General features: G+C 58.5%; 58 protein-coding genes (1 of these 58 cut by a window edge). 34 read left to right on the top strand and 24 right to left on the bottom strand.

Annotated elements, in window-relative coordinates:
• The 3 genes in view from AC2FFA_RS13480 to AC2FFA_RS13470 are tightly spaced (at most 1 nt apart) and all read left to right on the top strand, a layout consistent with a single transcriptional unit that may run on beyond the window.
• Positions 1 to 176, top strand: partial view of a mandelate racemase/muconate lactonizing enzyme family protein gene (locus tag AC2FFA_RS13480; protein WP_496851983.1) — the end only. The gene continues 931 nt to the left of window position 1, outside the view; 176 of the gene's 1107 nt are visible here — the last part of the coding sequence; the start codon falls outside the window, past its left edge; the stop codon is at positions 174 to 176.
• Positions 173 to 1276, top strand: coding sequence for a mandelate racemase/muconate lactonizing enzyme family protein (locus tag AC2FFA_RS13475; RefSeq protein ID WP_496851982.1), 1104 nt, complete (start codon positions 173 to 175; stop codon positions 1274 to 1276). The genes AC2FFA_RS13480 and AC2FFA_RS13475 overlap by 4 nt, the downstream gene beginning before the upstream one ends.
• Position 1277: 1 nt before the next feature.
• A complete protein-coding gene (locus tag AC2FFA_RS13470; RefSeq protein WP_496851981.1) occupies positions 1278 to 2549 on the top strand; it encodes an aspartate aminotransferase family protein in 1272 nt (423 codons plus the stop codon).
• Between the two features lie 223 nt (positions 2550 to 2772).
• On the opposite strand, the gene hemC is transcribed toward AC2FFA_RS13470, so the two are convergent.
• Entirely contained in the window at positions 2773 to 3738 is a 966-nt protein-coding gene (gene hemC / locus AC2FFA_RS13465; protein ID WP_496851980.1) for a hydroxymethylbilane synthase, read from the bottom strand.
• A 106-nt stretch (positions 3739 to 3844) separates the two neighbouring features.
• On the opposite strand from hemC, the gene hemE reads away from it, so the two are divergent.
• A complete protein-coding gene (hemE, locus tag AC2FFA_RS13460) occupies positions 3845 to 4879 on the top strand; it encodes a uroporphyrinogen decarboxylase (protein ID WP_496851979.1) in 1035 nt (344 codons plus the stop codon).
• An 80-nt stretch (positions 4880 to 4959) separates the two neighbouring features.
• Here the strand turns inward: hemE and AC2FFA_RS13455 are convergent, their stop codons facing one another.
• Entirely contained in the window at positions 4960 to 6054 is a 1095-nt protein-coding gene (locus tag AC2FFA_RS13455; protein WP_496851978.1) for a CaiB/BaiF CoA transferase family protein, read from the bottom strand.
• 164 nt (positions 6055 to 6218) lie between these two features.
• Between AC2FFA_RS13455 and AC2FFA_RS13450 the strand changes: the two genes are divergently transcribed.
• The 6 genes from AC2FFA_RS13450 to uvrC all read left to right on the top strand — a co-directional run bounded on the left by AC2FFA_RS13450 (position 6219) and on the right by uvrC (position 12906).
• A complete protein-coding gene (locus AC2FFA_RS13450; RefSeq protein WP_299899313.1) occupies positions 6219 to 7148 on the top strand; it encodes an ABC transporter ATP-binding protein in 930 nt (309 codons plus the stop codon).
• On the top strand, positions 7145 to 7906 hold the full coding sequence (locus AC2FFA_RS13445) for an ABC transporter permease (protein ID WP_117870556.1): 762 nt from the start codon (positions 7145 to 7147) through the stop codon (positions 7904 to 7906). Before AC2FFA_RS13450 ends, AC2FFA_RS13445 begins: the two co-directional genes overlap by 4 nt.
• 114 nt (positions 7907 to 8020) lie before the next feature.
• Positions 8021 to 8818 (top strand): S49 family peptidase, encoded by a 798-nt coding sequence (locus AC2FFA_RS13440; protein WP_496851977.1) that lies wholly within the window; start codon positions 8021 to 8023, stop codon positions 8816 to 8818.
• A 171-nt stretch (positions 8819 to 8989) separates the two neighbouring features.
• On the top strand, positions 8990 to 9952 hold the full coding sequence (locus AC2FFA_RS13435) for a calcium/sodium antiporter (protein ID WP_117872883.1): 963 nt from the start codon (positions 8990 to 8992) through the stop codon (positions 9950 to 9952).
• Between the two features lie 21 nt (positions 9953 to 9973).
• Positions 9974 to 10753, top strand: a complete 780-nt coding sequence (locus AC2FFA_RS13430; protein ID WP_496717890.1) for an SDR family oxidoreductase — start codon at positions 9974 to 9976, stop codon at positions 10751 to 10753.
• 290 nt (positions 10754 to 11043) lie between these two features.
• The gene (gene uvrC, locus AC2FFA_RS13425) at positions 11044 to 12906 is read left to right on the top strand and encodes an excinuclease ABC subunit UvrC (protein ID WP_496851976.1); all 1863 of its coding nucleotides are present in this window, start codon (positions 11044 to 11046) and stop codon (positions 12904 to 12906) included.
• Here the strand turns inward: uvrC and AC2FFA_RS13420 are convergent.
• Positions 12903 to 13787 carry a DMT family transporter gene (locus tag AC2FFA_RS13420; protein WP_496851975.1) on the bottom strand — a complete coding sequence of 295 codons (885 nt, stop codon included), beginning with the start codon at positions 13785 to 13787 and terminating at the stop codon, positions 12903 to 12905. The genes uvrC and AC2FFA_RS13420 overlap by 4 nt on opposite strands.
• 173 nt (positions 13788 to 13960) lie before the next feature.
• Between AC2FFA_RS13420 and pgsA the strand changes: the two genes are divergently transcribed.
• The 4 genes from pgsA to AC2FFA_RS13400 all read left to right on the top strand — a co-directional run bounded on the left by pgsA (position 13961) and on the right by AC2FFA_RS13400 (position 15752).
• Positions 13961 to 14629 carry a CDP-diacylglycerol--glycerol-3-phosphate 3-phosphatidyltransferase gene (pgsA, locus tag AC2FFA_RS13415; protein ID WP_117872882.1) on the top strand — a complete coding sequence of 223 codons (669 nt, stop codon included), beginning with the start codon at positions 13961 to 13963 and terminating at the stop codon, positions 14627 to 14629.
• 3 nt (positions 14630 to 14632) lie between these two features.
• Positions 14633 to 14878, top strand: coding sequence for a molybdopterin converting factor subunit 1 (gene moaD, locus AC2FFA_RS13410; RefSeq protein ID WP_496851974.1), 246 nt, complete (start codon positions 14633 to 14635; stop codon positions 14876 to 14878).
• Positions 14879 to 14881: 3 nt separating this feature from the next.
• The gene (locus AC2FFA_RS13405; RefSeq protein WP_496851973.1) at positions 14882 to 15325 is read left to right on the top strand and encodes a molybdenum cofactor biosynthesis protein MoaE; all 444 of its coding nucleotides are present in this window, start codon (positions 14882 to 14884) and stop codon (positions 15323 to 15325) included.
• 205 nt (positions 15326 to 15530) lie between these two features.
• Positions 15531 to 15752, top strand: a complete 222-nt coding sequence (locus AC2FFA_RS13400) for a hypothetical protein (protein WP_496851972.1) — start codon at positions 15531 to 15533, stop codon at positions 15750 to 15752.
• Positions 15753 to 15773: 21 nt separating this feature from the next.
• Here the strand turns inward: AC2FFA_RS13400 and AC2FFA_RS13395 are convergent, their stop codons facing one another.
• The 3 genes from AC2FFA_RS13395 to ubiA form a co-directional block, all read right to left on the bottom strand.
• Entirely contained in the window at positions 15774 to 16094 is a 321-nt protein-coding gene (locus tag AC2FFA_RS13395; protein WP_117870533.1) for a hypothetical protein, read from the bottom strand.
• A gap of 1 nt (position 16095) precedes the next feature.
• The gene (locus tag AC2FFA_RS13390) at positions 16096 to 18015 is read right to left on the bottom strand and encodes an OmpA family protein (RefSeq protein ID WP_496851971.1); all 1920 of its coding nucleotides are present in this window, start codon (positions 18013 to 18015) and stop codon (positions 16096 to 16098) included.
• A gap of 64 nt (positions 18016 to 18079) precedes the next feature.
• Complete coding sequence (ubiA, locus tag AC2FFA_RS13385) at positions 18080 to 19042, bottom strand: 4-hydroxybenzoate octaprenyltransferase (protein ID WP_496717896.1); 963 nt, start codon at positions 19040 to 19042, stop codon at positions 18080 to 18082.
• A 12-nt stretch (positions 19043 to 19054) separates the two neighbouring features.
• Here ubiA and AC2FFA_RS13380 point away from each other — a divergent pair, with 12 nt between their 5' ends.
• The 8 genes from AC2FFA_RS13380 (at position 19055) to AC2FFA_RS13345 (ending at position 28062) form a co-directional block, all read left to right on the top strand.
• The gene (locus AC2FFA_RS13380; RefSeq protein WP_496851970.1) at positions 19055 to 19780 is read left to right on the top strand and encodes a 16S rRNA (uracil(1498)-N(3))-methyltransferase; all 726 of its coding nucleotides are present in this window, start codon (positions 19055 to 19057) and stop codon (positions 19778 to 19780) included.
• Positions 19781 to 19908: 128 nt separating this feature from the next.
• Positions 19909 to 20628, top strand: a complete 720-nt coding sequence (locus AC2FFA_RS13375) for a GNAT family N-acetyltransferase (RefSeq protein WP_496851969.1) — start codon at positions 19909 to 19911, stop codon at positions 20626 to 20628.
• A complete protein-coding gene (locus AC2FFA_RS13370; protein WP_496851968.1) occupies positions 20625 to 21152 on the top strand; it encodes a hypothetical protein in 528 nt (175 codons plus the stop codon). Before AC2FFA_RS13375 ends, AC2FFA_RS13370 begins: the two co-directional genes overlap by 4 nt.
• Before the next feature lie 64 nt (positions 21153 to 21216).
• Positions 21217 to 22587, top strand: a complete 1371-nt coding sequence (locus tag AC2FFA_RS13365; RefSeq protein ID WP_496851967.1) for a glutamate--cysteine ligase — start codon at positions 21217 to 21219, stop codon at positions 22585 to 22587.
• A gap of 70 nt (positions 22588 to 22657) precedes the next feature.
• Positions 22658 to 23731 carry a phenylalanine--tRNA ligase subunit alpha gene (gene pheS, locus AC2FFA_RS13360; protein WP_496717901.1) on the top strand — a complete coding sequence of 358 codons (1074 nt, stop codon included), beginning with the start codon at positions 22658 to 22660 and terminating at the stop codon, positions 23729 to 23731.
• 532 nt (positions 23732 to 24263) lie between these two features.
• Positions 24264 to 25058, top strand: coding sequence for a CE1 family esterase (locus tag AC2FFA_RS13355; protein WP_496851966.1), 795 nt, complete (start codon positions 24264 to 24266; stop codon positions 25056 to 25058).
• Between the two features lie 78 nt (positions 25059 to 25136).
• On the top strand, positions 25137 to 27533 hold the full coding sequence (gene pheT, locus AC2FFA_RS13350) for a phenylalanine--tRNA ligase subunit beta (RefSeq protein WP_496851965.1): 2397 nt from the start codon (positions 25137 to 25139) through the stop codon (positions 27531 to 27533).
• 82 nt (positions 27534 to 27615) lie between these two features.
• On the top strand, positions 27616 to 28062 hold the full coding sequence (locus AC2FFA_RS13345; protein ID WP_496851964.1) for a YtoQ family protein: 447 nt from the start codon (positions 27616 to 27618) through the stop codon (positions 28060 to 28062).
• Between the two features lie 50 nt (positions 28063 to 28112).
• On the opposite strand, the gene AC2FFA_RS13340 is transcribed toward AC2FFA_RS13345, so the two are convergent.
• Positions 28113 to 28811 carry a glutathione S-transferase N-terminal domain-containing protein gene (locus AC2FFA_RS13340; RefSeq protein WP_496851963.1) on the bottom strand — a complete coding sequence of 233 codons (699 nt, stop codon included), beginning with the start codon at positions 28809 to 28811 and terminating at the stop codon, positions 28113 to 28115.
• A 261-nt stretch (positions 28812 to 29072) separates the two neighbouring features.
• Between AC2FFA_RS13340 and AC2FFA_RS13335 the strand changes: the two genes are divergently transcribed.
• A complete protein-coding gene (locus tag AC2FFA_RS13335) occupies positions 29073 to 29834 on the top strand; it encodes a mechanosensitive ion channel family protein (RefSeq protein WP_253283973.1) in 762 nt (253 codons plus the stop codon).
• A gap of 190 nt (positions 29835 to 30024) precedes the next feature.
• Here AC2FFA_RS13335 and ald read toward each other — a convergent pair whose 3' ends face one another.
• Complete coding sequence (gene ald / locus AC2FFA_RS13330) at positions 30025 to 31143, bottom strand: alanine dehydrogenase (RefSeq protein ID WP_117870498.1); 1119 nt, start codon at positions 31141 to 31143, stop codon at positions 30025 to 30027.
• A 134-nt stretch (positions 31144 to 31277) separates the two neighbouring features.
• Between ald and AC2FFA_RS13325 the strand changes: the two genes are divergently transcribed.
• Positions 31278 to 31736 (top strand): Lrp/AsnC family transcriptional regulator, encoded by a 459-nt coding sequence (locus AC2FFA_RS13325; RefSeq protein ID WP_117870496.1) that lies wholly within the window; start codon positions 31278 to 31280, stop codon positions 31734 to 31736.
• 3 nt (positions 31737 to 31739) lie between these two features.
• Here AC2FFA_RS13325 and AC2FFA_RS13320 read toward each other — a convergent pair whose 3' ends face one another.
• A complete protein-coding gene (locus AC2FFA_RS13320; RefSeq protein ID WP_496672425.1) occupies positions 31740 to 32579 on the bottom strand; it encodes a CPBP family intramembrane glutamic endopeptidase in 840 nt (279 codons plus the stop codon).
• A 279-nt stretch (positions 32580 to 32858) separates the two neighbouring features.
• On the opposite strand from AC2FFA_RS13320, the gene ppk2 reads away from it, so the two are divergent.
• Positions 32859 to 33776 (top strand): polyphosphate kinase 2, encoded by a 918-nt coding sequence (ppk2, locus tag AC2FFA_RS13315; protein WP_496851962.1) that lies wholly within the window; start codon positions 32859 to 32861, stop codon positions 33774 to 33776.
• 67 nt (positions 33777 to 33843) lie between these two features.
• Here the strand turns inward: ppk2 and AC2FFA_RS13310 are convergent, their stop codons facing one another.
• Together AC2FFA_RS13310 and rpsU are read right to left on the bottom strand one after the other, a co-directional pair.
• Positions 33844 to 34851: a CAP domain-containing protein gene (locus AC2FFA_RS13310; protein ID WP_496851961.1), complete on the bottom strand. Its 1008-nt coding sequence runs from the start codon at positions 34849 to 34851 to the stop codon at positions 33844 to 33846.
• A 294-nt stretch (positions 34852 to 35145) separates the two neighbouring features.
• The gene (gene rpsU / locus AC2FFA_RS13305) at positions 35146 to 35352 is read right to left on the bottom strand and encodes a 30S ribosomal protein S21 (protein WP_005614280.1); all 207 of its coding nucleotides are present in this window, start codon (positions 35350 to 35352) and stop codon (positions 35146 to 35148) included.
• Positions 35353 to 35463: 111 nt separating this feature from the next.
• On the opposite strand from rpsU, the gene AC2FFA_RS13300 reads away from it, so the two are divergent.
• Positions 35464 to 36156, top strand: coding sequence for a COQ9 family protein (locus AC2FFA_RS13300; RefSeq protein ID WP_299899274.1), 693 nt, complete (start codon positions 35464 to 35466; stop codon positions 36154 to 36156).
• A 61-nt stretch (positions 36157 to 36217) separates the two neighbouring features.
• The gene (locus tag AC2FFA_RS13295; RefSeq protein ID WP_496717910.1) at positions 36218 to 37204 is read left to right on the top strand and encodes an NAD(P)H-quinone oxidoreductase; all 987 of its coding nucleotides are present in this window, start codon (positions 36218 to 36220) and stop codon (positions 37202 to 37204) included.
• A 30-nt stretch (positions 37205 to 37234) separates the two neighbouring features.
• Here AC2FFA_RS13295 and AC2FFA_RS13290 read toward each other — a convergent pair whose 3' ends face one another.
• A complete protein-coding gene (locus tag AC2FFA_RS13290) occupies positions 37235 to 38092 on the bottom strand; it encodes a DUF2189 domain-containing protein (protein ID WP_496717912.1) in 858 nt (285 codons plus the stop codon).
• Between the two features lie 193 nt (positions 38093 to 38285).
• On the opposite strand from AC2FFA_RS13290, the gene AC2FFA_RS13285 reads away from it, so the two are divergent.
• Positions 38286 to 39269, top strand: coding sequence for a quinone oxidoreductase family protein (locus AC2FFA_RS13285; RefSeq protein ID WP_117870487.1), 984 nt, complete (start codon positions 38286 to 38288; stop codon positions 39267 to 39269).
• A gap of 49 nt (positions 39270 to 39318) precedes the next feature.
• Here the strand turns inward: AC2FFA_RS13285 and AC2FFA_RS13280 are convergent, their stop codons facing one another.
• From AC2FFA_RS13280 to AC2FFA_RS13240, 9 genes are all read right to left on the bottom strand, one after another.
• A complete protein-coding gene (locus tag AC2FFA_RS13280; RefSeq protein WP_496851960.1) occupies positions 39319 to 39852 on the bottom strand; it encodes an outer membrane protein in 534 nt (177 codons plus the stop codon).
• Between the two features lie 260 nt (positions 39853 to 40112).
• Positions 40113 to 40589 (bottom strand): YHS domain-containing (seleno)protein, encoded by a 477-nt coding sequence (locus tag AC2FFA_RS13275; RefSeq protein WP_117870483.1) that lies wholly within the window; start codon positions 40587 to 40589, stop codon positions 40113 to 40115.
• A 183-nt stretch (positions 40590 to 40772) separates the two neighbouring features.
• Positions 40773 to 41042, bottom strand: coding sequence for a hypothetical protein (locus AC2FFA_RS13270; RefSeq protein ID WP_496851959.1), 270 nt, complete (start codon positions 41040 to 41042; stop codon positions 40773 to 40775).
• Positions 41039 to 41644 carry a glycerol-3-phosphate 1-O-acyltransferase PlsY gene (gene plsY / locus AC2FFA_RS13265; protein WP_299642249.1) on the bottom strand — a complete coding sequence of 202 codons (606 nt, stop codon included), beginning with the start codon at positions 41642 to 41644 and terminating at the stop codon, positions 41039 to 41041. The genes AC2FFA_RS13270 and plsY overlap by 4 nt, the downstream gene beginning before the upstream one ends.
• A complete protein-coding gene (pyrC, locus tag AC2FFA_RS13260) occupies positions 41644 to 42924 on the bottom strand; it encodes a dihydroorotase (RefSeq protein WP_496851958.1) in 1281 nt (426 codons plus the stop codon). The genes plsY and pyrC overlap by 1 nt, the downstream gene beginning before the upstream one ends.
• Entirely contained in the window at positions 42921 to 43307 is a 387-nt protein-coding gene (locus tag AC2FFA_RS13255) for a hypothetical protein (protein ID WP_496851957.1), read from the bottom strand. The genes pyrC and AC2FFA_RS13255 overlap by 4 nt, the downstream gene beginning before the upstream one ends.
• Entirely contained in the window at positions 43292 to 43810 is a 519-nt protein-coding gene (locus AC2FFA_RS13250) for a hypothetical protein (RefSeq protein WP_496851956.1), read from the bottom strand. The genes AC2FFA_RS13255 and AC2FFA_RS13250 overlap by 16 nt, the downstream gene beginning before the upstream one ends.
• Positions 43807 to 44742 (bottom strand): aspartate carbamoyltransferase catalytic subunit, encoded by a 936-nt coding sequence (locus AC2FFA_RS13245; RefSeq protein ID WP_496851955.1) that lies wholly within the window; start codon positions 44740 to 44742, stop codon positions 43807 to 43809. Before AC2FFA_RS13245 ends, AC2FFA_RS13250 begins: the two co-directional genes overlap by 4 nt.
• A gap of 59 nt (positions 44743 to 44801) precedes the next feature.
• Complete coding sequence (locus tag AC2FFA_RS13240) at positions 44802 to 45353, bottom strand: scavenger receptor class F, member 2 (protein WP_299899241.1); 552 nt, start codon at positions 45351 to 45353, stop codon at positions 44802 to 44804.
• Positions 45354 to 45499: 146 nt separating this feature from the next.
• Between AC2FFA_RS13240 and AC2FFA_RS13235 the strand changes: the two genes are divergently transcribed.
• From AC2FFA_RS13235 to AC2FFA_RS13215, 5 genes are all read left to right on the top strand, one after another.
• Positions 45500 to 46267: a uracil-DNA glycosylase gene (locus tag AC2FFA_RS13235; RefSeq protein ID WP_496851954.1), complete on the top strand. Its 768-nt coding sequence runs from the start codon at positions 45500 to 45502 to the stop codon at positions 46265 to 46267.
• Entirely contained in the window at positions 46264 to 46863 is a 600-nt protein-coding gene (locus AC2FFA_RS13230) for a metallophosphoesterase family protein (RefSeq protein WP_496851953.1), read from the top strand. The genes AC2FFA_RS13235 and AC2FFA_RS13230 overlap by 4 nt, the downstream gene beginning before the upstream one ends.
• 229 nt (positions 46864 to 47092) lie before the next feature.
• Entirely contained in the window at positions 47093 to 47635 is a 543-nt protein-coding gene (gene moaB, locus AC2FFA_RS13225) for a molybdenum cofactor biosynthesis protein B (protein WP_117870465.1), read from the top strand.
• 106 nt (positions 47636 to 47741) lie between these two features.
• The gene (locus tag AC2FFA_RS13220; protein ID WP_496851952.1) at positions 47742 to 49190 is read left to right on the top strand and encodes an efflux RND transporter periplasmic adaptor subunit; all 1449 of its coding nucleotides are present in this window, start codon (positions 47742 to 47744) and stop codon (positions 49188 to 49190) included.
• Between the two features lie 5 nt (positions 49191 to 49195).
• On the top strand, positions 49196 to 52597 hold the full coding sequence (locus AC2FFA_RS13215) for an efflux RND transporter permease subunit (RefSeq protein ID WP_496851951.1): 3402 nt from the start codon (positions 49196 to 49198) through the stop codon (positions 52595 to 52597).
• Here AC2FFA_RS13215 and AC2FFA_RS13210 read toward each other — a convergent pair.
• Both AC2FFA_RS13210 and AC2FFA_RS13205 read right to left on the bottom strand, forming a co-directional pair.
• Complete coding sequence (locus AC2FFA_RS13210) at positions 52564 to 53013, bottom strand: NUDIX hydrolase (RefSeq protein WP_496851950.1); 450 nt, start codon at positions 53011 to 53013, stop codon at positions 52564 to 52566. The genes AC2FFA_RS13215 and AC2FFA_RS13210 overlap by 34 nt on opposite strands.
• Positions 53014 to 53017: 4 nt before the next feature.
• A complete protein-coding gene (locus tag AC2FFA_RS13205) occupies positions 53018 to 53818 on the bottom strand; it encodes a protein-disulfide reductase DsbD domain-containing protein (RefSeq protein WP_496851949.1) in 801 nt (266 codons plus the stop codon).
• Between the two features lie 157 nt (positions 53819 to 53975).
• Here AC2FFA_RS13205 and AC2FFA_RS13200 point away from each other — a divergent pair, with 157 nt between their 5' ends.
• Positions 53976 to 54530, top strand: a complete 555-nt coding sequence (locus AC2FFA_RS13200) for a YqgE/AlgH family protein (RefSeq protein ID WP_117870455.1) — start codon at positions 53976 to 53978, stop codon at positions 54528 to 54530.
• On the opposite strand, the gene AC2FFA_RS13195 is transcribed toward AC2FFA_RS13200, so the two are convergent.
• The gene (locus AC2FFA_RS13195) at positions 54531 to 55481 is read right to left on the bottom strand and encodes an L-threonylcarbamoyladenylate synthase (RefSeq protein WP_496851948.1); all 951 of its coding nucleotides are present in this window, start codon (positions 55479 to 55481) and stop codon (positions 54531 to 54533) included.
• Between the last annotated feature and the right edge of the window lie 99 nt (positions 55482 to 55580).

The following is a 55580-nucleotide window of genomic DNA, read 5'->3' as shown; positions in this document are numbered from 1 at the left end:
TCCCGGATGACCATTGCCACGCGGTCTGGGCCTGTCATGACATGATCACGGTTGATGTTGCAGACGGCCGTGGGCCTCGCAACGTCGATGGCCATCTGCATCTGCCCGAAGCGCCGGGGCTTGGCGTGCATCCTAATGAAGCCAAATTGGGTGATCCAGTAGGAGAATATGCTTGAGGATTGACAAGCTAACGCTCTGGTCCATCGAACTGACCAGCCATGAAACCTATCACATGGCTGACGGCAAGACCTGTGCGACCGTGACGTCTCATATCCTGCGCCTTGAGACGGATACAGGTCTGACGGGTTGGGGTGAGGTCTGCCCGATCCCGCATTATCTGCCAGCCTATGCGGATGGCGTACCGGGGGCCGTTGCTGAAATGGGCCCCGAGATTCTCGGGATTTCTCCGATTGGGGTCGATGCGCCGATGCGAAAGCTGGATGGGTTTCTGCAAGGCCACGGCTACGCGAAATCGATCGTGGACATTGCGCTGTGGGATCTGTTCGGCCGCGCGGCGGGGGTGCCGGTTTACGCATTGCTGGGCGGGCGAACACGGGCGGATATGCCGCTCTATCATTCGATCACCTGCATTGCGCCGGACGAGATGGCCAGAATTGCCAAGGCGGCTTTCCAAACCGGGATTCGCCAGTTTCAGGTCAAGCTGGGAGTCGAGGGCGATTGGCAGGCCGATGCCGAGCGGCTGATCAAAGTGCGCGAGGCCGTGGGACCTGGGCCGCTTGTGTATGGCGACTGGAACTGCGGGGCATCGCGCCTTCAGGCAACGCGAACCGGGCGCGCGGTGGCACATCTGGATGTGATGCTGGAACAGCCCTGTAAAACACTGGAAGCCTGTGCTGCTGTCCGTCAGTCGACGGGTCTGCCCATGAAGATCGACGAAAACGCCTTTGATCTTGCGTCACTGATGCGGGCGCATGAATTGGGGTGCATGGATGCGGTTGCGTTGAAGCTGTCGAAATTCGGTGGCCTGTCAGCGATGCGCCGTGCGCGCGATCTGACCGTTCAGCTGGGCGCCGAGATTTGCGCAGAGTGCACATGGGGATCAGATATCGTAACGGCGGCCTCGCTGCATTTTGCCGCTTCCACGCCGCGGGGGTCGCTGATGAACACATGCGATCTTTCTTCTTACGTTGCGCCACGTATTTGCCCGGATGCACCAAAACGTGAAAATGGCCGGATTGCCCCGCCTGAAGGTCCGGGCTTAGGTGTTGCACCTGACCTCGAAATTCTTGGCTCCCCGATTTTGGAGATTGATTGAGATGCTGAAAGTCCAAACGCAGTCAGAGTGGATAGCGCGCGCAAACGAAGTTCTGCCTGCCGGCGGTTTCGGCAACTTCGATCCGGGCATCATCATCGCCCGTGGCGAGGGCAGCCGTGTCTGGGATGAGGATGGAAACGAATATATCGACTATCTGATCGGGTCCGGCCCGATGCTGCTGGGCCATGGCCACCCCGAGGTGATGGAAGCGGTGCTGGAGCAGCTGCCCAAGGGCCTGACCTTCTTCGCCAACAACAGCAAGGGCATCGAACTCGCCGAGGCCATCATCGAAGCCGTTCCCTGTTGCGAGCAGGTGCGTTTCGTTGCCTCTGGAGGCGAGGCAGACATGTACGCCATGCGGCTGGCGCGCGCCTACACCGGGCGCGACAAGATCCTCAAGTTTGAAGGGGGGTATCACGGTATGAGCGCCGAGGCACAGATGAGCCTGGCCCCCAGCCGCCGGGTCAATTTCCCTCAGGCCGTTCCCGACAGTGCCGGTATCCCCGAAAGTGTGGCCGAGCAGATGCTGATCGCGCCTTTCAATGATCTTGAGGCGGTGGCAGCGCTGCTTGACGAACATGATGATATCGCTGCGATCATGGTCGAACCCTTGCAGCGGATCATCCCGCCCGAGCCGGGGTATTTGCATGGCTTGCGGGCGTTATGCGACAAATTTGGTGTTCTGCTTGTTTTTGATGAGATCGTCACCGGGTTCCGACTGGCTTACGGCGGCGCACAAGAGCGATACGGAGTGACCCCGGATATCTGCACGCTTGGCAAGATCACCGGTGGTGGCTTTCCTCTGGCTGCGCTGGGCGCCAGTGCCGAGATCATGACGCACTTCGACAAATCGAAAGTCGGAGAAGAGGGCTGGCTGATGCAGTTGGGTACTTTGTCCGGCAACCCCGTCGCCTCAGCTGCGGGGTTGAAGACGATGGAGGTTTTGCGGCGTGAAGGCACCTATGAACACCTGCGCTCGATTGGGAGGCAGTTGCAACAGATGCAATCGAACGCTTTGAATGAGGCAGGCATTGCCCATCGCATCTGCGGCGATGAGACCTTGTTCGACATTTATTTCACCAAGGCCGAATGTCGGGATTATCGCAGCGCAAACCATGATGACCCGAAGCGCAACGCCACTTACAATGCAACGTTGCGGGCGCATGGGATATTCAAAGCTCCGGGCAAACTGTACCCGTCGCTGGCGGTTACCGAAGCGGATCTGGAACAGACCAGAGAGGCCGTTCGTCACGCCGTCGAAGCAATTTCCTGAACGCGGGTAGGGTACAACGTAAACGGGTCGCTGTTGAACCCAACAGCGACCCGCTACCTTTGGAAGCCGGGGGTCAGTCTCGCCCCCTCGAATACTGATTAAAACACCGGCAATCTGAAAACTTTTCGATACTTTCGAGACTGACCCGACTTCCTCTTCGGTATGTCCCATTAATGCCTGATCGCGCCGCCTGCTACAGTGATCAAGTTCACACTGAGCAAATTTATTTTGAATTTTTCCAATCGAATAGATCAGGTCCTGCCTGTTCAAGCAGTTCTGCCGCCATCGCGCGGGCCATTTCAGGCCCATCTTCGACGGGGCCGGTCATATCTCTGCTGGCGGTTTCCGTTCCGTCCGGGCGCAGCACTTCGCCTCGCAACCTAAGGGTGTCGCCGTCCAGTTCGGCAAGGCCGGCGATCGGGGTTTCGCAGGACCCGTCCAGCGCGGCCAGCAATGTGCGTTCGGCCGCCAGGCGCCATCCCGTTTCCGTGTGATGAATCGCTTCCAGCATTTCGGCTGCGCGCATGTCGTTGCTGCGCCGTTCTATGCCGATGGTACCCTGCGCGATCGCCGGCAGCATATCGTCAGGAGAGATGGCGCTGGCCGGAACCTCATCCATCCCCAAACGACGAATGCCTGCCATCGCCAGAAACGTGCAATCGGCAACTCCGTCTTCCAGCTTTTTCAGCCGTGTCTGCACGTTTCCGCGAAACTCGACCACTTTCAGATCCGGTCTCCGGTTCAGCAACTGCGCACGGCGTCGTAAAGACGAGGTGCCCACCACGGCCCCCTCGGGCAGATCGTGGATCGAGCCCAATCGCGGAGAGATAAAAGCGTCGCGCACATCCTCGCGCGGCAGGAACGTGCCCAGTACCAGCCCTTCGGGTTGTTCAACGGGCATGTCCTTTGTCGAATGCACGGCGATGTCGATCTCGGCGCGCAGCATCGCCTCTTCGATTTCTTTGGTGAACAGGCCCTTGTTGCCGATTTCCTTCAGCGGTCGATCCGCGTCGATCATGGCGCGATTGTCGCCGGTCGTCTTGATCACTACGATCTCGAACGCATCCTGTGGCAGATCGAACGCATCGCTCAGGCGCTGGCGTGTTTCGTAGGCCTGAGCCAGAGCCAGTGGCGAACCACGGGTGCCGATTCTGAGGGGCGATGCGGGGGTGGGCAGGGTCAAAGTCATGTGCACAGCTTTAGTCGCGTCACATTGCCCTGACAATGGGGGCTGAGCTTGACAAATTGCCGCCGAAGGACGACCCGTTGCCAAAACCTGAATGCTGGGGGCGAACATGGCCGAGACAAAGAAACTGCTGCGGGCGCTGGCAGGTGAGGTGCAGAATGTGCCGCCGATCTGGATGATGCGTCAGGCGGGCCGGTATCTACCGGAATACCGGGCCACACGTGCCCAGGCCGGGGATTTCCTGTCTTTGTGCTATAACCCGGAACTGGCAGCAGAAGTCACCTTGCAACCAATTCGGCGCTACGGGTTTGATGCGGCGATCCTGTTTGCCGATATTCTGCTGGTGCCACAGGCGCTGGGCGTTGACCTTTGGTTCGTGACCGGCGAAGGCCCGCGTTTGTCGACCATCACGAAACAGTCCGAGTTTGACGCGTTGAAACCGGTTGACGCGATTCATGATACATTGTCACCCGTGTACGAAACGGTGCGCATTCTGTCGCGGGAATTGCCGTCCGAAACCTCCTTGATCGGATTCGCAGGCGCGCCGTGGACTGTGGCCACGTACATGATTGCAGGGCGCGGCACGCCGGATCAGGGTCCCGCCCATGCGCTGCGCGAAGGTAATACTGCTTTGTTCGAGGCGTTGTTGGATCGCATCACCGCGGCAACGATTGAATATCTGTCCGCTCAGATCGACGCCGGTGCCGAGGTGGTCAAGATATTTGACAGTTGGGCGGGGTCTTTGAAGGGCGAAGCTTTCCGCAAATACGCGGTCGAGCCGTGCCGGGTGATCACGAAAGCCATCAAGGAACGCCATCCCGGTATCCCTGTGATTGGATTTCCGCGGGAAGCAGGCGACGGGTACATAGGGTTTGCAAAGTCGACCGGCGTGGATTGCGTGGCGCTGGACAATTCCGTGTCGCCTGAATGGGCTGCTGAGAAAGTACAGGTTGATGGCTGTGTGCAAGGCAACCTTGCCTCATCGCATATGGTGACAGGTGGTCAGGCGCTGGTGGATGAAACCCGGCGCATCGTTGAGGCGTTTTCCAAGGGGCCGCACATCTTCAACCTTGGGCATGGAATCACACCAGATGCAGATCCTGAGAATGTTCAGCTGATGATCGACACGGTGCGCGGCGGATAGGGTGCGTGGGAGGGGGCCAGCCCCCTCTTGGCCGCGGGCCAATTCACCCCCGGGATATTTCCGGCCAGATGAAGAGTGGGTCAGGCGCTTTTGGGGTCTCGGAGTTCGTTCAGGATCTCGGCGGTGTGTTGTCCGCGCGCCGGGCTGGGTTTCGGATGCCATTGGTGTGTGGAGAAGCGCGGGGCGGCGGCGGCCTGCAGGGTTCCGTCTGTCTCGCGCCAGGATAGACGAGCAGTATTCATCGGATGGGTTGCGGCCTCATCGGGACTGAGAACCGGGGCGACGCAGGCGTCTGACCTGTCGAACAGTTTGGCCCAATGTTCGCGCGGCCTGGACGCGAAGATTTCTGCCAGGCGCCGGGTCAGGTCCGGCCAGAGTTTGCGGGTGTATTGTTGCTGGAACGCCGGGTCATGGGACAAGTCCAGAATTTTCAGGAATCGGGCGTAGAATTTCGGTTCGAGGCATTGGACCGAAACAAATCCGCCGTCTGCGCAGGTGTAGGTTCGGCTCCAATGCGGGCCGTCCAACAGGCTTTGGCCGCGGGTTTCAGACAGGTTTCCAGTTTGGCGCATGGTCATAAGAAGGTTCATCATATGGGCCGAGCCGTCGTAGATGGCGGCGTCAACCACGGTGCCTTTTCCGGTTCTTTGCGCGTTGATCAAACCTGCCAGGATGCCCGTGACGAGATACATGGCTCCTCCGCCAATATCACCGACCAAAGTGGCCGGGGTTTGAGGCGGCTGATCAGGAAGAGAGGCGTACCAGAGCGCGCCGGACAAAGCGATGTAATTCAAGTCATGTCCGGCTGTGTCAGCCAATGGACCATCCTGCCCCCAGCCTGTCATGCGACCATATATCAGTTTCGGGTTGCGGGTCAGGCAAAGATCCGGGCCAAGACCCAGCTTTTCCATCACGCCGGGGCGGAAGCCTTCGATCAGTGCGTCTGCCGTGTCAATCAGGCGGCGGGCGGTCGCCAGATCGTCAGTGTCCTTCAGATCAAGTGCGATAGATCGTTTGCCGCGGTCCAGAAGCGAGCGGTTCGGCATGCCCGGGGTTACAGCCTGGCCTTTGCGATGGATCGTGATGACCTCGGCGCCCAGATCAGCAAGCTGCATGGCGGCAAACGGGCCGGGGCCCAGCCCTTCGATTTCGACAATACGTATTCCATTCAGCATCAGCGCCTCCGTTGTGGAAGAGTTTGCGGGTGGGTTGACGGATTGCAAGTTGGAATTGAGCATGGTTCTGACAACCATTAGAAAATGCGCAGCACGTTGTGCGAAATTGCCCTGTTGCAGGCTGGTTCCGCGCGATAGGGTCTCGGTCGGAACGGGGAACAGATATGACGACCATTTTGTCCATCAAAGATCTTCGCAAATCTTACGCCGATGGGTTCGAGGCCCTGAAGGGTGTGTCTCTGGATATTGAAGAGGGCGAGATACTTGCGCTTCTGGGACCAAATGGCGCCGGGAAGACAACCCTGATTTCGACGATTTGCGGGATAACAAACCCGACCTCGGGAGTGGTCACAGTTGGTGGACATGACATCCAGTCCGACTATCGCGCAGCGCGCAGGATGATCGGGCTTGTGCCGCAAGAGATCGCGTTGGAACCATTTGAAAAGGTCAGGAACACGGTTCGGTTGTCGCGCGGGCTGTTCGGGATTGGCAAGGACAACGCGCGGATCGAAGAGATTCTGCGCAAGCTGTCCCTATGGGACAAGCGCAACAACGCGATCAAGGAATTGTCCGGTGGCATGAAGCGGAGGGTGCTCATCGCCAAGGCCCTGGCCCATGAACCTCGGGTGCTTTTTCTGGACGAGCCGACTGCCGGAGTGGATGTCGAGTTGCGCAAGGATATGTGGGAGCTTGTGGCGGAACTGAAACGGGACGGTGTCACCATCATTCTGACCACCCATTATATTGAAGAAGCAGAAGCGATTGCGGATCGTGTCGGCGTCATCGACAAGGGAGAGCTTTTGCTGGTGCAGAACAAAGCCACACTCATGTCGCAGATGGGTAAAAAGCAGATCGAAGTCATGCTGACCGAACCCATCGCTCGGATTCCCGACAGTCTGGCCAGTCACAATCTTGCCCTCAATGGCGCGGGTGATTGCCTGATCTATACCTACGATACCCACGCGGATCGTACCGGCATAACGACCTTGCTGAATGACGTGTCCGAGGCCGGTTTGGTGTTGCGCGACGTGCAGACCAGGCAATCAAGCCTGGAAGAGATTTTCGTCAATCTGGTATCCGGAGAGGCCGCATGAACTGGACCGCGATCGCTGCTATCTACCGGTTCGAAATGGCCCGTTTCTTCCGCACTCTGGCACAGAGTTTTCTGTCGCCGGTTCTGTCTACGTCGCTTTATTTCGTGGTGTTTGGCACCGCCATCGGCAGCCGTATCCAAGAGGTCGAGGGCGTTTCATACGGTGCGTTCATTGTGCCGGGGCTGATCATGTTGTCGGTGGTGATGCTGTCGATTTCAAACGCGTCGTTCGGGATTTATTTCCCCAAGTTTCTGGGCACCATCTACGAGCTGTTGTCCGCTCCGGTCAATTTCATCGAGATCGTGATCGGATATGTCGGTGCCGCCGCCACAAAGGCGCTGTTTGTGGGGTTGGTGATATTGGTCACTGCGACGTTTTTTGTCGATATTCGGATAGAGCATCCATTCGCCATGGCCGCGTTTCTGATCCTGTCCTGTCTCAGCTTTTCGTTGCTTGGATTCATCATCGGGATCTGGGCCAGCAACTTCGAGCAGATGTCGTTGGTGCCGCAGTTGGTGGTGACGCCACTGATCTTTCTGGGGGGTACGTTTTATTCGATCTCGATGCTGCCGCCATTGTGGCAGACCATCACGCTGTTCAATCCCGTGGTCTATCTGATTTCGGGTTTCCGCTGGTCCTTTTACGGGCTGGCAGATGTACCGATTGTTTTCAGTCTTCTTGCCATTGTCGCTTTTACAGGTCTGTGCCTGGCGGTCATCGGTTGGATCTTCAAAACCGGTTGGCGCATTCGCAGCTGACCTTCGCCAAGGCGTTGCATTTTTGCCCATCGAGTGTGGGAATTTGGTTCACGTCGCGTTTAAGGCTCGTAGAGTCCCTTGTTTACGAGTTGGGGGCACTCTACATCGGCACCCATGAAACTCAGCCTACCGTTTGTCAAAAAGCACCCCTGTGTGGCCGTTGTTCGCTTGTCCGGCGCCATTGGTATGGCCGGTCGCGGTTCTCTCAACGACACCTCTCTGGCCCCGGTTCTTGAGAAGGCGTTTCGCAAAGGAAAGCCTGTAGCTGTCGCGCTCGAGATCAACTCTCCGGGCGGGGCGCCTGTGCAAAGCTCTTTGATTGGCGCACGTATCCGGCGATTGTCGGAAGAGCTGGACGTGCCCGTGATCGGGTTTGTTGAGGACGTTGCGGCGTCAGGCGGCTATTGGCTGGCTGCTGCTGCGGATGAAATCTGGGCCGACGACAGTTCGGTTCTCGGATCGATCGGGGTTATTTCGGCCGGGTTTGGCGCGCATGTCTTTTTGGCGCGGCAGGGATTTGAACGGCGTGTCCATACAGCTGGCAAGTCGAAATCGATGCTGGATCCCTTCTCGCCGGAAAAGAAAGAGGATGTAGCGCGCCTGCAAGGGCTGTTGGGCGACATCCACGATAACTTCATAGCGCATGTCAAAGCCCGCCGAGGCAACAAGCTGGATCAAACCGCCGATCTGTTTACGGGTGAAATCTGGCTGGCGCGTCATGCGCAGGAGCTGGGTTTGATCGACGGCATCGCCCATCTGAAACCCAAGATGCAGGAACGCTTTGGCGACAAGGTCAAGTTCCGCCGGTATGGCGTGCGCAAACCGATCTGGTCGCGTTTCGGGGCCAGCCTGGCACAGGATGCCATTGCCGGATTAGAGGAGCGGGCGGCCTACGCGCGTTTCGGTTTGTGACGTGATCATCAAGGTTGTCACACTTTTTCTGATTGGCATGGGCGTCTTGGCGATGTTTGGCAAACTGCGCTTTCCGGGGCAAAAGAAACTGAGCTCGGCCAAGTGTCCACGCTGCGGGCGGTTTCGCATAGGTAAAGGCCCCTGTGTCTGCGAAAAAGGGGGCCGGACTTGATCACCACATGGCTGCTGTCTGGTCTTGGCCTGTTGATCCTGCTGCTGGCAGGCGATGCCTTGGTGCGTGGTGCGGTGAATCTGAGCCTGCGTCTCGGCGTCCCGGCGCTGATCGTCAGCCTGACGATTGTAGCCTTTGGTACGTCGGCACCCGAGTTGCTTATTGCGATCAGCGCGTTGAAAGAGAATGCGCCCGGTATCGCGCTGGGCAACGTTGTCGGATCGAACACGGCCAATATCCTGTTGGTTCTTGGCCTGCCCGCATTACTGGCAACGATTCACACCAGTGAATGCAACAGCCGCAGGAACTATGTGTTCATGCTGATGGCGACGGTTCTGTTCATCGGACTGGCTTTTTGCGGCACGTTCACCGTCTTCAGTGGCCTGATCCTGCTGGCGGCTTTGGGTCTGGTTCTTACGAATGCCTTTCGTGAGGCAAAGGCACATCGCAAGGCCTGTGGTGAGGCATGCGCGGAGGATGACGAACTGGAAGGTCTGGAAGAAGCTGACCCGGACATGCCCTACTGGAAGGTATCGATTTACCTGATCCTGGGCCTGGTGGGACTTCCGATGGGTGCCCATTTGCTGGTGGACAACGCGACCACGATTGCGAAAACTTATGGAGTCAGCGAAACGGTCATCGGCCTGACCCTTATCGCGGTAGGAACCTCTTTGCCCGAACTTGCGACGACGCTTATGGCCGCACTGCGCAGGCAAGCCGATGTCGCGCTGGGTAACGTGATCGGTTCGAACATGTTCAACCTTCTGGCCATCATCGGGATCGCAACCTGGTTTGGTCGTATACCAGTTACCCCAGAGTTCTTGCGGTTCGACTTGTGGGTCATGCTGGGCGCATCGCTGCTTCTGGTTCCGTTTGTGTTCCTCAAACAGGACATCTCGCGTGTCTGGGGGTTGGTGTTGACTTTTCTTTATGTGCTTTATGTCACCGTATTGCTGGTGTGATCTGACAAAACGAGGTGAAGCATGACCCGAGCTTTAGTGACCGGTGCCGGTATTCGTCTGGGCCGGGCCATGGCGCTGTATCTGGCGGGTCGTGGTTTTGATGTGGCCGTGCACTACGCCTCCTCCGAAGGCCCGGCGCAGGAGACAGCGGCAGAGGTGCAGGCGCTTGGCCGTCAATCCGTGGCCCTGCAGACCGATCTGCTGGACGAGGCTCAGGTTCAGGCGCTGCTGCCCAAAGCGGCAGAGGCGCTGGGCGGGCCGATCACCTGTCTGGTGAACAACGCGTCGATTTTTGAATATGACAACATCCGCACGGCAACCCGGCAAAGCTGGGATCGACATCTCGACAGCAACCTGCGTGCGCCCTTTGTTCTGACGCAGGCAATGGCGGATCAGGGGCTGAGCGTTGGCACAGATGAAAATGGCGAACCGCTCGCAACCGGCCTTATCGTCAACATGGTGGACATGCGAGTGCGTAAACTGACGCCCGAGTTCATGTCATACACCATCGCGAAAATGGGTCTGTGGACGCTGACCCGAACGGCGGCGCAGGCATTGTCTCCGACGATCCGCGTCAATGCGATCGGGCCGGGCCCAACGATGCAGGGTCACCGCCAAAGCGAAGAACATTTTCTGACACAGCGTTCCAATACCGTATTGGAGCGGGGGTCCAACCCGTCTGACATAACTGCCGCGCTTGGGTATTTTCTGGATGCACACGCGGTTACCGGGCAGCTTTTATGTGTGGATGGCGGTCAGCATCTGGGTTGGAAAACTCCGGATGTTCTGGGCGTAGAATAAGCAATTTTGCTGCAAGTTTTGCACCGCTCTCAATTGTGTTACATGCGCGTTACAAAATTGTCTTTTTTTTCATACACTTGCTAAGTATGTAAAAAAATATCATTTAAAAACAAACATTTAAATTGTTGCTTAATTTTTGTGCAAGTAAGGGAAGAGGCAAGGAAACAAGGGGATTTTCGATTTTCCGAAAACTTATCTTCACACTTATCCACAGAAACCGTGGATTTGTTTACTCTTGATCTGAGTGGCGTGAGATTGCAGCCATTGTCAGAGAATCATATCTCAGGGTCATGACTATCGACAGCGAATCGTCCCTTTCCGGCTATGCCTGCATTCAGCGCCATGTAAAAACGCTGGACAGTTCTCCGGGTGTTTACCGCATGCTCGATGCCGACAGCCGGGTTCTGTACGTCGGAAAAGCTCGAAACCTCAAGGCACGGGTGTCGAATTACACACGTCCGGGTCATTCGGGTCGGATCGAAAAGATGATCGCCGCGACGGCTTCGATGATGTTTTTGACCACGCGAACCGAGACCGAGGCATTGCTGCTGGAGCAGAACCTGATCAAGCAGCTCAAGCCGAAATACAATGTATTGTTGCGGGATGACAAAAGCTTTCCGAACATACTGGTCGCCAAGGATCATGACTTTCCGCAGATCAAGAAACACCGCGGGGCGAAGAAGGAAAAAGGAGCCTATTTCGGTCCCTTTGCCAGCGCAGGTGCGGTGAACCGGACATTAAATCAGTTGCAAAAAGCGTTCCTGCTGCGCAACTGCTCGGATTCGATGTTCGACAGCCGAACACGGCCTTGCCTGCTGTATCAGATCAAGCGTTGCTCCGGGCCGTGTGTCGGCCTGATCTCGGAGGAGGATTACCGTGAAAGCGTGAAGGATGCTGAACGCTTCCTGTCGGGTCGCTCGACCAAGGTACAGGAGGAGCTGGCCGAGCAGATGATGGCTGCGTCCGAGGCGATGGAGTTCGAACGCGCCGCCGGTCTGCGTGACCGTATCCGGGCGCTGACGCAGGTGCAGACCTCTCAGGGTATCAACCCGCGCGGTGTTGCTGAGGCGGACGTGATCGGCCTTTACATGGACAGCGGTCAGGCCTGTGTGCAGGTGTTTTTCATCCGTGCGAACCAGAACTGGGGCAACAAGGATTTCTATCCGCGCGTCGGGCCGGATGTTTCATCTGCCGAAGTGATGGAGGCCTTTCTGGGTCAGTTCTACGACAACAAGGAACCGCCGCGACAGTTGATCCTGTCGGACGGAATCGAAAACGTTGATCTGATGCAGCAGGCGTTGGCTGAAAAAGCCGGGCGCAAGGTCGAAATCCTTGTGCCGCAACGTGGCGAAAAACATGAACTGGTTGCCGGCGCCTTGCGCAACGCACGCGAGGCTCTGGCCCGCCGCATGTCGGAAAGCGCCACGCAGGCAAAGCTGTTGCGCGGGCTGGCCGAGGCGTTCGAACTGGACGGTCCGCCGGGTCGGATTGAGGTCTACGACAACTCTCACATTCAAGGCACCAACGCGGTTGGCGGCATGATCGTAGCGGGCCCAGAGGGGTTCATGAAAAACGCCTACCGCAAGTTCAACATTCGCGGAGATGACCTCACACCGGGTGACGACTTCGGCATGATGAAAGAGGTACTGAACCGTCGTTTCACCAGATTGCAAAAGGAAGACCCGGATCGCGACAAAGGGCTGTGGCCTGATCTGCTGCTGATTGATGGCGGTGCCGGGCAGGTAAGCGCCGTGCATGAGATCATGGTCGAACATGGGGTCGAAGACATTCCCATGGTCGGCGTCGCCAAAGGGGTCGACCGCGATCACGGCAAGGAAGAGTTTCACCGGATCGGCCAGCGCCCATTTGCGCTGAAACGAAACGATCCGGTACTGTATTTCATTCAACGCTTAAGGGATGAGGCGCACCGGTTTGCCATCGGCACCCATCGCGCAAAGCGGGCAAAGGCCGTAGGTGCGACACCGTTGGACGAGATCCCCGGTGTCGGGGCGGCACGCAAACGTGCTCTGCTGGCTCATTTCGGCAGCGCCAAAGCCGTCAGCCGGGCCAATCTGGCCGATCTGAAAGCGGTCGAAGGGATCTCGGCCGGTTTGGCGCAGAAGGTTTACGACTTCTTCCACGACAAGGGCTAGGCACGCCGACCCCGCCACAGAATATAGAGGCCCGAGGCAACGATCAGCGCGCTGCCGATCCACATGGTAGGGTCCAGGCTTTCACCGAACATGGCCACACCCAACCCGATGCCGAACAATAGTCGGGTGTACCGGAACGGGGTCACGGCAGACACTTCGCCCGTGCGCATGGCCTTCATCAGCGACGCATAAGCCATTACCCCCATCAGCACCGCCCCGGTTAGGTGCAGGCTTGTGTGCACGCTGAGTGAGACCATCGGCGCGCCCTCCCAAAACCGATAGGCCACGCCGGCCACGATGATGCTGAGGAAGCCGTAAAACCCCAGGACTTCGGTTCCAAGCGTGGCAGGTGCTGCTCGGCTGGCCAGATCACGTCCGGCAAATCCCAGCATTCCCAGCACTGCCAGTATCGACAGCAGCGAAAAACTGTCTCCGGTGGGTTGCAGGATGACGACGACGCCGATCATGCCGACAAAGATAGCGCTCCAACGCCGCCAACCGACTGTCTCGCCAAAGAACAACGCGGCGCCTGCAACAACGACCAGAGGCGTGGCTTGCAGAATCACCGTAGCCGAGGACAAAGGAGTCAGTGCAATGGCCAGAACGTAAAACAATCGACCAAAGACCTCGAAAAGTACTCGAATTTTCATCGGGCGGGACAGAACGTCAGGGTGCAGCAACCGATGCCCGCGCGCCAAAGCCACCGCAGCAAATATCACGGACCCACCCACACCAAAAAGAACCAGAACCTGCCATATCGGGAGTGCGGCTGAGGCGGCTTTCAGCAACGCATCCTCCAGCGCAAAGCCCGCCATCGCGGCGATCATCCAGAGGCTGCCGATCATGTTTGATCGGGCGTCGGTTTGAATATGCGCTGTCATCTGGTACTTTCTGGTTCGGCTTGCGCGGCAATCTGACCGCAAAGCCGGGAAAGGCCAAGAAGTTCTGTTCTGAGACGCCAGGCCTGCGGCGCTTTGACCAAGCGTTTGTGAGTGATGAAGTTTTTTGCCTGATTGGCTTTTCTGTTCCGGACCAGCAATATAGGGTCCAAGCCATGAAATGGAATTTACCCAATCTCCTGACTGTGCTGCGCCTGCTGGCCGCGCCCGGACTGGCTGTAATGTTTTTGTATTTCACCCGTCCCTATGCGGACTGGTTTGCACTGATCCTGTTTCTGTCAGCGGCGATTACCGATTGGTTCGATGGGTATCTGGCCCGCGCATGGAAGCAGGAGACCAAAATCGGAGCGATGCTGGATCCGATCGCCGACAAGGCCATGGTGGTGATCGCGCTTATGATCCTTGTGGGCTATTCGACCGAGCACTGGACACCGTGGCTTGTCCTTCCTGCAACCGTGATCCTGTTTCGTGAAGTTTTTGTGTCGGGCCTGCGGGAATACCTGGGCGATGTGGCCGGCACGCTCAAAGTCACCAAACTGGCCAAATGGAAGACCACGGCCCAGATGGTCGCCATCGCGGTTCTGTTTTCGCAGGGTATCTTTGAGCACTATGCCGTGATGGCGAGTTTTGGTATGGATGCCGAGCTGGTCGAGCAAATCATTGCGGGTCAGGTCGAAGACGTGAACCACCTGCGCTTGAATGTCGATGGCATGTACTGGGCTGGTCAGGTCGGGCTGTGGCTGTTGTGGATCGCCGCAACGCTAACATTGATCACCGGCTATGATTATCTACGTAAAGCCATGCCTCATCTGAAGGAGAGCTAACCGATGGATGTTCTGTATTTCGCATGGGTGCGCGAACGCATCGGCTTGCCAAAAGAAAAGGTCGAAACGCAAGCGGCCACAGTCAGCGACCTGGTGGCTGAACTGAGCGCTCGGGAAGACCGCTACGCTGCGGCGTTTGCCGATTTAACCGCCCTTCGCGTCGCGTTGGATCAAGAGCTGTCGGACTTCGATGCTTCGTTGGCAGGAGTTCGGGAAGTTGCGTTTTTCCCACCGATGACGGGCGGTTGAACGATGCGGATCGCGGTTCAGGAAGAGGCATTTGATCTGGGGGCAGAGGCCAATGCTTTTACCGCCGGGGATGATTCCAACGGGGCCATCGTTACGTTCACCGGCGTTGTGCGCGACCTTGCAAGCGGTGATCTGGATGTGATGGAGATCGAGCATTATCCGGGTATGACCGAGCGCGCCCTGACCAAGATCGCCCAAGAGGCCAAGGATCGTTGGTCATTGGGCGATGTGCTGGTGATTCATCGTCATGGACGTCTGGCACCGGGCGACAAGATCATGATGGTGGCCACGGCGGCACCGCACCGCAAGGATGCGTTTGAAGCGGCGGAGTATCTGATGGATTATCTGAAATCGCGTGCGCCGTTCTGGAAGAAAGAAATCACCCGTTCCGGCGCCGAATGGGTCGCGGCCAAAGAGCAGGACGAAGACGCGTTGACCCGCTGGTAGTGCGGCGCGACCGCCGTGGTGGCTTGTGGACCCGAGCGGGTTCAATTCTCATCCTGACACTGGTTCGCGAATCTGCACCAAATCCGTGAAAAATGGATCGATAGGATGGCGGCTTGCACTACGGATTGAGTTGCTAAGGCCTTGCGAAACAGACAATTCATTCGGACAAAGCCCGGCCCCGATCAGCGGTGCGTATGCCCGGCAGATGATCGATAAACTCTGGATCGTCCACTATGCCGTGTCGCTTGGTCGCCATTGCAGTCTGATTTTCCGGATGGGAACCGAAGCTTTGATGCAAACGTCCTTCCGTCTGGAAGGGGCGCAATTGGCGCGTTGTAGGAATTGCGCAGGGGATGGCGTGTTCTGGCCGTCGATTGGCCTGGAAGACCCCGAAGACCCGTTCGCAGATTTGGCACAGGTCTTGTGAGACGACCGGAAAGACGGTCGTTCAGTCGGCGTTGTTGATCCGCCCGCGCATTTCCTCGGCCTCTTGCCGCGCGGCGCGCAGGCCGTCCATGGCTGCGGCCAGTTCTGCCTCTGTCTGGGTCAGCTGATTGGTCAACTCGGCTTCGCGTTGCTGAAGGTAGGTTATGGCCTGATCGCGGGTTTCTTCCGCTTCGTGCAGTTCCTGGCTCATGCGATCCAGATCAGCAACGTCGCTTTGGCGGACGCGGGACAGGCGGTGGGCCAGCCAGTTGGCAAACCAGCCCATGCAGAAGGCCGCAAACAGAATGACGGCAGTGGCGATGATGAATTCGGTTCTGTTCAACTTACTGGTCCTCTGCATCCGCATCTGGTGCGGTCGTGTCGGTCTGATCTGCCCCGGGCGGGTCAGTCTCGGCCTCGAGCGCTTCGAGACCTGTTTCGGAGGCCTCGACTGGTTCGGGGCGGATCAGCCGGAACTCGATCCGCCGGTTTTCCTCGCGGCCTTCTTCGGTGTCGTTATCCGCAATGGGCTGTGTTTCACCGTATCCCACGGCAGTGTAGCTGCTAGTGGGAATGCGCCGCCCGCGCAGCTCGTTCAGAATGGATTGAGCCCGTGCCTGGCTGAGCTGCTGGTTCATCTCTTCGCGGCCCTGGCTGTCGGTATGGCCTTGTATTTCCATACGGATCGGTCCGCAGTCGCGCAGGATATCCGCGATCTGGTTCACGGCATCGCGCGAGTCGGACGCAATCGTTGCCGATCCGGGTTCGAAAGCAATTTTGCTGACAGTCTGAACTTCGGCGATCTGCGCTTCGCAGACTTCAGGATCGGGCAGAGCATCTTCGGGTTCTGGCGGCGGCTGATAAGTGATCGTCAGGGTGAATTCCTGCCCCTCTCCCAGCTTGTCCGACAGCTGACCCGCAATACGGGCCTTGGCATCTTCTTCATGGCTGAGGCCAGTCAGTTCGACTGTGTCCGGCGTCACGGTCAAGGCGCCGTTGTGAAGTTGTGCCAACGCCTCAAGGCCAGCGAGAACACGCACCGGCCAATCTGCCGGAAGCCCCGGCACGATGCGGGTTGCTGTATAGACCTGGTCCGAGCCAAAGGCCGCGCGGGCATAGCTGTCGACCATATCCCGCAAGGTTTCATCCCCCAGGCGCCCTCGCAGTTGCACCAGCCCTTCGGGACTGCGGGTCGCCGAGAACTCTATGGGTCCGGCCTGTTCGCTGGTTTCGGGTTCCGGCAGAACAGCGTGCAGGGCAAAGACCTGAGGCAACGCTGTTTCAAGTTCGCCCACAATTCGGTCGAACATGGCTGGATCGGTGCCTTGCGCCGCAACCAATGTAATGTCGGCATCCGACATTGTGACCGAGCCTTTGCCGATTCTGGCAAGCGCCTGAATGCTCTTCTCGGCTGCTTCGGGCCAACGCGGTGAGGGCTCACCCAGACCGATGGTACAGGAATATGGCCCTGACAGTCCGGCTTCGCGCGCGGCGGTCACGATCCGGTCGCGGGCCTTTTCATCCTGTGCCGAGCAGGCATCAAATTGCCCACCTTCTTCGTTGATCAGATAACGCAGCGTAAAAGGTGTGATGACGGGCCGGGGGGCCGAAATCGCCAGCCCGATCCGCAGGCTGGGCGGTGCGGCGCGAGTCAGATCTTGTTCGAGACGTTGTTTTTCCTGTTGGCTGTCCGCAATGGCGGTGATTTTGACCAAATCCGCACTTGCGGAAATTTTGGCGCGAGGCAGGCTGGCCAAAGCCTCGATGGCATAGGATATCGCTGCATCCCAACCGTCGGGCTTGGGGTAATCTGCCGTTTCCATCAGGTCCGAGACCGCGATGTTGCGGTCGAGATTGCTCAGCCGTCTGATCAGGTCATCCCTGTCTTCACTGGCGGGGATCAAACCGATGATCGAGATACCGTGATCATTGCGCAGAATTTCTGCTGAAAAGCGTGGTGACGCCAGGGCCGAAGTCGCTTCAACCTCCATTTCATCGATTACGCGGGACGCATCGACCTCGGTTCCGGCTGCTGTCAGCGCGTTAAAGCGGGTCGCCTCATCCGGTGCAGTTCCGGTCAGGACCACGCGCAAGCCATGGGATTCAACCTCGGCCCAGTCATGGCCTTTGAGATCAAGCGACCGGCGCACAGCGAATTCCGAAGTCTCTTCGATCTTTGTAACGGCATAGCTGGCTGCCAAAAGCGACAGCCCGGCTGACACAAGAAAGATCAGGGAAACAACGATAAAATACGGCAGACGCATATTTGGGCTCGACACTCCTCAGGCGGTTGGGCCGATCTTTACAGGCCCCGTTCAGCAGGTGCAATCAGAGCAACAGGGCAACGCAGAGGAAGATCAGCGGAATCAAGCCAGTGTCGCGGTTGACCCTGAACAATTGCAACAGCCTGGCATTGTCTTCGATGTCCAGCGCGCGGAGTTGCCACATCATGTGCCAGCCCATTGCCCAAGGCCCACAGAGCGCAACGCCCAATGCCAGCATCGAGGCATCCGGCACCCCTGCATCGACGATGGCCAGTCCCATCAGCGACACCGTCGCCACCAAAAAGTACTTCAGCCACCTCGCTGTATCGGCTCCGAACAGCCGGGCGGTTGACTTGATGCCGATCAGTTCGTCATCCTCGGCATCCTGATGCGCATAGATGGTGTCGTAGAACAGGGTCCACGCGATTCCAGACAGGTAAAGAGTCACTGCAGGCCATCCTACGGAACCGCTATGCGCCGCCCAGGCCAGAAGGGCGCCCCAGTTGAAAGCCAACCCCAGGAACACCTGAGGCCACCAAGTAAACCGTTTGGCAAACGGATAGATCGTCACTGGCAACAGGGACAGTACGCCCATGGCAATGGCCGCCTGATTGAAACTGAGGAGGATGCCCAACGCCAGAATGCATTGCAGGACCATCCACGCCGCGGCCTGCCGGACGCTGACCTGACCCGAAGGGATCGGGCGCGAGCGTGTGCGTTCGACCTGCCCGTCGAATTCCCGGTCCGTAATGTCATTCCAGGTGCAACCTGCGCCCCGCATCAGAAAGGCTCCGAATGCGCATCCTATGGCGATCCACAGATCTTCCCAACGCGGCTGACCGTCGTGCAGGATGGCCAGCGCCAGCCCCCACCAGCACGGAATCAGCAACAGCCATGTCCCGATGGGCCGGTCCGCGCGGCTGAGGCGCAGGTAGGGGCGGGCAAAGGCCGGGGCACGGGTGTCAACCCAGTTGCCGGTGACTGCATCAGCGACTTGACCATCTGGTGTTGGGGCATTGCCTTGCATATGTAAGGTCTCATGAGTGCGAAGATCAGACTGTATGTAGAGCAGCCCTTGGGTCAGGGGCAATCGGTTCCTTTGACGCGCGACCAGGCGCACTACCTCTTTGGTGTCATGCGCCTTGCGTTCAAAGGGCAGGTCGCCCTGTTCAACGGGCAGGACGGAGAGTGGTTGGCCGAAGTCTCGGAGGCGGGAAAACGCGGAGGAACGCTGACCTGCCTTGAGCAGACGAAACCGTTGCAGTTGCCGCCCGATCTTTGGTTCCTGTTTGCACCGATAAAAAAGGCCCGCACTGATTTCATCGTGGAAAAAGCCGCGGAAATGGGCGCGGCGCGTATCATGCCGGTGCAGACCGAGTTCACAAATTCCGAACGTATCCGGCAAGACCGCTTGCAGGCCCATGCCGTCGAGGCGGCCGAGCAATGCGGCGGAACCTTCGTGCCCGAGGTCGCCGATTTGCAGCGGTTGGATCGGCTGTTGGATGCATGGCCCGAAGATCGGCAACTGATGTTCTGCAACGAAGCCGAGGTTGGATCGGCCTTGCGATTGGCCGCCAATAAAAAAGGTTACCCGTGGGCGATTCTCATCGGCCCGGAAGGCGGGTTTTCTGACAAGGAACGCGCGCGTCTGACAGGGTTGCCATTCGCGCATGTCGTCAGTCTTGGTCCGCGCATCCTGCGGGCCGACACGGCGGCAGTCGCTGCACTGACCATGTGGCAGCAGGCGCTGGGGGATTGGGCGTAATGTGGCGCGCAGCGCTACAGAAGGATGTTCCAGAAGTTCAGCGGTTTTTGCGCCTCCACCTCCAAAGCTCAATGTTTCCTTTGGGCAATTTGGAAGATTTCGGTCTGGGTGGTTCCCATCCTCGGAGCATGTCGTTTTGGTTGCTGGGTAACCCGCTGCGCGGTGTCTTGGGTATCACCAATGAAGGAATAGTCTTTCCGCAATGCCCCAACGTGAAGCGTGCAGAGCTTTTTGCCGCCTGGGATTTGATCCAAAACCGAGCTGTCTCGGGAATCATCGGTGAAACGGCGCAGGTTAGAGACTTCGTCAAAATCGCAGGTTGGCGAGACAGGCTGACGGGTCTCAATGACGATGAACCGGCATTCTCACTTAACCTGAACAACCTTGTTGTTCCTCAAATGGAAGATGTGCGCCTTGTTCCGTTGGCCGGAGTGGATCGCAATCAAGTGATTGCCTGGCGGAAGCAATACCTTCAGGAAACGCCGGGTTTGCTTCACAAGGAACTGGACAAGCAGGCCAGAGAAGACCTGAAACGTTATCTGGAGCGCGACAGTCACAGAGCCCTTATCTACAAAGGACAGCCGGTTGCGATGACAGGCTTCAATTCGGCGCTTTCGGATGTCGTTCAGATCGGTGGTGTATTTACCCCTCGCGAGCTGCGCGGGCGAAGTTATGCGCGCACCGCTGTCGCTTTGCATTTGAAAGAGGCGCGCGAGGCAGGTGTGAACCGAGCCGTCTTATTTGCCGCTTCAAATGCGGCCGCTCGTGCTTACATAGCGATTGGATTCATGCCGGCCGGTTCGGTCACACTGGTTCTGTTCAACGATCAAACGGAGTCCGCTCAATGAGCTTTTTTCGACCCGAGGCAAAACTGGCACTTTGGCGTTGGCGTGAAGTACTGGTCGCGGCTTTTGTCCTGATCCTTGGCGTCAGTTGGGTCAGCGGGCCGGGTGGGTTGCTGGCCTGGGTCGGTTGGTTCCTGATCGTCGTGTCCGCGGCTTTGGCCGTGATCGGCATACAGCGCGCACGGTTCAGAACCGGCGCAGGCGGGCAGGGCGTCGTTACTGTTGATGAAGGGCAAATCACTTATCTCGGCCCTCTGGATGGCGGCATTGTTGCGACACGAGAAATCGAACGGCTTGCACTTGATCCGACCTCCAGTCCGGCGCATTGGGTTCTGGATCAGCCAGGGCAACCGACGCTTCACATTCCTGTGAACGCTGAAGGAGCCGAAGCTCTGTTCGACGTTTTCTCAAGCCTGCCGGGCTTGAAAACCGAACAAATGCTGTCTGAACTCAACGGCAGATCGCCGCATAAGGTCGTTATCTGGGAGCGTACGTCCTCGCGCCCTCCACACCTTCGGCTGCATTGACACTGGCGCAGTTTGCCCCCACGACTGGCCAAAAGACAGACACATCAGGATCGGAGCACGGTTCATGTCCATCCCTCAGTCCGGCGGCGGTCCGATCGAACGCCACGAGCAATTGGCCGAATATCTGGAGTCGGGCTGCAAGCCCAAGGCAGACTGGCGCATCGGCACCGAGCATGAGAAATTCGGCTACTGCAAGGACTCGCTGAAACCGTTGCCCTTCGAAGGCACCCGTTCGATTGTGGCCGTGCTGGAAGGTCTGCGGGATCGCCATGGCTGGGCAGAAGTCCGCGAAGCTGGTCATTTGATCGGTCTGGAAAAGGACGGCGCCAATGTCAGCCTGGAGCCGGGCGGCGCGCTTGAGCTGTCGGGTGCTCCGCTTGAGACCATCCACGAAACCTGCGATGAGGTGAACACCCACCTGCGTGAGGTGAAGGACATCGCAGATGAGATCGGCGTGGGTTTCATCGGTCTCGGCGCGGCTCCGACCTGGACCCATGACGAAATGCCGTTGATGCCCAAGGGGCGTTATCGGCTGATGAACGATTACATGGAAAAGGTCGGCACCATGGGCCGCGCCATGATGCGCCGAACCTGCACCGTTCAGGTCAATATCGACTTCGGGTCCGAGGCCGACATGGTGCAGAAACTGCGCGTCGCGTTGGCCTTGCAGCCGGTGGCAACGGCGTTGTTTGCGAACTCGCCCTTTTTTGAGGGCAAGGTAAATGGCCAGAAAAGCTGGCGCAGTTACATCTGGCGGCATCTGGACGATGCCCGCACAGGAATGCTGCCCTTTGTTTTCGAAGACGGCTTCGGGTTCGAGCGTTACGTGCAATACGCGCTCGATGTGCCGATGTATTTTGTGTATCGCGACGGCCAGTACATCAATGCGCTGGGCATGTCCTTCCGTGACTTCCTGAAAGGTGAACTGCCCGCCCTGCCGGGTGAAACGCCCACGCTCAGCGATTGGGCCGACCACCTGACCACCGCCTTCCCCGAAGCTCGGATCAAGAAGTTCATGGAAATGCGCGGGGCCGATGGTGGACCGTGGCGTCGTCTGTGCGCCTTGCCTGCCTTCTGGGTTGGCCTGACTTACGACCAAACGGCATTGGACGCGGCCTGGGATCTGGTCAAAGGCTGGGACACCGAGACCCGCGAGGCGCTGCGTGTCGCGGCCGCCAAAGATGGCCTGCAAGCGAAAGTCGGTAACATCAACATGCACGATCTGGCGCGTGAGGTGGTGGCGGTCTCTGAGGCCGGCCTGAAAGCCCGCGCCTATCCCGGGGCCGGTGGACTGGTGCCGGACGAGACCCATTTCCTCAACGCGCTCAAGGACAGCATCCAAAGCGGGAAAGTGCCTGCGGATGAGTTGCTGGAACACTACAACGGCGACTGGAACGGTGATCTGACCCGGATTTTCCCTGAATACAGTTATTGATCCGACCGGTCCCGCTTGCATTCGCGGGGCTGGCCCGATAGCAGGTTGGCGACCAAATTCAGAGGGCGTCATGGACGATCTTAAGGCAAAATATCTGGGCCAAATCGCCGAGGCAGGCGACGAGAACGCGCTTGAGGCGATCCGCGTCGCCGCCGTGGGCAAAAAAGGCGAAGTCGCGCTGAAGATGCGCGAGCTGGGCAAGATGACGCCCGAAGAACGTCAGGTTGCTGGCCCCGCGCTGAATGCCCTGAAGGATGAGATCAACTCGGCGCTCTCTGCCAAGAAGGCGGCGCTGGCTGATGCCGCGCTGGATGAGCGTCTGCGCACTGAATGGCTGGATGTCACGCTGCCGACCCGGCCACGTGGCCAAGGCTCGATCCACCCGGTCAGCCAGGCGACCGAGGAACTGACCGCGATCTTTGCCGAACTGGGCTTTTCAGTGGCCGAAGGGCCGCGGATCGAAACCGACTGGCACAATTTCGACGCCCTGAATATCCCCGGCCACCACCCCGCACGGGCCGAGATGGACACGTTCTATATGCACCGCGCCGAAGGCGACGAGCGACCGCCGCATGTGCTGCGCACCCATACTTCGCCTGTCCAGATCCGATCAATGGAGCTGCAGGGCGCACCGATCCGCATCATCTGTCCGGGCGGCGTCTACCGCGCCGATTATGACCAGACCCACACGCCGATGTTCCATCAGGTCGAGGGGCTGGCTATCGACAAGGACATCTCGATGGCGAACCTGAAATGGGTTCTGGAAGAGTTCGTGAAGGCGTTTTTCGAGGTCGACGACGTCGAACTGCGCTTTCGCGCCTCGCACTTCCCCTTCACCGAGCCGTCGGCCGAGGTCGATATCCGCTGTTCGTGGGATAACGGTCAACTGAAGATCGGTGAGGGTGACGACTGGATGGAGATTTTGGGCTCGGGCATGGTCCACCCCAAGGTGATCGCCGCCGGTGGGATTGATCCTGAGGTCTATCAGGGCTTTGCCTTTGGCATCGGCATCGACCGTCTGGCGATGCTGAAATACGGCATTCCGGATTTGCGGGCCTTCTTTGACAGTGATCTGCGCTGGCTGCGTCACTATGGGTTTGCGGCGTTGGATATGCCGAACCTGCATGGTGGTTTGAGCCGCTAAGTGTTTCCGATAGGAGTATATCTGGCACGCTACTTCGATTGGTGGAGCGACCGAATAACGAGCGCTCCAGTACGGTGGATTGTTGCGTTGTTTATCGGTCCTGTATTGTTGTCTTTCGTACCCACCGTGGTACCCGCCATGCCAGCGTTTGGGGTCGTCTTAGGGATACTAGGCTTTGCACTTGTTATTTTTGTCTACCCTGGCCTGTTGGTGGGATACATCCGGTATGGAATCCAGTTTCTACAAGAGCGTGAAGAACTAGAGCAGATCAAAAAAGTACAGGTCGTAATTAAGCAGAAGAAGGCGCGGAGCAAAGGCCGATAGGCCGCCGCGCCATCGCCAGACCGCCCGCACGGGCTGGCGATTTGTCTCCGCAAGCGCACCGTTTGAATGATGCACAGGCTTGGCCAAGATAAACTGCCCACTACAACCCGTTGATCGCCATCCCGCGGTCTGGCGACAGCGCGGCTTGTCACAATCTCCCACGCGGTTGTGACGTGACAGCGGGCGCAGGCTCGCTAGGGTTCGACGGATGATTTATCGACTGCTCTGCCTCCTCCTGCTGACCGCCACCCAAGCCATCGCAATCGAATCCTGTCACGGCGATACCGCCTGTCAGGTCGGCGACCGCTCGTATCATGTGCTGGAGCCGGACGGGTGGGATGGCGAAACGCCTCTGCCGGTGTTGCTGCATTTCCACGGCTGGGCGCGGCAGGGAACGGTTGTGGTGAACCATGAGCGTATCGCCGGAGCCACAAAGCTGCGCGGTGTGCTGCTGGTGGCCCCGAACGGGTTAGGCAAAAGCTGGGATTTCTGGACTTCGGATACCGGAGACGTCCCCTTTGCCGACGCGGTGCTGGAAGACGTCGCCAAGCGCTATCCGATTGACCCCGAACGCATCCATGTTTCGGGCTATTCCTATGGCGGTGCGATGGCGTGGCGCTATGTCTGCCAGTCGGGCAATGACATCTCCGCCTTGCTGGCCGTTGCGGGCAGCATCCGCCAGACCGAAGATTGCCCCGAAGCCCCGCGCGAGGTGCGCCACGTGCATGGGCTGGACGATACGGTGATGGGTTTTCCCTTTGGACCGGGCGGCGATACCACCTATCCGGTGGCGCTGTGGAAAGCGAAGTTTGACTGCAACGGCGCAACCCCGCGCGGGGACTGGAGCGTGAGACCGTTCCTGACGCTCAGCCGCGTGGAATGGACCGATTGTGCGCAGGGGCAGGTGGTGCTGGACACCCATCCGGGCGGGCATTTCATCCCGCATGGCTGGATCGGGCGGCAATTGGACGAGCTTTTGGGCCGCACCCCCACCTATCCGTGACCCGCAGCGCTTGCACCTTGGCGCATTCTTTGTCATTGCCTTTGCCAAACGGATATCTGCCAAAAAAGGCCCCGAGCAATGAAATTCACTCTGTCCTGGCTGAAAGACCACCTCGACACCGATGCGTCGGTTGATGAGATCACTGAGGCGCTGACCGACCTTGGCCTTGAGGTCGAAGAGGTTATCAACCCGGCTGACAAGCTCAAGGACTTTACGCTGGGCTATGTGAAACACGCGGAAAAGCACCCCGACGCCGACAAGCTGCGCGTCTGCAAGGTGGACACGGATGAAGGCGAATTGCAGATCATCTGCGGCGCGCCCAACGCCCGCGAAGGGATCACTGTCGTCGTCTGCAAACCGGGCATGTATATCCCCGGGCTGGACCTGACGATCAGCGTCGGCAAGATCCGCGGCGTCGAAAGCTTTGGCATGATGGCGTCCGAGCGTGAGCTGGAATTGTCGGACGAACATGATGGCATCATCGAATTGCCCTCGGGCGAGGTCGGTGACAGGTTCGTTGATTGGCTTGCCGAGAATGCGCCCTCGAAAGTCGATCCTGTGATCGAAATCGCGATCACTCCGAACCGGCCGGATGCGCTGGGCGTGGAAGGCATCGCGCGTGATCTGGCGGCGCGTGGGATCGGCACTCTGAAACAGCGCGACTACGTGCCGGTGCCAGGCGATTTCGAAAGCCCGATCAAAGTATCGATTGATGAGGATACGCTGGATGGTTGCCCGCATTTCACGGGCCGCCTTATCAAGGGTGTCAAGAACGGCCCCAGCCCACAGTGGTTGCAGGATCAGTTGAAGGCGATCGGGCTACGTCCGATTTCGGCGCTGGTGGATATCACCAACTACATGACCTTTGACCATAACCGCCCGCTGCATGTGTTTGACGCGGACAAGGTACAGGGCAACCTTCGTGTTCATCGCGCAAAAGGCGGTGAAACCCTGGTGGCGCTGGACGAGAAGGAATACACCCTACAGCCCGGCATGATGGTTATTTCCGATGACAAAGGGCCGGAATCCATCGCAGGCATCATGGGCGGTCAGGAAACCGGCTGCACCGAGGATACTGTGAATGTGTTCCTGGAAAGCGCGTTTTGGGATCATGTGCAGATCGCGCTGACGGGTCGGGCGCTGAAGATCAATTCGGATGCGCGGTATCGGTTCGAACGCGGCGTGGACCCTGAATACACTCTGGAAGGTCTTGAGCACGCAACCCAGTTGGTTCTGGACATCTGCGGCGGTGAAGCGTCCAAAGTGGTCGAGGCGGGTAAAGCGCCGAACCACGCACGTGCGTACAAGCTGGATGCTGAACGGGTGCAGTCTCTGGTCGGGATGGACATTCCCGAAAGCGAACAGCGTCAGACGTTGACCCGCCTCGGGTTCCGTCTGGAGGGCGAGATGGCCCACGTGCCAAGCTGGCGCCCCGATATCATGGGTGAGGCCGATCTGGTGGAAGAGGTCGCACGGATCGCCTCGTTGACCAAGTTGCAGGGCAAACCCTTGCCGCGTGTCACCGATGGTATTCCTAAGCCGGTGATGACACCGGCTCAGCGCCGCCAGTCCATGGCGCGCCGCACCTGCGCCGCGCTGGGTTACAACGAATGCGTCAGCTATACGTTCATCGATCAGGCTTCGGCCGCTTTGTTCGGTGGCGGTGACGATGCGACCATGCTGGAAAACCCGATCTCGTCCGAGATGAGCCACATGCGCCCCGATCTGCTGCCCGGATTGTTGCAGGCCGCGGCCCGCAATCAGGCACGCGGATACGCCGACGTCGCCCTGTTCGAAGTTGGCCCTGTTTTCCATGATGGCGAACCCGGCGACCAGAAAACCCAGATCGCCGGCCTGCTGGTTGGCCGCAACGGCCCCAAGGATGTGCACGGGGCATCGCGCCCGGTGGATGTCTTTGATGCCAAGGCGGATGCCGAGGCCGTTCTTGCGGCGATCGGAGCACCGGCCAAGGTGCAGATTCTGCGCGACGGCGATGCCTGGTGGCACCCGGGTCGCCACGGCAAGATCTGTCTGGGGCCGAAAAAGGTACTGGGTGTCTTTGGTGAGTTGCACCCGCGCGTGCTGCAGGCGATGGATATCAAGGGCCCGGCAATGGCCTTTACGATTTGGCCGGACGAGGTTCCCTTGCCTCGTAAGTCCGGTGCCACACGTGCCGCATTGGAATTGCGTGATTTGCAAGCGGTCGAACGGGACTTTGCCTTTGTCGTGGATGAAAGCGTCGAGGCGCTGACCTTGGTAAACGCGGCAGCAGGTGCCGATAAGGCACTGATCGAAAATGTACGTGTCTTTGACGAATTCATCGGCGGCAGCCTGGGTGAAGGCAAAAAATCTCTGGCCATCACAGTACGCTTGCAGCCGACGGACCAGACGCTGAAGGAAAAGGACATCGAAGCGGTGGCCGAAAAGGTTATCGCCAAGGTTATCAAGGCAACCGGCGGCGTTCTGCGCGGTTGATGCTGAGCAGCTTTCGGCGGACGCACAACTGAAATAATGAAAGGGCTGGCGGCGCCCTTTCTGTTTTTGCGGAGGACTAAAGATGCTGAACGTATACCTCTCTGGTGAAATACACACCGACTGGCGCGAACAGATCATCGACGGCGCACAGGGGTTGGATATCACCTTCAACGGCCCGGTGACTGATCACGGGGCCAGCGACGATTGTGGCGTTGCCATTCTGGGGGAAGAGCCGAACAAATACTGGCATGATCACAAGGGTGCGATGGTCAATGCGATCCGGACCCGAAAGGGCATTTCGGATGCCGATGTGGTGGTTGTGCGGTTTGGCGACAAGTACAAACAGTGGAACGCCGCTTTTGATGCGGGTAATGCAGCAGCGCTGGGTAAGTCCATCATCGTGCTGCATGGTCCCGAGCATCAGCACGCGTTGAAAGAAGTTGATGCAGCCGCGCTGGCCGTGGCGGAAAAGCCCGCGCAGGTGGTCGAAATCCTGCGCTATGTGCTGACGGGTGCACTGCCGGGCTGAGCTTTGCGAAGAGGGTGCCAGCTTTGGCACCCTTCCTATTGCGAAACCGTTTAAGCGCGTGCGGGTATGGCCTTGCCGCGCTGCACCGCCGGGCGCTGCATGAAACGGTCGACATAGGCGACGACATTGGCGTAGTCGTCCCAGCCAACAACCTCTTTCGCGCCGTAGAAGTCCAAAGCATTCAGCCAGGGGGCAAGAGCGATATCGGCGATGGAGTAATCGCCTGCAATCCAGTCCTGCCCGTCCAGTTGCATGTTGACCACGTTCAGCAGGCGCTTGGCCTCGTTGATATAGCGTTCGCGCGGTCGGGGGTCTTCGATTTCGCTGCCAGCGAATTTGTAGAAAAAGCCAAGCTGACCAAACATTGGCCCCACGCCCCCCATCTGGAACATCAGCCATTGCGTAATGCGATACTTGTCTGCTGCGTTTTGTCCCAGGAACTTGCCTAATTTCTCGGCCAGATACAGCAGGATCGCGCCGCTCTCGAACAGGGCAAGGGGTTCACCGTCCGGACCGTTGGGATCGAGGATGGCGGGGATCTTGTTATTTGGGTTCAGCGACAGAAACTCGGGGCTTTTGACATCCGCATCCGACAGCGTCACCAGATGAGCCTCATAGGGCAGGCCAGTTTCCTCCAGCATGATCGACGCCTTTACGCCGTTTGGAGTCGGATAGGAATACAATTGGATCTTGTCCGGGGATTGCGCGGGCCAGCGGGCCGTTATCGGATGTGGTTTGTTGTCCAGCATTGGGGGGCTCCTGTTTGGCTGTTCCGTCAAAACTAGGGACCAAGGCGCATTTATTTAAGCCCTGTGCGATGTGCATTTCCGGTCAGGCCGTGTTTTCTGGCGAACAGAGGGGAATTCCAGTGAAACTGGCACCTAGACCGGATGGCAAATTTGGCTCACAATCTGGTGACCCCCGCGAAAACCTCGCGGGTTTCTTGCTGTTGAAAGGAGATGGGCGTGGATGAGGTAGTAACACAGGTGGGGGCATATGCCCCGCTGATCATGAGTGCCGTCAAGGCGCTTGTCGTTCTGATCCTGGGCTGGATTGTGGCTGGCGCAATCGGGGGTATGGTTCGCCGCCGGATCAATTCGACGCCGCATATTGATCCGACACTGGGGAACTTTTCGGCAAGCTTGGTCAAATGGGCCATTCTCGCCATGGTTCTGGTTGCTGTTCTGGGTATCTTCGGAATTGAAGCCACCAGCATCGTCGCCATTCTGGGTGCCGCATCGCTGGCCATCGGTCTGGCCCTTCAAGGCACGCTCAGCGATCTGGCGGCCGGTGTGATGCTGGTTGTCTTCCGGCCCTACAAGCTGGGTCAATTTGTTGATATCGGGGGCACGTCGGGCACCGTAAAGGACCTGAACCTGTTCACCACCGAGCTGGTGACGCCTGATAACGTGCAGATCATCGTTCCGAACGGTCAGGCATGGGGCTCGATCATCACGAATTACTCTGCCCATGACACGCGCCGTGTCGATCTGGTATTCGGGATTGATTACGGCGACAGCGCGGACAAAGCCATGCAGATCATTCTGGATGTGGCGAAAGCGGACAGCCGCATTCACAGCGACCCGGAACCATGGGTTCGGGTTACGAACCTGGGTGACAGCTCGGTGGATCTGACGGCACGGCTGTGGTGCTCGGCACCAGACTATTGGGATGTCAAATTCGAGCTGACGAAAACGATCAAGGAAGCCTTTGACGACAAGGGTATTTCGATCCCTTATCCCCATTCTGTGGAGATCCAGAAACAGGGGTGACGGCTCCCGCCCGTCGATCGGGCATTCGAAAATGCCCTCCTCCCGTTGGGTCCGGCACCGCGCCCTTGCGCGGTGCCCTTATCTTTGTTCAAACCGTCGCGTTTGATACTGACCGCGCCACGCCGGGGGCGTGGCGCTACGCCCAACGCTGTAAATCGTTTCTCAAAAGCGATTTCAGGGGCGGGAGTGTTTACGACTTGACGATCACGTTAGGTGAAACAACGTCGATACCAAGGGCCTTGCCGACCGCATAGTAAGTCAGCTTGCCTGCGTGAACGTTCAGGCCTTCCAGCAGATGCGGATCGTCCTGACACGCCTGTTTCCAGCCTTTATCCGCCAGAGACAGCATGAACGGCATCGTGGCGTTGCCCAGGGCGATGGTCGAGGTGCGCGCCACTGCGCCCGGCATGTTGGCAACGCAGTAATGCATGATGCCATCGACATCATAGATCGGATCGGCATGGGTGGTGGCTTTTGAAGTCTCGAAGCACCCGCCCTGGTCGATGGCAACATCGACAAGTACGGCACCGGGTTTCATCGTCGACAGCTGTTCGCGCGAGACAAGTTTCGGAGCTGCAGCACCGGGGATCAGAACGGCACCGATGACCATATCGGCATCCTGGATCAGCTCGGCCGTGGCGCCCGCTGTCGAATACTGGTTCTTGAAGGTTCCGCCAAAGACGTCATCCAGATAGCGCAGCCGCGGCAAGGAGCGATCCAGAACGGTGACATCCGCGCCCATTCCGGCAGCGATCTTTGCCGCATGGGTTCCTACGACGCCACCGCCGATAACGACCACTTTGGCAGGGCCGACACCGGGTACGCCACCCATCAGAACGCCGCGCCCGCCATTGGCCTTTTGCAGTGTCCACGACCCGACCTGAGGGGCCAGGCGACCGGCGACTTCGGACATCGGAGCCAGCAGAGGCAGGCCGCCGTTCGCGTCGGTTACGGTCTCATAGGCGATGGCAGTACAACCCGATTCCAGCAGGTCATGCGTCTGATCCGGGTCCGGAGCCAGGTGCAGATAGGTGAACAGCAGCTGTCCTTCGCGCAGCATCTTGCGTTCCACAGCCTGGGGTTCCTTGACCTTCACGATCATGTCGGCGGTGGCAAATACTTCTTCCGCAGTGTCGATGATATGCGCGCCCGCCGCGACATAGGCGTCATTGTCGAAACCTGCGCCGATGCCTGCACCGGATTCGATAAGGACTTCGTGACCACGTGCAACAGCTTCCTGAGCAGCATTGGGCGTCATCCCGACGCGGAATTCCTGGGGTTTGATTTCCTTGGGGCAACCGATCTTCATGGGGGTCTCCGTTCATAAACTGCCTAAATTATGTGCATTTTCAGTGCAATTTCTGTGAAAGAAAACGTGTCAATGCGTTTTTCTTTGGAAGAATTTCGCGTAGTTTACAAATATCATGCAAAGGAATTGCAGCAATGAGCTTGGACGCGACTGATCGAAAGATTCTGGCGGCACTTCAGAAAAATGGTCGGATGTCGAATTCGGAATTGTCTGAACAGGTCAACCTGTCCCCGTCCGCTTGCCACCGGCGCGTGCAAAGGCTTGAGGTTGACGGGTATATCCGCAACTACGTGGCTTTGCTGGATGCCCGGAAGATGAACGTGCCGACAACCGTCTTTGTCGAGATCACGCTGCAAGGTCAGGCCGAAGAGGTTCTGGATGCGTTTGAAAAGGCGGTGGCCCGGATACCGGATGTGTTGGAATGCCATCTGATGGCCGGTACGGCGGATTACATTTTGAAAGTCGTGGCGGAGAACACCGAAGATTTCGCACGCATTCATCGACAATACTTGTCGCGCCTGCCAGGGGTGGCCCAAATGCAAAGTTCGTTTGCTCTGCGTACCGTGTTCAAGACCACTGCCTTACCGGTCTGATATTCATAAGGGGCCAGGATAGGTGAACAGAAACAGGTGCGTCAGGTTGAACCCAAAATGCATTGCAACGGGAACCCAGAGGCGGCTGGTTGCATAGTATCCCAATCCGCAGGCCAGCCCGAGAATAGAAGCAAAAGCCACGAGCGCCGGACCTCCGGCGAAATGGGCCAGCCCGAACAGCAGGCTCGCTGTGATCACGCTCCAAGCGTCCCCAAGACGTACGGCGAAAGCCGATTGCAGATAGCCACGAAAAAAGGCTTCTTCCGTCAGGCAGGTCAGAAACGCGTTGGACAAGGCAAATACCAGCCACCAAGGGGGGACCGTAAACTCCGGCTGCACCGAGCCGAGGGAAAAACCGATGAGAAACAGGCCAGGAAGGATCAGTAACCCTACCAGCAAAGCTGTGGGTTTGATCTGCGTTTTTCCGCGCTGCATCCGGGGCCAGGCCAGAAGAATGGCAAAGAAGACCATCGGTTTGTCCAGGTTCAGGTGCATGGTGAAACTGGCGCTTCCCGCACCCGCCTGCACCTGATCCAGAATTTTCAAATTGTTGAATCCTGGCAGCAGATGTGCACCCATGACCAGGCACCACAGGATCAATAACAGGTGCCCGGCGATAGCAGGCCAACCTTTCAGATGGGGTAGCAAAGCAGCTCCGACCAAACCAAAGACCACCGCAGCGATCGCCGTGGGTGACATCAATCCTATTGCCGAGGCAATGCTGATGAACAAAACCAGCAGAGAAAAGGCGATGCCAGTTCGCCGGGCCAGTGCCGCCAATTGCGCCGAGATCAGGACCAGCCATGGCCAGATGGAGGGCATCAGGGAAAGAAGGAATGTCACAATGGTCTCATCTGTTTTACGCGCCCCGTCATGCCGCACAAAAACAAGGCAATGCAAGCAGCCGTGGTGAAGTGCAGTGCGTTGCGTCAATTCAAACGCTTGTATCCTGCGGGTCAGACGTACAAATTCAGGGAAAAGACCGTATACCGCGCTGGACCTGATTTGCAGGTGTGACTACAGCCGCAGGACCCGTGACCCTCGTATCAATTTATCTGATGACATCAGGTGGTTACACGGGTCCGATATGGTCCGAACCCGAAGACCGAGAAGGAGCTGACCTTGGACAACGAAAACACTGGCGCCCCTAAAGACTGGCTGGAAGCCGAGCTGGAGGACACGCTCGATGAAGACTTCGAGATAGAATTCAGTGAGCCGATGCTGTCGATGGAAGTCCGGAAAATCTATCGGGAACAGCATCCGGACATGTTGGATCGCAAGGTTTACTTCCGCAACCTGCTGCGCCTGCAGGCCGAACTGATCAAGGTTCAGGACTGGGTGCAGCATACCGGGGCCAAGGTCTGTATCCTGTTTGAAGGCCGTGACAGTGCCGGCAAGGGCGGGGTGATCAAGCGGATCACCCAGCGTCTGAACCCGCGCGTGGCCCGCGTGGTCGCGTTGCCGGCACCCAGCCGCCGTGAGCAAAGCCAGTGGTATTTCCAGCGCTACGTACCGCATCTGCCGGCGGCGGGTGAAATCGTTCTGTTCGACCGCTCGTGGTACAACCGGGCGGGGGTCGAGCGGGTAATGGGTTTTGCGTCCGAGGACCAGGTTGAACAGTTCTTTCAGGACGTTCCCGAATTCGAACGAATGCTGGTGCGGTCAGGGGTCATTCTGCTGAAATACTGGTTCTCGATCACGGATGAGGAACAGCAGTTGCGATTCCTCATGCGTATTCATGATCCGATGAAACAGTGGAAGCTGTCGCCGATGGATCTGGAATCCCGCATCCGCTGGGAGTCCTACACAAAGGCAAAAGAGGACATGCTTTTCCGAACCAACATCCCCGAGGCCCCTTGGTACATTGTCGAAGGCAATGACAAAAAGCGTGAACGGCTGAACTGTATCGAGCATCTATTGACAAGAATCCCGTACGAGGACGTGCCTCAGGAAAAGGTCAATCTGCCCGACCGCAGGTACAACCCGGAATACGAGCGCCGCGTTTTGCCGGATGAGCTTTACGTACCAAAGATCTATTGAAGCAAAACCAGGCTCTGAGCCGGAACATGCGAGGCCGACACGGCCGGCCTCGCAAAGGTTCAACTGATCAGGCTGCATCCATCATGCAGTCAAAGTTGAAGAAGTTGACCATTATGATGTCACAGTCATCGACGACGGCTGTTTCGGTACCCGCAGGCTCGGATTCCGTTTCTGGCGTGGTGTCGGCGGTCGGCATCATGTCGACATCATCGGTGCCGGCCACGTCCGTGTCGCCGTTCATGTCGTCTTCCCAATCGAACTCGTCAAACTGCGCTTGCAGGTTTTCGAGGAAATTGGCGATTTCATCGAGGAAGGCCTGAACGTCAAAGCAGAATGCTTCGGGCTCACCGCCATCAACCACTTCGGTGTCCGGCATTTCAGGTTCCGGTTCCTCGGTTTCGGTGACGTCAGTATCCGGCGTTTCGGGTTCCGGCTCTTCAGTCTCGGTGACATCGATGTCCGGTGTCTCGGGTGTAGGCTCTTCGGTTCCGGGCGTCTCAGTTCCTGGCTCTTCGGTTTCGGTGACGTCAGTATCCGGCGTTTCGACTTCCGGCTCTTCTGGTACGGCGACTTCGTCCGGCGTGGTTGGCGGAACTGGCGGTGTGTTTGTATTGCCGTTGTCCAGCATGACTGCCGCGTCGGTCGCGGCAAAGTTCTGGGTGACCATCACAGCATCAAAGCCCTGCATGTCACCGGTTTCGACGCCGATCCCGATATATTTGAAATCCGGGTTCAGGATATTGGCGCGGTGGCCCGGGCTGTTCATCAGGTTTTGGTGCAGTTGGGCCACGTCATCGCTGATGCCAGGCGCTCCGCGTTCTGACTGCCATGCGATGTTTTCGCCAGTACGCCAGCTTCCCTCAAGATCGAAACCGGCACCTTGCATCCGCTGGGTTGCACTGGAACCGCCAGAACCGGTGTGACTGAATGTGTCTGTATTCAACATCCAAGTGCTGTGATCTTCGGACGAGTCGTTTAGCTGCGTTTCAAGTTGCAGCGGGTTGAGCCCGCGGGATGTGCGTTCCTGGTTTATCAGCCCCAGCATCTCGCGTTCGAATGTACTTGCAGTCGACATGTTTGCCTCCGTTTGTGTTTGTGTCCTTTCAGACGGGCTCACTTAGAGGTGGGGGTGTCGACGGTGGTAGGGGTTGGTTCAACTCAGGCGAGTTTTGGCGAGGCGATGCTACCAACACGAGATTCGCTGCGCTGCTAAATGCCGGGCAAAATGTTGCTGGTGAGGAAATGGCGGCTTGTCGCACAGCCCGTCCCACGAGTCGGCGGATTGTATCCGATCCCTGAAACGACAAACCCCCGGGCGATGCCTCGGGGGTCGTCAAATAGTGTCATCCAAAACTGGACGAGCGAGGTTTTAGAGCAAACCTTCGCGCTGTGCTTTCTTACGTGCCAGTTTACGGGCACGACGGATCGCTTCAGCCTTCTCGCGCGCTTTTTTCTCGGACGGTTTCTCGAAATGTTGCTTAAGCTTCATTTCGCGGAACACGCCTTCGCGCTGCAGCTTTTTCTTCAGGGCACGAAGCGCCTGATCGACGTTATTGTCGCGAACACTAACCTGCATGTGGTTGTCACCACCTTTCTAGATAGAGTTGCAAGGAAATTGCAGGAGTTGGCCGTATAGCAAAGCCGTTCTAACTTGTCTAGTACTGGCCCCGACAACCGGAGAAACGTCATGACCACCACATATGAAGATGCAAAACACCAGCTTTTGGATGCAATGCTGAACCATGTTCCCTTCGATGGATGGTCGGAAACCAGTTTTCGTGCCTCCATTTCCGACTGTGGTCTGGATGACGGCCTGGCGCGCGCGATCTGTCCGCGCGGCGCAGTTGATCTGGCACTGGCCTATCATGCGCGCGGCGATCAGGCGATGCTGGACCGCATAAAGTCCGAAGACCTGAGTGGGCTGAAATTTCGGGACAAGATTGCCGCTTCGGTTCGGTTCCGTTTGCAAGCGGTCGAGGATAAAGAACTGGTGCGCCGGGGCATGACGCTGTTTTCCCTGCCAACTTACGCGGCAGACGGTGCCAGGGCAGTTTGGCAGACCTGCGATCTGATCTGGGATACGTTGGGCGATACCTCGGACGACGTGAACTGGTACACGAAACGGGCCACTTTGTCGGGTGTCTATTCCTCGACCTTGTTGTTCTGGCTGGGCGATGACAGCCCGGGTCATCAGCGCACGTGGGAGTTTCTGGATCGCCGGATCGCGAACGTCATGGAGTTCGAAAAGCTCAAGGCACAGATGCGCGACAACCCGGTGTTGAAACCGTTTCTGGCGGTTCCGAACTGGCTGGCGGGTCAGGTGAAAGCACCAGAGAAAATGCGAGCAGACCTTCCGGGAAAACTGAACCCCCGAAAGTAGCTCGTCTTGGTGCTGGGCCTTGACCCTGATGCCTGCTAGGCATTGGGCAAAGGAGGTGCCTATGACCCAGATGATGCGCGCTGTTGAGATCACCGAACCGGGTGGTCCTGATGTTTTGCAACTGACCGAGCGTTCTGTCCCCGAACCGGGTGCAGGGCAAGTGGTGCTGAAAGTGGCTTATGCCGGCGTGAACCGCCCGGATGCGTTGCAACGTGCGGGCGCTTACGATCCGCCGCCCGGTGCCAGTGACTTGCCGGGGCTTGAGGCTTCGGGCGAGGTTGTCTCGGTTGGGGCCGGTGTCCAGGGACTGTCCGTCGGCGATCAGGTCTGCGCGTTGCTGCCGGGCGGAGGCTATGCCGAATACGTCGCCACCCCTGCGGCCCACTGTCTGCCGGTGCCTGCGGGCATGGGAATGAAAGAGGCAGCTTGCCTGCCCGAGACCTTTTTCACCGTCTGGTCCAACGTGTTTACGCGGGGCGGACTGAAGGCAGGCGAGAGATTCCTGGTCCATGGTGGCTCGAGTGGGATTGGTACGACAGCCATCCAGTTGGCCAACGCCTTTGGTGCCCGCGTTTTTGCCACCGCAGGTTCGGATGAGAAATGCGAAGCTTGCGTCAAATTGGGTGCGGAAAGGGCGATCAACTACCGCGATGAGGATTTTGTGGCCGTCATGCGGGCCGAAGGTGGGGCAAACCTGATCCTCGACATGGTCGGTGGCGATTATATTCCGCGTAACGTCAAAGCTCTGGCCGAGGATGGGCGGCTGGTCCAGATCGCCTTCCTGCAAGGACCGGTCGTGGAGCTGAACTTTGCCCTGATGATGGTCAAGCGCCTGACCCTGACCGGCAGCACCCTGCGCCCGCAAAGCGATCTGGCCAAGGCCCGGATTGCGCAGGACCTGCGCGAAGCCGTCTGGCCTCTGCTTGAGGCTGGCAAGGTAGCGCCTGTTATGGATAGCGAATTTGATCTGGCCGAGGCTGCGGCCGCCCATGCACGCATGGAAAGCTCGGGCCATATTGGCAAGATCGTTCTGAAGGTCTCGGGCTGAGTATTGAAGGCGCGGGTTTGTCCCGCGCGTTCACGCAATCGCGCGGCGGTACAGGTGCCATGTGGCATGACCCAGAACCGGCATCACTACGATCAAACCCAACAGCATCGGCAGGGCACCCAGAAACAGAAGGGCAGCCACGATGAACCCCCAGGTCAAGATGACGCCGGGGTTGTGACGCAACACGCGAAACGACGTCACGACCGCCACCGGCAATCCGACTTTCCGGTCCAGAAGCAATGGAAAGCTGACGACACTGACCGCCAGAGCGCACAGAGCGAACACGAATCCAACGGTGAGTCCGACTGCCATCATCGTCCAGCCGGCAGTCGTAGAGAATACTTGCTGAGCAAAAGCGCCCAGTGACGCAGGGGCTTCTGGACCCATTGTATACGTGTAGATGCTTTGCGCCACCATCAGCCAGATCAGCAGAAGCATCACCAGATAAAACCCGAGTACCAGAATTGCGCCGAATGACGGCGAGCGAAAGACGCCGAACGCATCCAGCCAATGCGCCGTGCTGCCTTGCTCTCGTTTGCGGCTGATCTCGTACAAACCCACGGCTGCCACAGGACCGATCAAAGCAAAACCGGCAACGAGAGGAGCCAGAAGTGGAATCATACTGACGTTCAGGGCAAAGCCGAACATCAAAAGCCCTGCGATCGGGTAAATCAGTACAATGAATATGGCGTCCGCTCGTGTTTCGAGAAAGTCGTGATACCCCGCCCGCAGGCAAGCGCGCAGATCCTGCATCGTCAATGTCTGCACCATCGGCAGATGCTTGATATCTGCGCTTCCGAGTTGTGAAACGCTATCCGAGACATGATCACCGGCCGCACCCAGATTCTGGGCTGCCCAGCTGATCGGATTTCCGATTGTTTTAGCCATTTTCATCCCCTTCCCTGGCGAGAATTGCGCCGCGGAACGGATCCGGCAATTTGTTGTCCGTGGCCGGAACAGCCGACAACGCCTGACCTCATTATAGCACAGTTTGGCGAAATCCTGTTCAACTCTGTGGCACCAGACGGATTGCCCTGCATCGCAGTCATGTTAGCTTGAAGTCAGGCAAGAGGAGGTCAGGATGCAGACAACAGCGAAAACGGTTGTAGTTCACGAATTCGGCGGGCCCGAGGTGTTGCGGATCGAAGACAGGCCAGTGGGCGACCCCGGACCGGGTGAAATACGTATTCGCCACCAGGCCTGCGGCCTAAATTTTATCGACGTATATCAACGTACTGGATTGTACCCCCTTGATCTTCCTCATGCTTTGGGCATGGAAGCGTCCGGCGTCATCGAGGCCGTCGGGGACGGGGTGACGCACCTGCAACCCGGCCAGCGGGCCGCATATGCGGCAGCCCCACCCGGAGCGTATTGCGAGGCCCGCGTAATGCCTGCGGCACAGGTGTGCCCTCTGCCGGACGGCATCACATTCGAAGCTGCTGCGGCAATGATGTTGAAGGGTTTGACGGTTGAATACCTGTTTCACCGAACCACTCCGCTGAAACGCGGGGATACGGTGCTGTTTCACGCAGCGGCCGGTGGGGTCGGACTGATCGCCTGCCAATGGGCGAAATCCGAGGGGATCACCCTGATTGGCACGGCGGGAACCGACGAGAAATGCAGCCTTGCCCGGTTCAACGGGGCTGCGCATTGCATCAACTACCGATCCGAGAATTTCACCGAACGGGTGGCCGAGATCACCAAGGGTCAGGGCGTGGACGTGGTGATGGATTCCGTCGGGGCGGATACGTTCCAAGGATCGCTGAATTGTTTGAGACCGTTAGGGATGATGATTTCCTTCGGCAACGCGTCCGGGCCGGTGCCGCCGTTCGATATCGGTGTTCTGGGTCAGAAAGGATCGCTCAAGATCACCCGACCCACCTTGTTCACCCATATTGCGGATCACTCCGTGTGTCAGGCAATGGCGCGCCGCTTGTTCGGCAAGGTCGAGGGCAGAGAGGTCAAGATCCACATCGATCAGCGTTTTGCGCTTGATCAGGTTGCCGATGCCCATCGCGCGCTTGAAGCGCGACAGACGACGGGCAGTACGATCCTGGACCTCTGAATCGAGGCCCGGCCGGACAGGCCGGGCCCATTTTTGTCTGGGATGCCATTCAGAACCGGTACGAGGCGCGAATCTGCAATGTGGTTGCGTCGACATCCACATTGTTTGCGTTGAAGTTATCGAATTCGTGGTACAGCAGTTCTCCACCAATACTCACGTTTGGGGCCACGACCTGTTCGTAGCCTGCGCCAATGAACCACCCGTCATCGCTGCCCAGAGTGTCCGTACCAGCTTCGGCATAGCCTGCCGTGCCATATAGCAAACCTTGCGGGTTTATTTTGTAGCCAGCACGCGCCTTCAGCCGCCAGACATCTTCAACAGTTGCGGCGCCAGACAGATCCACGTCAGTCCAGTCATAGTCAAAACCGCCGCCAACGACCCAGTCGCCGAGATCATAATCGTAACCCAGGATGATACCACCGATTACGCCATCGCCGTCGACCCCGGACAGGCTGGTGTCCACATCGGCATAACCCAGTTGCAGACCGCCATAAAACCCGGTCCAGTTGCCCGAGGATTGTGCCATTGCCGATCCCGCGACCACGGTTGCGACAGTGGTGATGAGAGCCAATTTCAATGTCATCTCATTTCCTTTCGATTGTCACTCTGCTGCAGTGAAATTCAGTTCACTTATGCAGACCATTACGATCCGCTAGCGTCATCGGATCAGTGATACCTACGAATTCCAGCCCGTATTCTTGCGTTGAAACGTGACAAGACACGCCGTTGCCCTTTGAAAACGGGCACTTCTGATACTGATGAGATAGGAAGAAATGAGAGGTATTCAAACGACATGCGGCGGCGGAACGTTCCGCCGCCGACACGCCTGACAGTTTCAGCGGATTATTGCTTCTGCAATTCAGCAGGGGTCTTGTCCGCGATGTCTTCCCAGTTTGCGCTCGCGCTTTCGATAAAGCCCGGGATGTCGCCTTCCCAGCGTTCTTGGATGTCTTCCGACAGGTTCAGGTACAGCTTGTTGTCGACGATTTTCCAGTAGTTCGGGTCACCGTCGAACTTGAAGCCCATGGCTGTACCGAAGGCACAGTAGCCACCGTAGGCAGGCAGGTAGGCTTCCGGGTTGGCCTCGAAGGCGGCTTTGTTTTCTTCCGACGAGAAACGATACATTGCATCGTCGTACAGCGTGGTGATGCGGTAGTCACCTTTGGTGGCTTCACCAACGGTGAAATAGGCAACCGGGTCATAACCCTGCATGGCCAGACCAGTCGAACTCGCGTTGATGTCCACACCCGCAGCCAGAGCGGATGTTGCCACTGCAACGGACAGAGCGACGCCACCGATCAGAGATTTAAACTTGTTCATTGTTCCACCTTTCGTGAAAGGAGCCTCGTCTGTGTGCGGATCGAAGGCCCCGGATTGTTGTCCTGTGTGGCCCGTAATTGACCGTCACGACAGCGATCTGGGGTGCAGTTGGATCACGTTCAAAACAATGAATCGTGATTGTGCGCCAGAGAATAACGCCTGTTCAAAAATGCAGGCACGACATTACGCGTCCGGTTCAAAGTCCAGAACAAACGCAATGACTTTGCAGGCCGCCATTTCACACGGCCTCAGCAGTGCCCCGCTGAGGCGCGTCTGATACAGGTTCATGCTGATATAGTCGGTTCCGCCCAGTTCGTGTGCAACCAGCTTGTGGGATTTTTCCTCTGCCATCTGTTGACGCACAACGACGTAGCGCCGGTCCCCCGATATACCAGTGAAACTACCCTTGGGCAGCGCGAAAAAAGCGGAGACAAAAGCGTCCGGCGGTGTCACGACTTTCCGATTTTCGGTTCAGTTCCAGCCTTGATTCGCGCGACATTGGTGCTGTGACGCCAGTAGATTAGAAGCGTCAGAATAACCCCCAGGATAAAAGATTGCCCGCTGGTCAGAACCAGCACCCAGGTTGTTGAAAGTGCAGCCGCGGCCAACGCGCCGACCGAGGATATCCGCCAGATCGCTGCCGCCACCAACCAGCTGAGACAGCAAGCGACACCGACGCGCCAGTCCAGCGCCAGCCAGAGGCCCAGAAAGGTGGCCACGCCTTTTCCGCCCTTAAACCCCAGCCAGATAGGAAAGCAATGGCCCAGAAAGGCAAAAAGGGCTGCGATTTGTGCGGCGTCTTCTCCGGCATAAGCACGGGCAATCAGAACCGCCACCGCGCCTTTGGCCGCGTCAAACAGCAATGTCAGCGCCGCTGCGGCTTTGTTGCCGGTACGCAGGACGTTTGTTGCCCCGATATTCCCGGACCCGATTTCGCGCAGATTTCCCAACCCCATGACCTTGGCAAGCAAAAGGCCGAAGGGAATGGAGCCCATCAGATATCCAACCACCGCCCACTGGAGCAGTTCGCTAGTCGAGTTGTCGATCGGGGGCATTAGGAACTCCGGAACACTTCTTGACCTGCAACATAGGTCGAAATGACCTTACCTTGCATCCGCTGGCCGTCAAATGGAGTGTTCTGAGATTTGGATTTTAAGGCAAACCGATCAAGCACAAAAGGCACATCCGGGTCGAACAGAACCAGATCTGCCGGGGCACCTTCCGACAATCGGCCACTTTCCAGACCAAGCCGTTTGGCCGGGTTCAATGCCATCGCCCGGAACAGGGTCGGCAGGTCCAACTGGTCGGCATGATACAGGCGCAACGCCGCAGGCAACAGCGTTTCCAGCGCCACCGCACCCGAGGCGGCTTCTTCGAACGGCAGGCGTTTGCTTTCCTCGTCCTGCGGTGTGTGCATCGAACTGATCGTATCGATGAGGCCGGTGCGGACGGCCTCGATCACCGCCTGCCGGTCATCCTCGGACCGCAGTGGCGGCTTGACCTTGAAGAAGGTGCGATAGTCGGCCACGTCGAGCTCGTTCAGCGTCAGATGGTGAATCGACGTACCAGCGGTTATGTCCAGCCCGTTGCGCTTGGCCCGTTCCAGCGCGGGCAGGGCGCGAGCCGTGGTGATCTGGTCGGCGTGATAAGCTGCGCCCGTCATTTCGAGCAGCGCAATGTCACGGTCCAGCCCCATGCGCTCGGCCATGGGCGAAACGGCTGGCAATCCGCGCAGGGCGGCGAATTTGCCGCTGGTGACAGCGGTCCCGGCGCTGAGGCCCGGGTCCTGCGGATGGGCAATCACCAGCGCGCCGCAGGATTTCGCATATGTCAGCGCGCGGGAAAACACCTTGGTATTGGTGATGACATGATCGCAATCGGTGAAGGCAACGGCACCCGCGTCCTGCAAGAACCCGATCTCGGTCATCTCGCGCCCTTCGCGCCCCTTGGTCAGCGCGGCCATCGGCAGAACATTGACCGGCGCATCCGCCTGCGCGCGCCTTGTCGCAAATTCCAGCGTTTCCGGCGTATCGACCGCAGGCAGAGTATCCGGCCGGGTGACGATGGTTGTCACACCCCCGGCAGCCGCCGCAAGACCAGCGGATTTGTAGCTTTCCTTGTGCCGTTCCCCCGGCTCGCAGACCTTGACGCCGATATCGACGATGCCGGGAGCGAGGCACTTGCCGCCGCAGTCGATGACCTGAGCGTCAGTGACGGGCATGTCCCCGTTGCCCTTGCCCTGAATGAGGCCGTCGGCAATGTGCAGCCAGCCGAGACTGTCCGTGCCGGTTTCAGGGTCGATCAGGCGGGCATTGGTGAAGATCAGGGTGGTCATGGAATGGCCCTTTCAATCGCGGCTTTGGTGGCGGCCGGGTCTGACTGGTACTTGATCAGATGTTTATCGCCGCTCTTGGTGACGATCTGCACGAAGCTGCCCATGGTATTCACGGCGGTGATCTGGTTCAGCGGCACGCTGCGCCCGCCGGGTCCGGTCAACGCGGTATCTGACAACTGCCAATTGGCGACCAGTTCTTCCGAGGCCAGATACCAGGCGCGTATGCCAATGGCAGCAAGGCCAGCGGGGGCTCCGGTCCAGACGTAAGGATTGCCGATCAGCCACAGCACGATCATCGCACCGGCCATGCCAAGGGCGGCGAGCCATGCGTTGGTGCGTATGTAGGCCCACTTGTCCGGGGCGAAGGTCACAGGATCAGCCACAAGATGCCTCCGGTGATTAAAAGCGCGACAAGCACCATCATGGCCGACCCGACGTGGCGGGGGGCGTCACCTGCTGTGACGGTTTGCGGGGCCGAGAAGGGTTTGGCGCTTTCGGTTTCAATGGTCCCCCCGGTCCAGCTTGTGGCCTCTTCCGTGAACAGGCCGATCAGGCGCAGGCGAGGGTCAGGCCTGAGCATCGCGGGGCGACCTTTGAACGCGGTACTGCGCAGGACCATGACCCAACCTTCGACAGAGGTCAGAGCGTCGCGGTCCAACTGGTCTGCTGAAACGCCGCACCCTTCGGTCAGGTAGCCGTACAGCCCGAGCTCCTCCAGGTCGGATACCGGAAAAACATCGATGTGGCTGGGATCCAGCCCATCGACCCCAAGCACCTGACCGGCGGCACCGGGTTCGCGCAGGAATTTTGCCTCTTCCGGACGCATGTCCAGCGCGAACAGGCGCAAGACGCCATGTTCGTTGGGGGAGATGGCCAGCTTGTTCATGCGGCCTCGCGCAGGTTGCGGGCCAGCAGTTCCATTGCTGCCATGCGAACGGCGACGCCCATTTCCACCTGTTCCTGAATGACGGACCGGTTGATGTCGTCCGCCAGTGTGCCGTCGATCTCGACCCCGCGGTTCATCGGACCGGGATGCATGACGATCGCGTCTGGCTTGGCCTCTGCCAGCTTCGCGGCGTCCAGACCATAGCGGTGGTAATACTCGCGTTCCGAGGGGATGAACCCGCCATCCATGCGTTCTTTCTGGAGGCGCAACATCATGACGACATCGACGTCTTTGAGGCCCTCGTTCATGTCATCGTATATTTCGGCGCCAAACTCGGCAAATTGCGCGGGCACCAGCGTCGGCGGCCCAATCAGGCGGATGCGGTTCTCCATCTTGCCCAGCAGGATCAGGTTCGAGCGGGCCACGCGGGAATGGGCCACGTCCCCGCAGATCGCGATGTTCAGCCGGTGCAGGCGACCCTTGGCGCGACGGATGGTCAAGGCGTCCAGCAGGGCTTGCGTTGGGTGCTCATGTTTACCGTCACCGGCGTTCAAAACTGCGCAATTGACCTTCTGCGCCAGCAGATCGACCGCGCCGGAATGCGGGTGCCGCACCACCAGAAGATCCGGGTGCATAGCGTTCAGCGTCATCGCCGTGTCGATCAGAGTTTCACCTTTCTTGATCGAACTGGCCTGCATCGCCATGTTCATCACGTCTGCGCCCAGACGCTTTCCCGCCAGTTCGAAGCTGGCCTGTGTCCGGGTGGAGTTTTCAAAGAACATGTTGATCTGGGTCAGTCCCGACAGCACATCCGAGTGCTTGGTCGACTGGCGGTTCATGGCGACATAGGTCTCGGCCAGATCCAGAATTTCGGTGATATCGGATTGCGACAGATGCTCGATGCCAAGAAGGTGACGATGGGCGAAACGCATGGGCGGGCTCCTGTCTGACAATCGCGCCGCTTATAGGAAGCCGTGCGACGCAAGGCAACCTAAGGTTCCGTACCCTCAGGCAGTTTTTCGCAGCCGCCCTCGGGCAGGCATTGCTCACCCGGCTTGCACCACTTGCCGTAGCCGCAGTCGATCGCCTTGATCGGTACACAGCCCTGATGGGCCGAACATTTGAAACCGGGACGGCATTGTGATCCGGTTTCCTCGCACAGGAACCATCCCGGACGAGAACATCCCCCGCCGGGCAGGCAGGACGAGCCGCGCGCGCAGGTTCTGCCATCAGCGCAAGTGGTTGGAGGCGTCGTATCCAACTCGGGTGCGCTCCGTTCACACTCACCACGACCATTGCAGAAACTGTCGCCCGGACAGTCCAGCCGCGAGGCGCATTTGTTCAGGCCTGCGGGCGCACATCTGAGTCCACCTGCGACGCAGCGTTCGAACGGACCGCAACTGCGCCCGCCGCCGCAATAGGTGCCGCCCAGCGGAATGCAGTGGCCATCAAAACTGCATCTTTGCCCGCCTGAGCAACAGGTGCTGCCGCATTTGAACTGACCAGCACGGCACTGCCCGTGTTTGTCGTGAAACGTGGCCACTGCCGGATCACCAGTGGCTACCAGCACTAAACCCAAGATGAGGAATCGCAGAAATCTGAGCATCGCGCGCCGATGGTCGGCGCGACAGAGCGACCGATCAAGTCCTATTCGCTTTCCCTCAGCCCTCAGGACGGTAAGTTATCCCTATGGAATCGGGTTTGGACTATTATTCTGCGCGGGCGCTGCTGGAATGGCAGATCGAATTGGGCGCCACCGAGGCAATCGGTGATGTGCCGGTTGATCGGTACGCGTTGCCCGACACCACGGCCAAACCCAAGAAAGCAGAAGCGCGCCCCGCCGCCCCGGCGAAGCCACAGGATGTAGACTCAGTTGCAATAGCGGGATCTGTAGCACAGGGCGCGGGATCGCTGGATCAATTGCGCGCAGCGATGGACGCTTTCGAACACTGCGAGCTCAAACGCGGGGCGCGACAGTTGGTTTTTGCCGATGGTACCCCCGGCGCGCGCGTGATGATCATTGGCGAAGCTCCCGGGCGCGAAGAAGACCGTGAAGGCAAGCCCTTTGTTGGCCGTGCAGGTCAATTGCTGGACCGGATGCTGGCGGCAATTGATCTGGATCGCCGCGAAAGCGTCTATATCACCAATGTGCTGCCATGGCGGCCCCCGCAGAACCGCGATCCCAAGCCCGAAGAGATCGGGATGATGAAGCCGTTCTTGGAACGCCACGTGGCACTGGCCAGGCCCGAGGTTCTGGTTGTGATGGGGAATATCAGCTGTCAGGCGGTGCTGGGCAAACGCGGAATCACCCGCCTGCGCGGCAAATGGGATCAGGCAATGGATCTTCCAGTGATTCCGATGTTCCACCCGGCTTACCTGTTGCGACAACCGCAGATGAAACGGCAGGCCTGGGCGGATCTGCTGGAACTGAAAGCGCGGCTGCGAGGTGCAACATGAAGGTTCTGGCATTCTCTGATCTGCACATGGCGCGCAACCGGGCAGCCGATCTTGTCGCCGCCAGCGCCGAGGCTGATCTTGTCATTGGCGCCGGTGATTATTGCAACTCGCGTCAGGGGCTGGACGAGGCGATGCATATGCTGTCCGGCATTTCGGCCCCGCTGGTCCTGATCCCGGGAAACGCAGAAAGTGCGGAAGAACTGGGCGATGCCGCCCCGGAAGGTGTCCATGTCCTGCACGGGTCTGGTATGACGATAGACGGCGTGAGCCTGTTTGGCTTTGGCTACGGCGTACCACCGACTCCGTTCGGAAACTGGTCCTGTGACCTGACAGAAGGTGAGGCGTCCGAGATGCTCGACCGGTGTGAAACGGCTGATGTCCTGATCGTTCATTCTCCTCCCAAAGGGTATGGGGATCAGACATCGCAAGGTCTTTCGGTCGGATCAACTGCCATACGAGATGCGGTGGAACGCCTTCAGCCAAGATTTGCGTTCTTCGGTCATGTACATGAAAGCTGGGGCTATCGAGGGTCCTTGGGTCGAACGCATTTGGCCAATCTGGGCCCGACGCCGAGTTGGTTTGAAGTAGGCCCATGACCGAAACCTTTACCCTGTTGGCGCCCATTCCGCAGTTTGTGAACCCCGAGGCGGGATCATCGCCGTCGGAGTGTTTGCGGTGAACGGGCTTGTGGGCATCTTTGCCGGATGCGCGAGTGGGCTGCGTGTCGGCAATCCACACGCCTCACGTAATATTGGCCGGATTACGGGGGGTATTTTTCCCGCCCTCGCTATCCGACTTGCCATTCTGGAAAAGGTCTGACGCAAGATGTCACGCATTGACGAAACCATGGAGTTCATCCCCGTCAGAATTGCCGTTCTGACCGTTTCGGATACCAGATCGATGGACGAAGATCGCTCGGGGCAGACATTGGTGGACAGGATTGAAAAAGCGGGCCATGTGGTTGCGGATCGCCAGATCATTCGGGACGAGCGCGACCAGATCGCCGACCAGTTGCGTGCATGGGTGGCTGATGAGCAGATCGATGTCGTGATCTCGACCGGGGGAACGGGTCTGACCGGGCGGGACGTGACAGTCGAGGCGCACCGGGACGTGTACGAAAAAGAGATCGACGCATTCGGCACTGTCTTCACCATCATCTCGATGGAAAAAATCGGCACCTCGGCGGTGCAGTCCCGTGCAACCGGGGGCGTTGCGGGGGGAACATACCTGTTTGCATTGCCCGGCAGCCCGGGGGCCTGCAAGGATGCGTGGGATGGGATTTTGGAAAAACAGTTCGATTACCGGCATCGCCCCTGCAATTTTGTGGAAATAATGCCCAGATTGGACGAACATCTGCGACGGAAGTAGACTGGTCGCACGTTCAATTCCGTATAACCGCTTTGTGGCTTGGCATAATTCGTGATCCGGCTACATGTTGTGGACGGCAGTGTGGTGCAACCGGGGTAACTGTTTGATGCGATTTTTACGGCAGAGTCTTGTCGGTATCTTTCTGGCGTTCCTGACGCTGGCTTTGCTTTTTGTTGCTGCGCAGATCATCATGGGTGCTGTGCAGGATGTCCTGACACGAGAAGAAGCGACGCCCCCCTCGCGCGAACGGGTTTTTGCAGTGTCCGTGCTTCGAGCCGAGGCTGAAACAGTTACCCCTTATCTTGAGGCTTTCGGGGAGGTTCAGAGCCGTCGCAGGCTCGAGTTGCGGGCCGCATTGGGTGGACGCGTTATCGGGCTAGCCGAAGACTTTGAAGATGGCGGAGTGGTTTCGACAGGCGAGCTTCTGGTCGAGCTAGACCCGGCGGATGCGCAATCTGCTCTGGACCGGGCCAAATCCGATTTATTGGACGCACAGTTTGAAGAACGGGACGCCGAGCGGTCTCTGCTGCTAGCGCAGGACGAATTGAAATCGGCCGAAGCGCAAGCCGAACTGCGGGAGCGGGCGCTGCAACGGCAACGCGATCTGGAGTCCCGAGGGGTAGGCGCCGCCGCCAGCGTGGAAGAGGCGGAACTGGCGGCTGCGTCAGCCCAACAGGCCGTTCTGGCGCGTCGCATCGCGCTTGCGCAGGCTGAATCCCGCGTCGATCAGGCAACGACGTTGTTGGCCCGGGCCGTGATTGCCCTGGAAGCTGCGGAACGCGATCTTGAAGATATGACCATTCGGGCCGGTTTCAGCGGTACCCTGACCGATGTGACGCTGGTGGAAGGGCGCTTGGTGTCGGCGAATGAAAAACTGGCTGAACTTGTTGATCCAAACGCTCTGGAAGTGGCGTTCCGGGTGTCAACGGCACAATATGTACGTTTGTTGGACGAGAAGGACAGGCTGATCAACGCGCCGGTCACAGTGTCGCTTGAGGTAACGGGCGCCGATCTGACCGCGACAGGCCATATCAGCCGTGACAGCGGGTCAGCGGGCGAGGGCCAGACCGGACGCTTGATTTATGCACGTCTGCAAGAGGCATCCGGGTTCAAGCCCGAAGATTTCGTTACCGTCTCGGTTCAGGAACAACCGCTTGCCAACGTGTTCCGCTTACCGTCTTCGGCTTTGGACGCATCGGGAACGGTTCTGGTGCTTGGTACAGATGACCGCCTGGAAAGCTTGCCGATGCAGCTTGTCCGCAGACAGGGTGACGAGGTTTTACTGCGAGGTGACGGGTTGGAAGGGCGCGAGGTTGTTATCGGTCGCACGCCGTTGCTTGGGCCAGGTGTGCGGGTGCGGCCGCTGCGACATGAGGCTGGGGCAGACCCAGGCATGGTCGAGTTGTCAGATGCGAAACGTGCCGAGCTCGTGGCCCGGGTTGAGGCCAACGAAGCCATGCCTCAGGATGAAAAAACTCAGGTTTTAGGTCAGTTGCGGTCAGCGCGCGTACCCTCATCTCTGGTGCGGCGTATTGAAACCAAGGCTGGGGGCTGAGCGTCATGATGCGCGAGATACCTGGCTCAGCGGGTGGCCTTCTCAGTTACTTCACACGACATAAGACAGTTGCCAATCTGCTGCTGCTTGTGATGCTGGTTCTTGGTGCAGCTGCCATTCCGAACATGCGGGCGCAGTTCTTTCCGGATGTCATTCTGGAACGGGTTGATGTGACCGTCTCGTGGGAAGGTGCAGGTCCCGAGGACATGGATGCCGGTATCGTGCAGTTGTTGGAACCTGCGCTGCTGGCCGTTGAAGGGGTAACCAGTACCGAGGCCAGTTCACACCCAAGTTGGACCCGCGTCAGACTGGAATTCGAGCCGAACTGGGACATGTCCCGCGCAGTTGAAGACATCCGGTCCGCGATAGACGGTGTGACGGATCTTCCCGAAGGCTCTGAAGAACCTGAAATTCAACGCGGCGCATGGCGGGACAGGGTAACGGATGTCGTACTCAGCGGGCCTACCGATACCAATCAACTGGCGAAGTTGACGGATGAGTTCATCAACCGTTTGTTCTCGGCGGGCGTCACGCGAACCGAAATCAGAGGCATTGCCGCGCCCCAGATCATTGTCGAGATCACCACGGCGCAATTGATCGCAAATGACATCACCATGGAAGAGATCGCGTCCGCGATTGCGGCCGAGGTCAGCACCGATCCCGCCGGCGAGGTTGAGGGCGCAGGTGCGCGTATCCGAGCCGGAACCGAAAAACGGACCCCGGAACAGCTCGAAGGCATCGCACTGCGGACCTTTGCCAATGGGTCGAAGCTGAAAGTTGGTGATATCGCCAGGATTCGGGTCGAAGGTGTCACACGGCATCGCAGTTATTTCGTCGGCGACGATCCGGCCATGTCCATCAGGGTCGACCGGTCAAATCTGGGCGATGCGATAGACATCCAGCACACGGTTGAAGACGTTGCCCGCGAAATGCAGGCCAGCTTGCCCGAAGGTGTGAAGATTGAACTGATCCGCACCCGGGCCCAGGCCATAACCGACCGATTGAACATCCTGGTCAACAACGGGTTGATGGGCCTGGGCCTTGTCGTCTGTCTGCTGTTCCTGTTCCTCAACGCGCGCATCGCCTTCTGGGTTGCGGCGGGTATCCCCGTGGCGATGTCGGCCGCAATCGCATTGATGTATCTGGGGGGATTGTCGCTGAACATGGTCTCGCTGTTCGGCCTGATCATCACACTGGGCATCGTGGTTGATGACGCCATCGTGGTAGGAGAGCACGCGGATTTCCGTGCCCGACGGCTGGGTGAGTCGCCTGTCGTGGCCGCAGAACGCGCGGCGCGGCGAATGGCCATGCCGGTTCTGGCTGCGACTGTCACGACGGTAATTGCGTTTTTCGGTCTGACTCTGGTGGGCGGGCGGTTCGGAGAACTGATCCGCGACATTCCCTTTACAGTGATCGCTGTACTGATCGCTTCGCTGGTCGAATGCTTCCTGATCCTTCCCAATCACATGGCACACGCCATAGCGCACTCGGCCAAGGAGCACTGGTATGATCTGCCCAATCGGGTCGTCAATCGTGGTTTCCGTTGGGTTCGGGACCACCTGTTCCGCCCGTTGATCTCCTGGGTGATATGGGCGCGTTACGTGGTCGTGGCGCTGATGATCGCGGTATTGGCCAGCCAAGTCGCACTGTTCATTCGCGGCGACGTGAACTGGCGTTTTTTTAATGCACCTGAACGGAGTTCGGTGACTGGCGGCTTTATCATGCGCGAAGGCTCAACGCGATCAGATACGCTTGAAATGATGCGCCTTCTGCAGCAAGCGGTCAATGATCTGGGCCAAATCTACGAAGAGCGTCACGGCCGCAATCCGATCGACTATGTTCTGGCCGAGGTTGGCGGCAACGCAGGCCGGCAACTGGCTGCTGCGGATGGTAAGGATGGCAGTTTGTTGGGTGGTATCTCGATCGAGCTTATCGATGCTGATCTGCGTTCGTATTCAAGTTTCGAATTTGTCGGAGAGTTGCAGGAATTCGCGCCGCGCCATCCCAAACTCGAAGTGGTGAGCTTCCGGGGATGGCGGTCCGGCCCTGGCGGCGATGCCATCGATGTGCAGTTTTTCGGCTCTGATGTGAGCGTTCTCAAGGCCGCGTCCGAAGACCTGCAGGCCGAGCTTTCGAAATTCCCCGAAGTCTCGGCGCTTGAAGACAATCTGGCTTATGACAAGGAAGAGTTCATCCTGGACCTGACTGCGCAGGGAGAGGCGCTGGGATTCCGGATTGAGACGCTGGGACGCGCCCTGCGCAATCGCCTGAACGGCATCGAAGCGGCGACATTCCCGGACGGGCCACGCAGTGCCGAGATCCGTGTGGAACTGCCTGAGGGCGAACTGACGGCAGATTTCCTCGAGCGTACGCTGATGCGGTCTCCTGACGGGGTTTACGTACCGCTGGCCGACATCGTTTCGGTCGAGCGTAAATCCGGTTTCTCGACGGTTCGGCGCGAAAACGGCCTGAGGGTTGTTTCGGTCTACGGCGACATCTCGGAAGATGATCCGGCACGCGCCACCGAAATCGAACGGGCGATGCAGGAAGAAATTCTGCCCGATATCGCAGCGGAACGGCAAGTTGAGTGGCGCATGTCGGGTCTGAGTGAACAGGAAAATGAATTCCTTGCCGAAGCGCGCACCGGTTTGATCCTGTGCCTGACAGGTATCTACCTTGTACTGGCCTGGGTGTTCGCCAGCTGGACACGGCCAGTGGTCGTTATGGCAATCATACCCTTCGGCCTCGTTGGTGCGATCTGGGGCCACTACATCTGGGAAGTGCCGCTCAGCATGTTCACGGTGGTCGGATTGCTGGGCATGACCGGAATCATCATCAACGACTCGATCGTTCTGGTGACCACGATAGATGCGTATCAAAAAGACCGTGGTCTGGTTCCGTCCATTGTCGAAGGTACCGCAGACAGGTTGCGGCCCGTGATGCTGACCACTTTGACCACGGTTCTCGGACTTGCGCCGTTGCTTTATGAAGGTTCGCAACAGGCGCAATTCCTCAAGCCGACCGTGATAACGCTGGTTTACGGGCTTGGGTTCGGGATGTTGCTGGTTCTCATTCTGGTGCCTGCTCTTCTGGCGATCGTCAATGATGTAGCGCGCCCGATGACAGCCATGCGCCGAGCTGCGCGGGCACCCGACCGGGTGGTTCGGGGCGCACTGGCGGCAACCGGGGCCGCATTGGCGGTTTGGTTCGGCCTGACAATGATTTGGCCCGCAGTTACCGGCGCACCGCTTGGCCTGCTGCAAGGCCTCTATGCAGGTGGAGATGGCATTGCGCTGCTGCAAATGGGGTTGGGTGCATTTCTGGCCGGCGCAATTCTGATCGTGATCCTGAGCGTGGTGCTGTCAGGTTTGCTTTATGGGCGGCTCACAAGATCGGCCGATGCCTGATCCGCGCGGATTGCGTGTTCCATGAGGTCGATGACCCGCGCGCTCATCGGCAGGTCGCCCCGGCGTATCTGCTCAATGGCAAACCAGCGGGCATCCAGCGCGTCGTCACCGGCTTGTGGTGTGCCAGACTGATAGCGGCAGGCAACGCCGACCAACAGGTAATGGGACAGAACCTGTCCCGCCTTGTCGCGGCGCAGCAGATCCAGGTTTCTCAGGTAATGTGACGGTTCCGCAATCACCGAGGTTTCTTCCTGCAACTCGCGCTGCGCCGCCTGCAAAACAGTTTCACCCCACTCCACGTGGCCGCCGGGGAATCCCCAAAGCCCCTTGTCCGGCTGTTTGCTGCGCTGAACCAGAAGAACCTTGTCCTGATGCAGAACAACCGCCAACGCACCGATCTTGGGGGATTGGCTCATGGACTCAGCCCGCGCTGCAGCCCAGAATATCGACTGCGTGATTGGAACCCAGAACGGTGATCCGGATCTCGGACCGGTCCAGTGCAAATGGTGCACCTGATGCGTTTATGATTTCTGCTTCGGCCACCAGAGTATCCCCTTGCCTCTGAGACACAGGTTGCGAGGCCCAAAGAGCAGGATTGCCGGGTTCGATAACAGCGACTTCGCGGCCACCCGCAGACGGCATCGTCATCCGAGCTTCAATCCGCATTCCGTCTTTCGTGGGCGTCAGATTACAGGTGGTCTTGGTGACACGTGCTTCGCGCGCGGAATAGGGTCGTTGCGCCAGCGCTGCAGCAATCGCCGGGTTGCGATCAGCGTCGGCGTCGAGCGTGTGGTCGAAATCCAGGCGTTCCGGGATGCAAACGTCTTTGCAGACCCCCAGATCCATCCTGCCTTTCAGGTGGACCGGTTTTGCCGGGTTGCGCGGAGTGACCTTAATGGGCAGGACCAGCTGGTTTTCATAGCCAATCGATTGTAGGCCATCCTGATCAAATATTTCTGGCGCGGGCCAGATGATTTCCACCTGGCCGATATTGCTGGATCGCTTCCAGTCGAACTCGGGTGGGATGCCGGAATCTCCTGGCGCGCGCCAGTAGGTCTTCCAGCCATCCTTGAGCGTCAGCTTCAAAGCGGACATGTAGGTGCCGTTGGCCGTCCGCCCGCCATCCAGAACATCCAACTGGACCACGTCATCCAAGCCTTGCGCGGCAACTGGGACGGACAGGCTCAGACACGCGAGTGCGGCGACAGCGGTAGGTTTCATCGACATCTTCATACCCCATAAATGCGCGTCGTTGGCGCGGATTCCAAGTCACGATCCGGTCACTGCGATGAAATCCGTCGAAATACGGGTTCGTCTCTTGCAAACTATGGTGCGGCGGGGCCATTGTTGATGTGAACTGACAATGAGATGACGGCCCATGGACCTGACCGGAAAACTGTTGATTGCGATGCCCGGAATGGGTGATCCGCGATTCGACCATTCGGTGGTGTATATGTGCAGCCATGGCGACGATGGCGCCATGGGATTGATCGTGAACAAGCCTTCGGATCTGCGAATCAAGACGTTGCTGGGGCAACTGAACATCGCCTGTCGTATCCCGGTCATCGGAGAGCGCCTTGTGCATTTCGGTGGCCCGGTCGAGATGTCGCGCGGATTTGTCCTGCATGGCTCCGATTATGAGGCCAATCTGCATTCGATGCATATTTCCGAGGAATTCAGCATGACGGCGACGCTGGATGTGCTTGAAGATCTGGCGTCTGGCAGCGGACCGCTGAATTCGATGCTGACGCTGGGCTATTCCGGCTGGGGGCCAGGCCAGCTTGAGGACGAAATTGCCATGAACGGCTGGCTGACCACCGAAGCCACGACGAAACTTGTCTTCGACGTGCCCGATGACGAAAAATGGGAAGCTGCGTTGGCGACGCTCGGTGTGGATCCTCTGACGTTATCCGCCAGCGCTGGCCGGGCCTGATCAGCTGTCGCGTGGTGCGGCGGCGCGGCGCAACCTGTCATTGATTGCAGCCCCCAATCCGGTGTTCGGGATCGGAGATACGGCAATTGGTCGCCCGGTCTCGTTCAACCTGTGAAGGGCTGCAAAGAGATTCGCGGCCGCCTCGCTCAGACGTCCTTCTACAGACAGGTTCAGGTCGCATTCTACTGGCCCGAAGCCCAGCAAAACCTCATCGCCCTGACGGGCCGTGACGTTCAGGCGCACAGGCGCATCCGGCGCATAATGCGACTGCAACTGTCCCGGAGCGGTCAGTAGATCGCCGGATTGATGCAGGTGCAGAGGCATGTTCAACACGCTTTCGATCCGGTCCAATGCAACGCCCCCCGGACGCAGCAATCTGGGCTCTCCGGCCAGACCGACTATGGTGGATTCCAGACCCACTCCGCAGGGACCGTCGTCCAGAACCGCCGCGATCCTTCCGCCAAGACCGGACCACACATGAGCTGCCGTTGTGGGGCTGATCTGACCCGAAGGATTTGCCGAGGGGGCCGCGACGGGCCCATCAACGTCGGCCAGCAGCGCACGCGCCGTCGGGTGCGCGGGCACGCGCACAGCCAAAGTGTCCAGCCCGGCGGTCACCAGTGAGGAAATCCCGTGTCCTTCGCGCAACGGCAAAACCAGGGTCACAGGACCGGGCCAGAAGGCCTGTGCCAGCTGCTCGGCATGATCCGACCATTGCACAAACCGCTGTGCCGCGCCCACCGAGGCGACATGGGCGATCAGCGGATTGAAGCTGGGCCGTCCCTTGGCCTCGTAGATCGACGCGACGGCCTGACCGTTGCGGGCGTCGCCGCCAAGGCCATAGACCGTTTCGGTCGGAAAAGCGACCAGAAGACCCTGACGCAACATATCGGCAGCCCGTGCGATGCCGCCGGGATCTGCCGTCAATTCCTGTGTGCCGGATGAGATCATATCTGATGACGCCGCGTTTTGGTTGCCTGGAACTTGAGGAAAGGTACGTAATCGGTTCAGGCCCACACGCTTACCGGCGCTTGAACTTGATTCCAAGCC

The organism is Ruegeria sp. YTSB088 (genome assembly GCF_059609825.1).
Note: the sequence above shows the minus strand (reverse complement) of the source record. Positions and strands in the feature narration are given on the sequence as shown.

Bases quoted from the DNA above. Each gene is read 5' to 3' on its own strand.
- AC2FFA_RS13365 (WP_496851967.1), top strand. From the start codon at position 21,217: ATGTCCATCCCTCAGTCCGGCGGCGGTCCGATCGAACGCCACGAGCAA.
- ubiA (WP_496717896.1), bottom strand. From the start codon at position 19,042: ATGCAAGGCAATGCCCCAACACCAGATGGTCAAGTCGCTGATGCAGTC.
- rpsU (WP_005614280.1), bottom strand. From the start codon at position 35,352: ATGCAGGTTAGTGTTCGCGACAATAACGTCGATCAGGCGCTTCGTGCC.
- AC2FFA_RS13230 (WP_496851953.1), top strand. From the start codon at position 46,264: ATGAAGGTTCTGGCATTCTCTGATCTGCACATGGCGCGCAACCGGGCA.
- AC2FFA_RS13195 (WP_496851948.1), bottom strand. From the start codon at position 55,481: ATGATCTCATCCGGCACACAGGAATTGACGGCAGATCCCGGCGGCATC.
- AC2FFA_RS13440 (WP_496851977.1), top strand. From the start codon at position 8,021: ATGAAACTCAGCCTACCGTTTGTCAAAAAGCACCCCTGTGTGGCCGTT.
- AC2FFA_RS13325 (WP_117870496.1), top strand. From the start codon at position 31,278: ATGAGCTTGGACGCGACTGATCGAAAGATTCTGGCGGCACTTCAGAAA.
- uvrC (WP_496851976.1), top strand. From the start codon at position 11,044: ATGACTATCGACAGCGAATCGTCCCTTTCCGGCTATGCCTGCATTCAG.
- AC2FFA_RS13400 (WP_496851972.1), top strand. From the start codon at position 15,531: ATGATCGATAAACTCTGGATCGTCCACTATGCCGTGTCGCTTGGTCGC.
- AC2FFA_RS13445 (WP_117870556.1), top strand. From the start codon at position 7,145: ATGAACTGGACCGCGATCGCTGCTATCTACCGGTTCGAAATGGCCCGT.
- pheT (WP_496851965.1), top strand. From the start codon at position 25,137: ATGAAATTCACTCTGTCCTGGCTGAAAGACCACCTCGACACCGATGCG.
- AC2FFA_RS13430 (WP_496717890.1), top strand. From the start codon at position 9,974: ATGACCCGAGCTTTAGTGACCGGTGCCGGTATTCGTCTGGGCCGGGCC.
- AC2FFA_RS13215 (WP_496851951.1), top strand. From the start codon at position 49,196: ATGATGCGCGAGATACCTGGCTCAGCGGGTGGCCTTCTCAGTTACTTC.
- AC2FFA_RS13470 (WP_496851981.1), top strand. From the start codon at position 1,278: ATGCTGAAAGTCCAAACGCAGTCAGAGTGGATAGCGCGCGCAAACGAA.
- AC2FFA_RS13290 (WP_496717912.1), bottom strand. From the start codon at position 38,092: ATGGCTAAAACAATCGGAAATCCGATCAGCTGGGCAGCCCAGAATCTG.
- hemC (WP_496851980.1), bottom strand. From the start codon at position 3,738: ATGACTTTGACCCTGCCCACCCCCGCATCGCCCCTCAGAATCGGCACC.
- AC2FFA_RS13340 (WP_496851963.1), bottom strand. From the start codon at position 28,811: ATGCTGGACAACAAACCACATCCGATAACGGCCCGCTGGCCCGCGCAA.
- ald (WP_117870498.1), bottom strand. From the start codon at position 31,143: ATGAAGATCGGTTGCCCCAAGGAAATCAAACCCCAGGAATTCCGCGTC.
- hemE (WP_496851979.1), top strand. From the start codon at position 3,845: ATGGCCGAGACAAAGAAACTGCTGCGGGCGCTGGCAGGTGAGGTGCAG.
- AC2FFA_RS13300 (WP_299899274.1), top strand. From the start codon at position 35,464: ATGACCACCACATATGAAGATGCAAAACACCAGCTTTTGGATGCAATG.
- moaB (WP_117870465.1), top strand. From the start codon at position 47,093: ATGTCACGCATTGACGAAACCATGGAGTTCATCCCCGTCAGAATTGCC.
- pheS (WP_496717901.1), top strand. From the start codon at position 22,658: ATGGACGATCTTAAGGCAAAATATCTGGGCCAAATCGCCGAGGCAGGC.
- AC2FFA_RS13310 (WP_496851961.1), bottom strand. From the start codon at position 34,851: ATGTCGACTGCAAGTACATTCGAACGCGAGATGCTGGGGCTGATAAAC.
- AC2FFA_RS13235 (WP_496851954.1), top strand. From the start codon at position 45,500: ATGGAATCGGGTTTGGACTATTATTCTGCGCGGGCGCTGCTGGAATGG.
- AC2FFA_RS13205 (WP_496851949.1), bottom strand. From the start codon at position 53,818: ATGAAACCTACCGCTGTCGCCGCACTCGCGTGTCTGAGCCTGTCCGTC.
- AC2FFA_RS13210 (WP_496851950.1), bottom strand. From the start codon at position 53,013: ATGAGCCAATCCCCCAAGATCGGTGCGTTGGCGGTTGTTCTGCATCAG.
- AC2FFA_RS13280 (WP_496851960.1), bottom strand. From the start codon at position 39,852: ATGACATTGAAATTGGCTCTCATCACCACTGTCGCAACCGTGGTCGCG.
- AC2FFA_RS13420 (WP_496851975.1), bottom strand. From the start codon at position 13,787: ATGACAGCGCATATTCAAACCGACGCCCGATCAAACATGATCGGCAGC.
- AC2FFA_RS13380 (WP_496851970.1), top strand. From the start codon at position 19,055: ATGAGTGCGAAGATCAGACTGTATGTAGAGCAGCCCTTGGGTCAGGGG.
- AC2FFA_RS13390 (WP_496851971.1), bottom strand. From the start codon at position 18,015: ATGCGTCTGCCGTATTTTATCGTTGTTTCCCTGATCTTTCTTGTGTCA.
- AC2FFA_RS13200 (WP_117870455.1), top strand. From the start codon at position 53,976: ATGGACCTGACCGGAAAACTGTTGATTGCGATGCCCGGAATGGGTGAT.
- pyrC (WP_496851958.1), bottom strand. From the start codon at position 42,924: ATGACCACCCTGATCTTCACCAATGCCCGCCTGATCGACCCTGAAACC.
- AC2FFA_RS13455 (WP_496851978.1), bottom strand. From the start codon at position 6,054: ATGCTGAATGGAATACGTATTGTCGAAATCGAAGGGCTGGGCCCCGGC.
- plsY (WP_299642249.1), bottom strand. From the start codon at position 41,644: ATGCCCCCGATCGACAACTCGACTAGCGAACTGCTCCAGTGGGCGGTG.
- AC2FFA_RS13295 (WP_496717910.1), top strand. From the start codon at position 36,218: ATGACCCAGATGATGCGCGCTGTTGAGATCACCGAACCGGGTGGTCCT.
- AC2FFA_RS13275 (WP_117870483.1), bottom strand. From the start codon at position 40,589: ATGAACAAGTTTAAATCTCTGATCGGTGGCGTCGCTCTGTCCGTTGCA.
- AC2FFA_RS13335 (WP_253283973.1), top strand. From the start codon at position 29,073: ATGAGTGCCGTCAAGGCGCTTGTCGTTCTGATCCTGGGCTGGATTGTG.
- AC2FFA_RS13450 (WP_299899313.1), top strand. From the start codon at position 6,219: ATGACGACCATTTTGTCCATCAAAGATCTTCGCAAATCTTACGCCGAT.
- moaD (WP_496851974.1), top strand. From the start codon at position 14,633: ATGGATGTTCTGTATTTCGCATGGGTGCGCGAACGCATCGGCTTGCCA.
- AC2FFA_RS13220 (WP_496851952.1), top strand. From the start codon at position 47,742: ATGCGATTTTTACGGCAGAGTCTTGTCGGTATCTTTCTGGCGTTCCTG.
- AC2FFA_RS13285 (WP_117870487.1), top strand. From the start codon at position 38,286: ATGCAGACAACAGCGAAAACGGTTGTAGTTCACGAATTCGGCGGGCCC.
- AC2FFA_RS13250 (WP_496851956.1), bottom strand. From the start codon at position 43,810: ATGAACAAGCTGGCCATCTCCCCCAACGAACATGGCGTCTTGCGCCTG.
- AC2FFA_RS13345 (WP_496851964.1), top strand. From the start codon at position 27,616: ATGCTGAACGTATACCTCTCTGGTGAAATACACACCGACTGGCGCGAA.
- AC2FFA_RS13405 (WP_496851973.1), top strand. From the start codon at position 14,882: ATGCGGATCGCGGTTCAGGAAGAGGCATTTGATCTGGGGGCAGAGGCC.
- AC2FFA_RS13375 (WP_496851969.1), top strand. From the start codon at position 19,909: ATGTCGTTTTGGTTGCTGGGTAACCCGCTGCGCGGTGTCTTGGGTATC.
- pgsA (WP_117872882.1), top strand. From the start codon at position 13,961: ATGAAATGGAATTTACCCAATCTCCTGACTGTGCTGCGCCTGCTGGCC.
- AC2FFA_RS13355 (WP_496851966.1), top strand. From the start codon at position 24,264: ATGATTTATCGACTGCTCTGCCTCCTCCTGCTGACCGCCACCCAAGCC.
- AC2FFA_RS13370 (WP_496851968.1), top strand. From the start codon at position 20,625: ATGAGCTTTTTTCGACCCGAGGCAAAACTGGCACTTTGGCGTTGGCGT.
- AC2FFA_RS13245 (WP_496851955.1), bottom strand. From the start codon at position 44,742: ATGCGTTTCGCCCATCGTCACCTTCTTGGCATCGAGCATCTGTCGCAA.